This is a genomic window from Burkholderia arboris (genome assembly GCF_902499125.1).
Lineage (GTDB): Bacteria > Pseudomonadota > Gammaproteobacteria > Burkholderiales > Burkholderiaceae > Burkholderia > Burkholderia arboris.
In genome coordinates, this window is the sequence record NZ_CABVPX010000016.1 from 115,343 (window position 1) to 171,105 (window position 55,763).

Consider the following 55,763-nt stretch of genomic DNA (forward strand, 5'->3'; position numbering starts at 1 on the left):
TGTCCCGGCACTACGCGGTGCAGTTCGACGAGCGGCAGAACATGCTGCGCGACGCGACCGATCGCAATGTCGCGCACTACGTGTTCAGGCCGACGCGCATGCTGCGCGACATCGTGCGGCTGCGTGCGATCGTGCGCGATGCGGATCTCGTGATCAACGACTCGTTTCATCCGGCGCTGCTGTTCATGGGCGCGGTGCCGGGCTGGCGGCGTCGCGTCGTCCACGTGTATGGCGGCAGCCTGCGCCGCGCGTTGACCGCGAATTTCGATGCTCGGCTGCCGCGCGTGCTGGCGCGCGCGTTCGCGCGAATCGTCGACTGGCAGATCGATTCGGCGCTGGGCTGTATCGAGCACGATTTCGCGTACGACGACGCCGACGATGCGCAGCGATCGCGTCTGCACTGCCGGTTGCCGACGCCGGTGCCGGTTGTCGCCGAGTTGCCGCTGCCGGAACCGGCTGCCGCGGCCGTTTATCTGAATCCGCACTTCCGTGACGTCGCGCTTGCCGATGCGTTGTCGGCCGGCATGCACGACGCGGGGCTCGCCGCGCACCGTGTGGGCGAGGGCTATGCAGGGCACGACGGCTGGACCGGCGTCGACGCCGACTGGCCGACGCGCGCCGCGCATGCGCCGCTGATCGTGTCGGCGCCCGGCATGGCCGCGCTGTCGATCGCGCGCGTGTATCGCCGGCCGATCCTGCTCGTGCAGACCGATCAACCCGAACAGGCGAGCAATGCCGCGCGTGCGGCGCAGCTGCAACTCGCGCATCGCGTCGTCACCTGGCGCGGCGATGCGGCGGCATTTCGGCAAGCGGTCGGACAGGCCGCAAGCGAGCTGATGCGCGATCCCGGTAGTCCGGCCGGCACGCTCGCGGGCCGCGAGCATGCGCGTGCGCGGGTGGATGCGTGGACGTCGCGCATCCTCGCGTTGCGTCCGCATGCGCGGGCGGCGGACGCGGAACCCCGATGCGAGGCGCCGGCGCCGCGATGAATACAGGGTTGCTTCGTGACGATCGCCGGCCCGATGTCCGGCAGATGCTGGCCACGATGGCCGGCATGGCAGCGGGCCTCGCGATCTTCTTTTTGCTGGAGCGCGGCGTCACGCCCCGCTATGTACTGGCCACGGCGCTCGATGCGCGGATTCCGTTCATCGCCTGGTCGTGGTTCGTCTACGTCGCGTTCTTTCCGTTCGTGATCGTGCTTGCCGCGTATGCGCGCCCGTCTGCATTCGCCGCGTTCAAGGAGGCCGTGCTGATCGCGTTCGTGCTCGGTGTCGTCTGCTTCCTGCTGGTGCCGGAAGCCGTGCCGCGGCCCGACGTCGCGGAGATCGGCAATGCGTTCGTGCGCCATCGCGTCGCGCGCATGTGGCAGCTCGATCTCGCGGCCAACGGGTTCCCGAGCCTGCATGTCGCGGTGACGTGTCTTGCGTGCCGGATGCTGACGGACCGGCGCCGGATCGTTGCGGCGTCGATCGGGCTGCTGATCTGCGTATCGACGCTGACGCTCAAGCAGCATACGGTGGCCGACGTGCTGGGCGGCGTCGCGCTCGCGATGATCAGCGCGCTGTGGGTCGAGCGGCGTGCGTGGCGCAGGAGGCTCGCATGACGGATACGCATGTGCGCCCCGCCGGACCGGATACCGGGCTTGCGCGGTTCGTGCCCGATCCCGCGCTGTTTCGCGTGAACGCGTTGCGTGTCGGTGTGGCGCTGGCGGGCGACTGGCTGATGATTGCCGCTGCGTTCGCGGTTGCGATCGCGTTGCCGCATCCGTTCGTATACGCGTGCGCCGCGATCGCGATCGCGCGCAGCCAGCTAGCGCTCGCGGTCATGATGCATGAAGGCGCGCACGGGTTGCTCGCGCGGAACCGGCGCGTCAACGACGTGCTGGGGCAACTGGTTGCGGCCGGCCCGCTATGGCTGTCGCTGCGCACGTATCGAGCAGGTCATCTGAAGCATCATCGCGCGCCGATGCAGGCGGACGATCCCGTCGCGCTGCTGTTCGGCGTGCACGACTATCCGGTGACGCGCGTTCGGCTGATCGGCCGCCTGCTCGCGTATGCGTGCGGGATCGGTTACGTGACGAGCGTCGTGAAGCTCGCGCGCGGCGCATTCGCGCATGCGTTGCCGAAGGTCGAAAAATCACGCGCGTATGCGGCGTGGGAGATCGCTTCGATGCTGGCCGGCAACGGCGTGCTGTTCGGCGCGCTCGCGCTGGCCGGCCATCCGCTGCTGTACGTCGCGCTGTGGATCGTGCCGTCCGTCACGCTGTTGCCGCTCGCCGGGCAGGTGCGCGCGATCTTCGAGCACGCGGGGTTGCCGGCGTGCGCGGACCAGAGCCGCAACGCGCGCACGATCGTCCGGCGTTCGTGGCAGACGTTCCTGTTCGGCCCGCACGCGATTCATTTCCATATCGAACATCATCTGTTCACGCGGATGCCGTTCCACAACCTGCCGGTCGTGCACCGGCAGCTTGCGCAGCTGCAGTTGCTGCCCGACGGCAACCTGTACGCCGGGTACGGTGCGGTGCTGCGGGACGTGAGCGTGCGCTGACGCAGCGTTCGATGCCGCGTGACCATTTTCCGGGAGTAAAAGAGTGAGAGTCGATTTCAAGCTGCGAGTGCTGCACCGGGCCGTGCTTTCCGTGGCGCTTGCGATGCTGGCGGCCGGCGCGTGCGCGCAGACGGAGCTTGCCGCGACGACGTCCGCGACGCCCCCTGCGCCGGCCGTCATTGCGGTCGGTAACGGGCCGGCCGGCATGGCGTTCGGGCCGGACGGCAAGCGCCTGTACGTCACCAGTAACAGCGACAACACCGTCGCAGTGATCGATGTGGCGGTCGGGCAGCGCATGCGCGACCTCGGCGAGCGACCGGCCAAGGCGGTGAAGGATGGTTGCCCCGACAATTTCTGCCGCGGGATGGGGGCGACGGGCATCGCGATCGCGGCCGACGAGCGCCATGCATATGTCAGTTCGATGCGTCCCGATTCGCTCGCGAAGCTCGACCTCGACAGCGGGCATGTCGACGGCGTCGCGAAGGTGCAGCGCTTCCCGCAGGCGGTCGCGATATCGCCGGATGGCGCGCGCGCGTACGTGCTGAACGTGGTCGCCAACTCGGTATCCGTCGTCGATCTCGCGACGTTCCGCTCGCTCGGCAAGCCGATCGCGCTGAGCGGCGGGAACGCCGGCAACCAGCCGTTCGGACGGCCTGCCGCGCTCGCGCTGTCGGCGGACGGACGGCGCCTGTTCGTCACGAACGGCGTGGCGGGCGCCATCGACGCATTCGATACGCAGACGCGCGCGCAGGTCGGCACGATCGCCGATGCGGACGCGTTCGACGTGGCGGTCGAACCGGGTTCCGGCGACCTGGTCGCGCTGTTTCGCGACGGCATCGCGGCCTACGACGCGAACACGCTGAAGCCGCGCCAGGCCGCCCAGTATTGCCGCGCGCTGACGAGCTACCAATTCGCGTTCAGCCCGGACGGTCGCCTGATCGCGTTCAGCCTGCCGCAGGAGAACACGGTGCTGGTCGCCGATCGTGCCACGGGCATGTTGCGCGCCGCCTACCGCACCGGCGAATGGCCGCTTGCGCTGGCGTTCAATCCGGACGGCAGCCGGCTCGCGGTGCTCAATGCGAGCCAGGCCGGCAGCGTGTCGCTGTTCGATGTACGCGATCCGGGGCGGCTGGCCGACTATGTGGCCGCCAGCGGCGAGCTGTTCTGCCGGCCGGCCGCGCAGGCCGCGGCGCAATGAATGACAGGAACCGGCCGGCTTGCCCGCGCAATGCGCGGGCCGGCAGTCGGCGCGAATGGAATGGCAAGGAGACGAAGATGATCCGGAATGCAAACGGGTTCGGTGTGCGCATCGCGACCTGCGCGGCCGTGGCCGTGCTGCTGAGCGCGTGCAGCAACTTTCCGCTGGCAGGCGGGCCGTCGCTCGAGTGGGTGGCCGGCACGCCCGGCTCGGAAGGCAATCTCGACGGTGCCGGTACGGCGGCCCGCTTCGCCGGCGACCTGCGGCTGCATGCCGACCGGGACGGCGGCGTGCTCGTGGTGGACCGGTACGCGTCGACCGTGCGGCATATCGATGCGCAGGGCCATGTGACGACGCTGGCCGGCCGCAGCGGTGTGCGCGCGTATCTGGATGGCGCGTCTGCCGCCGCGCGGTTCGACCAGCCGGGCGATGCCGTGCGCGCGCCGGACGGCACCGTCTACGTGGCTGACGCCGGCAACGCGCTGGTGCGCGCGATCCGGCCGGACGGCACCGTTGCCACGATCGCCGGCGTGCCGGGCAAGCCGGGCGATGCCGACGGCCCGCGCGGGATCGGCCAGCTCGATCAACCGGACGCCATCGCGCTGGACGGGCAGGGCCGGCTCTGGACGCGCGAACGCTATTCGGGCCATGTGCGCATCGTCGGCGCCGACGGCTCGGTGACGACGTGGAAGCAGCCCGACGGCGATTGCACGCCGTCCGGGATCCGCGCGATTGCGGCGAGCCCGGACGGGGCGATCTGGGTCACCGACGGCAAGACGTTCGGCCGCGTGACGCCGAACGGCTACACGCCGTTGTCGTCGTGCAAGACGGCCGACGCGCCGGACGATGTCACGGCGGCGGCCGCGTCGGCGCGTGTGCCGCCGGAGCCGGGGCCGGTCGCGGCACTGGCCGGAAGCGTGCCGTTCATCGGCATGGCACCGGTGAGCGAGAATGACAAGCCGGCCGACGCAAGCGATGCGCGCGACGATCCCGGCTACATCGCGCTTGCGTTCGATGGAGCGGGACAGATGATTGCGGCCACGGCGCGGTCGATCGCGGTGATCGGTGCCGACGGCAAGCCGGGCGCGACCGTGCGCATCGCACAGCCGGCGTTGCAGCGCGGGCGCTCGGACGATCGCGACCTGACGTCGCTGGCAATCGACGGATCGGGCCGCAGGCTGGTGGCGACGGGCAGCGGCCAGGTCGTGCTGCAGGCGGCGCCGGACGGCCGCCTGCTTGCCTACGCGGGCGTGAGCAACCGCAGCGATGCGCGGCTGGTGACCGATGCGGCCGACGCGAAGATCGCGCGGTTGCCGGGATCGGTCGACGACGATTTCGCGGTGGCCGCCGATGGCACGATCTACTACGTCGACCGGCTGGACGATGCGATCTACCGGATCGCGCCGGACGGCAAGAGCGAGCTGTGGGCCGGTGCGCCGGACGACAAGGGGCGCAACGACGGGCCGCGCTTGAAGGCGCGTTTCCGCTATCCGTCCGGGCTCGCGCTGGACGCGTCGGGCAACCTCTATGTCGCCGACAGCGGCAACGCGCGGATCCGTCGTATCGACCCGCAGGGCAACGTGCAGACGGTGAGCGGCAAGGCCAGCGACGAGACGCGGGTCGACGGCCCGTTTGCGCAGGCGACGTTCTGGCGGCCGCGCTATCTGCGTTTCGATCGCGATGGCCGCCTGTACGTGCTGGACGACAGCCCGTACGTGGCGGGCCGCGGTGCGAGCATCCGCCGGCTCGATTTCTCGACGGGGACGGTCGCGACGGTCGCACGCGAGGCGCAGCAATACAAGATTCCGCGCGAGGACGTCGAACGCTTCGTCACGAGCAGGCGGATGCCGGGCAGCTACGAGGATCTGGCGGTCGGCCCGCAAGGACAACTCTACGTGTTGAGTCGCGACGTGATCTGGCAGATCGACCCGGCGACCGGCGCGCACCGCATCCATTTCCTGCCCGGACCGTGGCCGGCCGCGGAGCACGCGTACTACGGCGCGCTGGCGAACGCGAAGTCGCGCGACGAGGAAGACCGGCTGACGAACAACCTGATCAGTTGCGACTGGACGTGGTGCATGCCCGACCGGATCGCGGCCGATGCGAGCGGCAACGTGTATGTGAGCGACCGCGGAAACCATACCGTCCTGCGGATCGATGCGAAGGGCGATGCGGCGGTGATCGCCGGGCAGCTCGGGTTACGCGGCAATCGGCCGGGTACGTTGCCGGGGGCGCTGAATCGTCCGGCGGGGATGGTCACCACGCCGAACGGCGATCTGTTCGTCGAGGTCGGTGACGAGGGGATCGTGCGATTGCGCGCACCGGGTGCGGCAGCGGCGCAGGTGCCGGTTGCGGCCGCGACGCCGGAGAAGGCCGTGGAGGCGAGTGCGCGACAGCCGTGACGGACGGAGCAAGCGACGCTTGCAGGCAGCGGTTGCGCTGCGCCGGCGAGCGTCGCTGTCCTGGCAGACCGGCGCGTGACGTCGAACGGTGCGCGGTGCGCTTTCAACGCAGCGCCCAACGCATTGAGGGAAGGGACGTGTTGTTCGGCAAGGCGACAGACGCAAAAAAGCCTCCGCGAGGGAGGCTTATTGCACTATCGAAGATAGTTGGTAGGGTGGGAGGGACTCGAACCCTCGACTCTCTGATTAAAAGTCAGATACTCTAACCAACTGAGTTACCACCCCACGTTCTTGAAACCTGTTTTGGTTCGTTGCTTCAACAACTTGGCAAGCGACCCAAAGAGCAAAAGATTATAGCGGCGGGTTGTGAGCCTGTCAACAACCCGTCACGATAATTATTTGATCGTCTCGAGCTTGCCCTGCGCCGTCTGTGCCGCGTTCGAACCGGCGTACTGCGACACGACCTGCTCGAACGTCTTCTTCGCGGCCGCCTTCTGGCCTTGTTCGAGCTGGTTCGTCCCGATCGCCACGAGGGCATCGGCCGCACGCGGGTGCTGCGGGAACTTGCTGACGATCCCCTGCCACGTCGCGGTCGACCCGCGGTAGTCACGCAGCGCGTATTGCGCGTTGCCGTACCAGTACTGCGCGGTCGGCTGATAGGGGCTCTGCGGATACTTCGCGATGAACGCGCGGAACGAAGCCGCGGCCGCCTTGAAGTTGCCGTTGCGGAACTGCTGTTGCGCCGCATTGAGCGCATCCGTTTCACCCGGCTGCACGGTGCCTTCGACACCATCGATCGTCGCCTGCTGCGGCTCGAACTTCTTGAGCCGCGTGTCGAGATCCTGGTAGTACTCCTTCTGCTGCCGCTCGAGCGTCGTCAGCCGGTTCGTCAGATCCTCGTTCTCGCCGCGCAGCGTCGCGACCTGCTGGTTCAGCTGGTCGAGACGGCCGGATTGATCGAGGATCGTACGCTGGGCGGCGGACAACTGGCTCGACAGGTTGTCGGTTTTGCTGCGCAGATCGAGCACGGCGCGGCGCGCTTCGTTGTCGTCGAACACGCCGGCGTGCGCCGGCGCGGCCGACCACGCCGCGCCGGCGACGCAGAGAGCTGCGGCTGCACGCAGCCAGGTTACACGGTGCGTCATACGGCGATTCTTCCGTTACTTACTGTTGGTAGACGAGGTCGGCGCGACGGTTCTGCGCCCACGATGCTTCGTCGTGACCTGCTGCCTGCGGCTTTTCCTTGCCGAGGCTCACGGCTTCCATCTGCGAATCGTTCACGCCGAGCAGTGCCATCGCACGGCGCACGGCTTCCGCACGTTTCTGGCCCAGCGCGAGGTTGTACTCGCTCGTGCCGCGTTCGTCGGTGTTGCCCTGGATCAGCACGTGGCGCTGCGGGTGGCTCTTCAGGTACTGAGCGTGCTGCTGCATCAGCGGCTGGTACTCGTCCTTCACCGAATAGCTGTCGAAGTCGAAGTAGATGCTGCGCTTCGCGAGCGGGCTGTTCGGGTCGTTCAGCGGATCGACGTTCACTTGCGCGACGTTGTCGGCGCTCGGTTGCGTGCTGACTGCACCCGCGTTGTTCGCCTTGTCGTCGAGCTTCACGCCCGACTTACATGCGGCGAGCGCGCTGATCATCATCACGGCCAGGGCCAGACGAGCTTTATTCGACATCATGGTTACTCTCCTTGTGGTCATTGCATGAAGGGCCCCCACGACGGCTCGCGAACGGAACCGCCCTGGACGGACAGGATTTGCGGCGGCGCGCTGCCGTCGGAGGGCACTGCAGCCAGAACGTTGCGACCACCCGACTGGGTAGCGTACAGAAGATACTGGCCGTTTGCCGCGAAGCTCGGCGATTCGTCGCGATTGGTATTCGTGATGGCGTTCGCCGCGCCGGATTGCAGATCCTGAACGTACAGCTTGAAGCCCCCACCCGTGCGGGAGATGTAAGCGAGCAGCTTGCCGTCCGGGCTCACGCGCGGGCTCGTGTTGTAGCTGCCGGTGAACGTCACGCGTTGTGCCGCACCGGCGCTTTCACCCTGTGCGGGCATCCGGTAGATTTGCGGCGCACCGCCGCGATCGCTCGTGAAGTAGATCCAGCGGCCGTCCGGCGAGTAGTACGGCTCGGTATCGATCGAGCTGCTCTGCGTGAGACGGCGCAGGCCGCCGCCGTTCGCGTTGACCGTATAGATTTGCGTATTGCCAGTCAGCGACAGCGCGACGGCGAGCGTGTTGCTGTCCGGCGACCAGGCCGGTGCGCTGTTGTTGCCCTTCTGGTCGGAGACCATGAAGCGGTGGCCGGTCGGCAGGTCATGGATGTAGACGATCGGCTTCTTGCGCTCGAACGACACATAAGCGACCTTCGTTCCGTTCGGCGACCACGACGGCGAGATGATCGGTTCGGTGCTCGACAGCGCGATGCGCGCGTTCTGGCCGTCCGAATCCGAAATCTGCAGCTGGTAGCGGTTGCCGGTCTTGATCACGTACGACAGGCGCGTGGCGAACACGCCGCGCACGCCGAGCAGCTTCTGGTAGATGTAGTCGGCGATCTTGTGGCCGGCCGTGCGCAGCGTGCTGTCGGTGGCCGTCAGCGACAGGCCGCCGAGGCTTTGCTGCTTCACGGTGTCGTACAGGATGAAATTGACCTTGTACTGGCCGTTCGCCTCGCGGTTCACGCTGCCGGCGACGAACGCATTCGCGCCCTTGGCCTTCCATGCGCCGAGGTCGACCGAGGCGGTCTCGGGCACGGGCGTGCTGCCTGCGTCGATGTTGGTGAATTTGCCGCTGCGGGCGAGGTCGGCACGGACGATCGACGTGACCTGCTGCGGCAGGTTCGCCTCGTTCGTGAAATTCGCCGTGGCGATGGGGAACTGGGTCGACCCGACACCGGTGATTAGCACGTTGACCTGGGCGTTAGCGGCGCTGCCCGCCGTAATCAGACACGAGGCCACGAGTGCCCTGAAACCTAGTTTTGTCATCAAACTCATGCTTCTTGCTTCCCGTATGACTTGATCGCTGCGCAACCGCAGAGACAGTAAAAATACCCGATTCGTTCCCGTCTGACAGCGACGCCCGGAGTGTAAGCGCATTTCCTTTCACTCCGCCGCCTTGAAGGTAATCGTAATGTCCGACGGGGTACGACCGTTAGAATCGGGCGGCAACGGGACCGATGCGTGGATCGCATTGACCACGGCTTGATCCCACCCCGAATTCCCGCTGGAGCGGGAGACCGATGCGCTCAATACGTCACCGGACGGCGTGCACCGAATCTTGACGACGGTGGTCAGGCCTGCTCGCTCGCCGCCCCAAACGATGTTCGGTTTGACGCGGCGGCGCACCTTGTCGGCATAGCCGGGCGTCGCGGCATTGCCGCCGGAGCCCGTGCCGGTGCCGCTTTTCGCGAGGCCTTCGCCGCCGCCTTCACCGGCGCCGGACAGGCCCTGCATCTGTGCGAGACGCGCGTTGCGCTCGCGGTCGAGCTTCGCGTTCGCAGCCGCACTGGCCTTCGCGTGCGCGGCGGCGTCGGCCTTCGCCTTGGCCTGGGCTTCCGCCTTTGCCTTCGCGGCCGCGTCGGCCTTGGCCTTCGCCGCCTGCTGCGCTTCGAGCTGCGCCTGCTTCTGCTGCTGGAGTTTCTGCTGTTCGAGCTTTTGTTGCTCGGCGAGCTGCTGTTGCTTGAGCTTGTCGGCCTGCTTCTGCTTGTCGCGTTCCGCGGCTTTCTGCGCGGCGAGTGCGGCGGCCTGCTGTGCCGCGAGCTGCGCGCGCCGGGCTTCGTCTTCCTGCTGAGCTTTCAACTGTTGCGCGCGGCGCTGCTGATCGAGCAGCGCCTCGCGCGCGGCTGCTTCCTGCTGCCGCTTCTTCTGCTGCAGTGCGATGTCGGCCTGTTCGTCGCGCACCGGGGGAGGGGGCGGCGCGACCTTCGCGGGCGGCGTCACGACGGGCCGCGGCGCGGCGACGTCGGGCACCTCGGTCCACAGCTCGGCTTCTGCGCCGGCCGGCGTGCTGTTCTGCCACTGCACGCCATGATAGAGGAACAGGGCGAGCAGCACGTGCATCAGCGCGGCGAGCGCGAATGCGCGCCAGGTGCCGCGCTCGCGGGGAGGCTGAGGCGGGTAGGCGGAGCTGCGCGTGGATTGCTGCCGGTTCATTGCGATTTGACGAGGAGACCGACGCGCTTGACGCCACGCGCCTTCAGATCGGACATCACGGTCATGACGGCATCGTACTGCACGGTCTTGTCGGCTGCGATCACGACCGGCTGGTCAGGGTGATCGGCCTGACGGGCCGAGATGAAGCCGTCGAGCTCGGCCTTCGTCATCGTGTCTTCCTGGGTCGCGCCCGAGTCGCTCTTGTACTTGACGCTCATCGTGCGGTCGGCCTTGATGTTGACGACGACGGGCGGCGTCTGCTCCTGCGGCGCGGCATTGCCGACGGTCGGCAGGTTGATGATCGACGGGGCGACGAGCGGTGCGGTGACCATGAAGATCACGAGCAGCACCAGCATCACGTCGATGTACGGCACGACGTTGATGTCGGCCATTGCACGGCGCGAGCGGCCGCCGCGCATGCTGGATCGGATGGGGCTTCCTGCCATGGCGCGCTCCTTACTGGGCCTGACGCTGCAGGATGTTCGAGAACTCTTCGATGAAGGTCTCGAAGCGGATCGCGAGGCGGTCGATGTCGTGCGCGTAGCGGTTGTACGCGACCACCGCCGGAATCGCGGCGAACAGGCCGATCGCGGTGGCGACGAGCGCCTCGGCGATGCCCGGTGCGACGTTCGCGAGCGTGGCCTGCTGCACGTTCGCGAGGCCGCGGAACGAGTTCATGATCCCCCAGACCGTGCCGAACAGACCGATGTACGGGCTGACCGAGCCGACCGACGCGAGGAACGCGAGGTTCGCTTCGAGCACGTCCATTTCTCGCTGGAACGACGCGCGCATCGCGCGGCGTGCACCGTCGAGCACGAGGCCCGGATCGCTGATGCGCTTTTCCTTCGCCTTCAGGAATTCGCGCATCCCCGATTCGAAGATCCGCTCGAGCGCGCCGATCGTGTGGCGGTTGTTGGCCGCGCTCTGGTACAGCGCCTGCAGGTCGCCGCCCGACCAGAAATCCTTCTCGAAGCGTTCGGTCTGCGCGCGCGCGCGGCGGATCGCGAACCACTTGCGGAAGATGAAGGTCCACGACATCAGCGACAGCAACAGCAGCAGTCCCATCACGGCCTGGGCCAGCACGCTCGCGTTGAGGACGAGGGAAATGATCGACAGGTCTTGAGAAGTGTTCATAGAGGTTTGAGTAACGGCCCTTCGGGGCGCCCGGTATGCGTGCGGCGCGGCGCGCCGGTCATGCCTGACGCCGAACCTTGCTTAGTATCGAATCAGAACGGCAAGTTCATAGGCTTTGTCTAAACGGCGCTCATGCGAGCTTCGTTGACAGTGAAGTGTGCCCGGCGTCGATGACGGGCCCGCGTTGCAGTGCGTCGAGCACGGCCGGCGGGATGGCCGCGGGCCGGATATCGTTACGGTCGACGCAGCCGAGGCGAATGTGTCCGGCCACGAGCAGCGTGTCGCCACACCAGGCTTCCTGCGTGAAATCCACCGAGGCGCGGCCGATGCGTCCGGGCCGGCTCGTGATCGTCAGCGTATCGTCGAGTCGCGCCGGCGCGCGGTAGTCGAGCGACGTACTGCGGACGATGAAGATCGCGCCGGTATCGTCGGCGAGCTGGCGCTGGTCGACGCCGCACGCGCGCAACCACTCGGTGCGGGCGCGCTCGAAGAACTTCAGGTAGTTGGCATAGAAGACGATGCCGCCTGCATCGGTATCCTCGTAGTACACGCGCACCGGCCAGGTGAAGCCGGACGGCGCGTCCGGGGAGCGGGTAGGCTGAGTCATGGCGCGCATTCTACCGGAAGGCAGGGGGCCGATTCGTAACCGATTCGTAACGGAATGTAGTACGCCGTAGCACACCGCGGGCCGGCCCGGGGCCGGGCCCGCGGGGCTTCAGCCGCGGTGGACGGTCGGGCCGCCGGGGGCTTGCGCGATCGGCATCAGCTCGATCGTGTTGACGTTGACGTGTGCCGGGCGCGTCGCGATCCAGTAGATCGTATCGGCGATGTCCTCGGGCATCAGCGGCTGGACGTTGTTGTAGACGTTTGCCGCCTTCTCGTCGTCGCCGCGATAGCGGACGTTCGAGAACTCGGTGCCGCCGCACAGGCCCGGCTCGACGTCGGTCACGCGCAGCGGCGTGCCGAGCAGGTCGGCGCGCAGGTTCAGGCTGAATTGTCGGACGAAAGCCTTGGTTGCGCCGTAGACGTTGCCGCCCGCATAAGGGTACGAACCCGCAACCGAGCCGAGATTGAAGATATGGCCGCGGCCGCGCTCGACCATGCCGGGCAGCAGCGCGTGCGTGACGGTGACGAGGCCCGTGCAGTTCGTGTCGATCATCGTGCGCCATTCGTCGAGGCTGGCCTTGTGGGCCGGCTCGACGCCGAGCGCGAGGCCGGCGTTGTTGACGAGCACGTCGAGCGCCGCGAATTCGGCGGGAAGGGCGGCCGGCACGGCCTCGACGGCCGCGCGGTCGCGCACGTCGAGCTCGAACGGCAAAAGGGCGTCGCCGAGTTCGGCGGCGAGCGCGTCGAGACGATCCTTGCGGCGTGCGGTGGCGACGACGCGATGGCCTCCGTTGACGAAGGCACGGGCGATGGCGGCGCCGAAGCCGGCGGACGCGCCTGTGACGAACACGATCATTGCTGCTCCTGGTCGATGACAAAATAGCGGGCGATATCCCGCAAGCCTACTGAGAATGCCGCACCGCGGCAAGGCGGCAGAGCGTTTCAGCGCGGGCGCGTAGAGTCTGGCCCCAATTGCTTCGGGCACCCTTTCGTGCGGTTGCCTATTCATGACGCATCCAATACACTAACGCGCTCATCACCCCTGCGTGACTGGCGATAGAACCCTTCGGGTTCAAGGTGGAGCATCCCACCGTGAAGCGCGGGGCGCCGTTTTTGCCGTTCGCCTGGGCAGCCGTTGTGCGCCGTCGCGTGCATCGCCGGTGGCTGTCCTGCCTCGCGTCATACGGATTCTTCCGCCACGTCGAGCTGGTCCCGCCAGCAGCGCACCGTACTCGGCCACTCCGGTCAACCTGTACACACTTAACGGAAACCGTATGTTTGACAGAGCCCAAAGCACCATCGCGAACGTCGATCCCGAAATCTTTGCAGCGATCGAGCAGGAAAACCGCCGCCAGGAAGATCACATCGAGCTGATCGCGTCGGAAAACTACACGAGCCCGGCCGTGATGGCCGCACAGGGCTCGCAGCTCACGAACAAGTACGCGGAAGGGTATCCGGGCAAGCGCTACTACGGCGGCTGCGAGTACGTCGACGTCGTCGAGCAACTGGCGATCGACCGCGTGAAGCAGCTGTTCGGCGCGGAAGCGGCGAACGTGCAGCCGAACTCGGGTTCGCAGGCGAACCAGGGCGTGTTCTTCGCGATGCTGAAGCCGGGCGACACGATCATGGGGATGAGCCTCGCGCACGGTGGTCACCTGACGCACGGCTCGCCGGTGAACATGTCGGGCAAGTGGTTCAACGTGGTGAGCTACGGCCTGAACGAGAACGAAGACATCGATTACGACGCCGCCGAGCAGATGGCGCAGGAACACAAGCCGAAGCTGATCGTCGCGGGCGCGTCGGCGTTCTCGCTGAAGATCGATTTCGAGCGTCTGGCGAAGATCGCGAAGTCGGTGGGCGCGTACCTGATGGTGGACATGGCGCACTACGCGGGCCTGATCGCAGCGGGCGTGTACCCGAACCCGGTGCCGCACGCGGACTTCGTGACGACGACGACGCACAAGAGCCTGCGCGGCCCGCGCGGCGGCGTGATCCTGATGAAGGCGGAATACGAGAAGCCGATCAACTCGGCGATCTTCCCGGGGATCCAGGGCGGCCCGCTGATGCACGTGATCGCGGCGAAGGCGGTGGCGTTCAAGGAAGCGCTGTCGCCGGAGTTCAAGTCGTACCAGGAGAAGGTGGTCGAGAACGCACGCGTGCTGGCTGAAACGCTGGTGAAGCGCGGTCTGCGGATCGTGTCGGGCCGTACGGAAAGCCACGTGATGCTGGTGGACCTGCGTGCGAAGCACATCACGGGCAAGGCAGCGGAAGCGGCGCTGGGCGCGGCGCACATCACGGTGAACAAGAACGCGATCCCGAACGATCCGGAAAAGCCGTTCGTGACGAGCGGCGTGCGCCTCGGTTCGCCGGCGATGACGACGCGTGGCTTCGGCCCGGCGGAAGCGGAACAGGTGGGTAACCTGATCGCCGACGTGCTGGACAACCCGGAAGATGCAGCGACGATCGAGCGCGTGCGCGCACAGGTCGCCGAGCTGACCAAGCGTTTCCCGGTCTATCGCTGATCGACGATGCGCTGCCCGTTCTGCCGGCATGACGACACGCAGGTCGTCGACTCGCGCGTGTCCGAAGATGGCGCCGCGATTCGCCGGCGCCGTCGCTGCTCGGCTTGCGACAAGCGCTTCACGACGTACGAGCGGGTCGAGCTGTCCCTGCCGTTCGTCGTGAAGAAGGACGGCAGCCGCACGGAATTCGACCGTCGCAAGATCGTCGCCAGCATGCAACTCGCGCTGCGCAAGCGGCCGGTTGCTGCCGACGCGATCGACGCGGCGGTCGCCCGCATCGAGTATCAACTGCTCGCGACAGGCGAGCGCGAAGTGCGTAGCGAGAAGCTCGGCGAACTCGTGATGAACGAGTTGCGCGGCCTCGATACGATTGCCTACGTCCGCTTCGCATCGGTGTATCGGCGGTTCGAGGACGTTTCCGAATTTGCCGACGTGATCGAAGAGTTCCGTCGCGCCTCTCCCGCCAAGCCCCCGCGTAAGCGCTGACGCGCTGCGTCCGTTCATCGTCATCTCCGTTGGTTCGATTCGCGCCGATTGTGTCGGTCGCGATCGCATGTCGCCAGTCGGCCGTTCGGCAAATGGCGCGCATCCGCATGCGTCGCTACAGTCGTCGCATCACCCTGGCGGAGGACGATTGCGATGGCGCTGCGCGCTCACCCCTTGAAAAATGTGGAGCAACGCACGAGCGGATTCACGCTCGTCGAGCTGATGGTCGCCGTCTCGCTGGCGGCGGGGCTCGCGCTTTATGCGGTACCCGCGTTCGACCAGTGGCACATGCGCGAACGCGTGGATGCCCGCTCGCGTACGTTGCTCGGTGCGCTGTCGTTTGCGCGCACCGAAGCGGCGCGTCTCGGCACGCGCGTCACGCTGTGCCGGGCCGGGAGCGGCGGCGCCTGTCTGCGCGCCGGTGAGCGGTGCGGGCCGGCCGAATGGTCGTGCGACTGGATCGTCAGCGGGCAGGTCGACGGGCGCTCGCGCGTGCTGCGACGCTATCCGCACGACGGCGAAGTGGCCGTCGCGGGTGCCGCGCACGATCTGGCGTTCGCGCCGCCGGTCGGTCAATCGATCGGCGGAATCCGGCGTTTCGAATTGCGTCCGCGGCGCAGCGTGACCGGCGCTGACGATGCGCGCGTGTCGCGTTGCGTGCGGATCGCGGCTGGCGGCCGCGCGCGCGTCGCCGCCGGCCGCTGCGACGCGGCGTGATCGCCATGCGCAAGGCCATGCGCGGCACGTCGCTGATCGAGGCGGCGCTCGCCATCGCGTTGCTCGCGACCGTGATGCTGGCAGTGGCAGGCAGCCAGCTTGCGATGGCACGCGCACAGCGCGCGACGATCTGGCGCGAGCGTGCGCTGTGGCTGGCCGATGCACGTATCGAGCGTCTGCATGCAGCCGCGGCGGCCGACGACGGCCTCGCAGCGCGGGCGGTTGCCGCGTTGCCGGGCGGTGCGATGACGCTCGATGGCGGGCCGGGCGGTGTGCGCTACGCCGTTGTCCGCTGGCGTGGCGGCAACGCGGCCGCGTCGCCGCGATGTGAAGCCGCAGGCGCGTCGGCGCAACTCCCGTCGTGCGTCCGAGTTCCATTTCGGGAGCGGGCGGCCGATGAACGCTGATCGTTACACCCGCGCCCATACGCTGCTCGAAGTGCTGATCGCGATGACCGTGGGTCTCCTCGTGCTCGCGGCGGCTGGCGCGCTGTACCACGCGCAGCGCATTGCACAGCATCGCGCGGACGACGGGTTCAGGATGCGCGACGCGGCCGGTACCGCGCTGATGCTGATCGGTCAGCAGATCCAGATGGCGGGATTCCGGCCGCTCGATGCCGGCGAGGTATCGGCGTTGCCGCCGGTGTTCGGCTGCTCGATGGCGCGCGTGCGGGGCAACGGCGCGCAGGTGCGATGCGAGCCTGCGCATACGGCGTCGGACGCGTTGCTGGTCCGGTATGTCGCCGACGCCGTGTCGACGTGGACGACGGTGAGCGGCCAGGCGTCGGATTGCCTCGGGCAGGGTGTCGGCGTGCCCGGTGAGCGTTCACCGGTGGAGAATCGCTTCGATGTGCATGTCAGCCCGTCGACGGGCGAGCCCGAGCTGTATTGCGAAGGAAGCGGCCGCCCGGGCACGCCGCAGCCCGTCGTGACGGGAATCGATCAACTGCGCGTGCGCTACGTGCGTCGCGGCGCCGCGCAGTTCGTCGACGCCGATGCGATGCGTGCCGACGACTGGCCCGAGATCGTGGCCGTGCATGTTTGCGTGCGGGCGCGCGGCGAGCCGATGCGCGTGCCGACGCGTCACGTCGACTGCGACGGTAGCGTCGCCGTTGCACCGGACGGCCATGCGCGTTTGACACTCGATCGCATCGTCGCGTTGAGGAACACCGCGCTTGCATCCGGCGCTGCTTTACCCGATGCAACGCACGCAAGCGGGGTGGTGCGATGAGTGGAGCAGGGCGGTACGCGCGGGTTATCTCGCCCTGCGTTGCGGCGGGCCACGTGTATGGGTGCATCGCCGCAAACGGTGACGAGCCGCAGCCGGTCGCGTGCACGAGGGGGCTGGCGGCGACCCCGTGCGAGCCGCGCATGGGCTTCCGGTCAGCCCGCCGCGCCTGGCGTCGCGACGCCGGCCTCGCATTGCCGGCAGTCGTTGCGATCGGTGCAGCGGTCGCGGCGCTGACCGGCACGTGGTTCGAAGCCGCGCTGACGGAGTCGCGCCGCACACGCGCGTTGTCGGATCGGCTGATTGCATTCCACGCAGCCGATGCCGCGCTCGCAGCGTGCACCGAGCGATTGCTCCGTGGCTCGGTGCCCTGCGCGAACGAAAGCGAATCGCACGCGGAGCCCGACGCATGGCGGCGCATGCCGCCGCTGGCGGCTGCTGAAGCGTTCGCGCCGTTCGCCGGCTGGCCGATGGCCGCGCAACCGCCGCGATGCCTGGTCGAAGCCTGGCGGCGCCCGACAGGGCCGTCCGGTGGCAGCACTTACCTCGTCACCGCGCGTGGCGTCGGCGCGCATGCATCGAGTGCCGTCTGGCTGCAACACCAGGTCGTAATACGCGATGGACGCATCGTCGCGCTGCGCTGGCGTCGTGTCGCCGGAGTGCTTCCATGAGCGGTCGCATCTGCATAAGCCGGCCGGCAGGATTTACGCTGATCGAGTTGATGATCGTGCTGGCAATCGTCGCGGTGCTGGCCGGATGGGGCATCCCGTCATATCGGGAGCATGTCGTGCGCGTTCATCGCGCGTCGGCGGTATCCGCGCTGTACCGTGCAGCCCAATTTCTCGAAGCGCTGGATGGTGCGCCGCCTTCGGCACTGCCGGACGCGCTCGCACAGGCACCGCCGGACGGGCGCGCCGTCTATCGATTGACGCTGCTGCGGCCGGATGGCGGCGATGCGCCGGTGAGCTACGAACTGGAAGCAAGCCCGCTCGATACCGGCCCGATGCACGACGATGCATGCGGTACCTTCACGTTGCGTTCGGACGGGACGAAAGGCAATGCGCGGCGCGATGGCGCCGACGAATCGGGCGCCGTGTGCTGGGGTGTGCGTTGAGTGTGCAGGAAAGGCGCGCAGCGACGCATGGCCGTGCGCGCAAGGATGCCGACGGTCAGTCGTCGTGTGCGTCGAGCCCGCGCTCGTCGCGGGACTGCTTCCAGATCCGGTAGACCTCCCATGCGGCGAAGCCGAGCGTGCCCCACTTCAATGCGGGGCCCGCACTCGCGCGCAGCAGCGAGCGAACGGGTTTCGCCAGCACGAGCGATGCGAGCGAACTCAGCATCGGATACTGGTTGACGAGATTGCCGAGGCTCGCGTTCAGGTTCTTCGCGGACTGGCCGAATTTGTGGGTGGAAAGGCCGGGGATGAACACCTTGAGCCAGCTGAAGCGCGTGACGGCCTGGCGCATTTCACCGGCGGCTTCCGCGAGTTCGAGCCGCTCGACTTCGGATCGCAGGATCAGCAATTCCTTGCGGAGCGCGCGATGCTGCGATGCGCTCCAGTTCGATCGCGACGAATGGGAGCGGGATGAATTGCCCGTAACGTTCTGGCTCATGGCGCGTCGGCGAAGTAGATGGGAGGGGGGGGCGCGATTGTGCTCACGGCTTGCCGCGGAACAGTTCGCGGTCTTTCTCGAGTTCGGCGAGCGTCGCCTCGAACACGGTCGGCGCATCGCGCAGGCCCGAGCGCGCCTTCAGCGCGCAGGCGATGCCGCCCGCGGCATACACCGCGGTAATCGCGGCAAGCGACTGCCAGCGATAGGTATCCCAGAACGCGATCGCGACGAGCACGGTCAGGCTGATGAGCGCCATCGTCGCGAGCATCATCGCGGCGAGCCCGAGGAACAGCACGCCCATCAGGCGCTCCTTCTCCTCGGCAAGCTCGATGCCCACGAGTTCGAGGCGCGTCTGCAGAAGGCCGATCGCGGAGCCGACGAGGCGGCGCAGCGGTCCTTGGCCGGACGGCTGCGAGGGGGTATCTGTCGTCATGGATGAGGTGCGTGCGCGTGCAGTGAGCAGCTAGGACAAAGCCGCCGGCGGAGGCCGCCGGCCGGCTTCGACGCCCGCGGGCCGCATGACGCGGCCCGCGGGACGAAACGGCGCAGAGCGCGTTACTTGCGGTTGATCAGCAGGCCGATCAGCACGCCGACGCCGGCGGCCACGCCGATCGACGTCCACGGGTGCTCGTGCACATAATCGTCGGTCGCGCGTGCGGCCTTCTTGCCTTTCTCGACCACCACGACCTGGACGTCGGCTGCCTTTTCCTTGGCCTGCTTCAGGCGCGACATGGCCTTCTCGCGCAGTTCGGCCGCACGGTCGCCCGTGCTGCTCGCTGCTTGCTTGAGCAGGTCTTCGGCGTCCGACAGAACGGTTTTGATATCCGACATCAGTTTCTCCTTGTTGATTTCCGACATTGCAACTCCCTTCATGCTGTCATGCTGCAGGTTCACATCGTAGCGAAACCCCTGCCTGCTGGCGAGCCGGGAAGACACACGGCGGCAGTGCAAGACTGCATGGTAAACGACTTGTAATCATGAACAGAGCCGCAAACCGGGTGAAAAGTTTCCCGTGCGGCCGTCCGACCGGCCCCGACGCCGGGTAAAAATGACAAAAAAGTATGAATATCAAACGGAATAATCGTTCGCACCGCGCATTGCTTCCCGTAAGCTGATGGACTGTCCCGCGCTGTCCAGCGCGCGATTTCAACCAGCATCGTTCGAGGAGGGAACATCATGAGTCTGCGTCTTGGCGACATCGCACCGGATTTCGAGCAGGAATCGAGCCTGGGCACCATCAAGTTTCACGACTGGCTCGGCAACAGCTGGGGCGTCCTGTTTTCCCATCCGGCCGACTACACGCCGGTGTGCACGACCGAACTCGGGCTGACCTCGAAGCTGAAGGGGGAATTCGAGAAACGCAACGTGAAGGTGATCGCGCTGTCGGTCGACGGCGTCGAATCGCACAAGGGCTGGATCAACGACATCAACGAAACGCAGTCGACGGTCGTGGGCTTCCCGATCATCGCCGACGCGGACCGCAAGGTTTCGCAGCTGTACGACATGATCCACCCGAACGCGAACGAAACGCTGACGGTGCGCTCGCTGTTCGTGATCGACCCGAACAAGAAGGTGCGGCTCACGATTACCTATCCGGCCAGCACCGGGCGCAACTTCGACGAAGTGCTGCGCGTGATCGATTCGCTGCAGCTGACCGACAACTACAAGGTCGCGACGCCCGGCAACTGGAAGGACGGCGACGACGTCGTGATCGTGCCGTCGCTGCAGGATCCGGAAGAGCTGAAGAAGCGTTTCCCGAAGGGCTTCAACGCGGTGCGTCCGTATCTGCGCCTGACGCCGCAGCCGAACAAGTAAGCATCGGCTGCCCGGAACCGCGGTTCCGATGAAAAACGGCCCGCCCGGCAGTCATGCCGGGCGGGCCGTTTGTCTGGTGGCGCATGCGCGGCATCGCTGCCGCGTGCATCGCATCCGGATGCTCAGAAGAATGCCTGGATGCCCGTCTGCGCGCGGCCGAGGATCAGCGCGTGGATGTCGTGCGTGCCTTCGTACGTGTTGACCACTTCGAGGTTCACGAGGTGGCGCGCGACGCCGAATTCGTCGGAGATGCCGTTGCCGCCGAGCATGTCGCGCGCGAGGCGGGCGATGTCGAGCGACTTGCCGCACGAATTGCGCTTCATGATCGACGTGATCTCGACGGCCGCCGTGCCTTCGTCCTTCATCCGGCCGAGGCGCAGCACGCCTTGCAGGCCGAGCGTGATTTCGGTCTGCATGTCGGCGAGCTTCTTCTGGATCAGCTGGTTCGCGGCGAGCGGCCGGCCGAACTGCTGGCGGTCGAGCACGTACTGGCGCGCGGTGTGCCAGCAGGACTCGGCGGCGCCGAGCGCACCCCACGCGATCCCGTAGCGTGCCGAGTTCAGGCACGTGAACGGGCCGCGCAGGCCGCTCACGTTCGGCATCAGGTTCTCTTTGGGCACGAACACCTCGTCGAGGACGATCTCGCCGGTGATCGACGCGCGCAGCCCGACCTTGCCGTGGATTGCGGGTGCCGACAGGCCCTTCCAGCCCTTCTCGAGGATGAAGCCGCGGATCGCGTCCTTGCCGTTCTCCTCGAGCTTCGCCCACACGACGAACACGTCGGCGATCGGCGAGTTCGTGATCCACATCTTCGCGCCGGACAGCGAGTAGCCGCCGGGCACCTTCTTCGCGCGCGTGACCATGCTGCCCGGATCGGAGCCGTGGTTCGGCTCGGTCAGGCCGAAGCAGCCGATCCATTCGCCGGTCGCGAGCTTCGGCAGGTATTTCTGCTTCTGCGCGTCCGAGCCGAATTCGTAGATCGGCACCATCACGAGCGACGACTGTACGGACATCATCGACCGGTAGCCCGAATCGACGCGCTCGACTTCGCGCGCGATCAGTCCGTAGCTCACGTAATTGAGGCCGGGGCCGCCGTATTCCTCGGGAATCGTCGGGCCGAGCAGGCCGACTTCGCCCATCTCGCGGAAGATGGCCGCGTCGGTGCGCTCGTGGCGGAACGCTTCGGTGACGCGCGGCGCGAGCTTGTCCTGTGCGTACGCCTGCGCGGCATCGCGCACCATCCGCTCTTCTTCGGTCAGTTGCTGGTCGAGCAGCAGCGGATCGTCCCAATGAAAAGTTGCAGCGGTCATCGTTTCATCTCCTGTTGGTCCGGTCTTCCAGCCGGGCCCCATGCCAAAAGTTCGCTTGACTGTAGTTCCGCTGTGCGGAACAATGTTTTGCAAATCGAACCCAGTGTAGCACCAGATGACACTTTCAACCATCGACGAAACCACGATCGACGAGCGCAAGTTCGTCGTCGCGCTCGCGCGCGGGCTCGACCTGTTGCGCGCATTCCGACCCGGCGAGACGATGCTCGGCAACCGCGACTTCGCGGAGCGCACGGGGCTGCCGAAGGCGACGGTGAACCGGCTCGCGTACACGCTGACCGTGCTCGGCTACCTGCGCTACGACGAGACGCTCGGAAAGTATGCGCTCGACGCCGGCGTGCTGTCGCTCGGCTACGCGCTGCTGTCGGGGGCGGGGACGCTCGACCTGGCGCGGCCGCACATGCAGGCGCTCGCGCGCGAGATCGGCGCGGCCGTGTCGCTCGGCTGCCGCGACGGGCTCGACATGATCTATCTGGAGACGATCCGCAGCGAGACCGCGCTGACGCTCGGGCTCGCGCCCGGTTCGCGGCTGTCGATGTTGACGAGCTCGATGGGGCGGGCGTACCTGGCCGTGCAGCCGGAGGACGTGCGCCGCGCGCTCTATGCGGAACTGCATCGCGCGGCCGGCGGCGCGGCCGACGCCGACGCGCTCGTTGCCGCCGCGCAGCACGCGGTGGCCGAGTTTTCGGCGGGCGGGTGCTGCTATTCGTTCCGCGCGTGGCACATGGACGTGAACGCGGCGGCCGTGCCGTTTCGCGAGCCGCGCGAGGGGCGCTGGCTGATCCTGAGTTGCAGCGGCCCCGCGTCGTCGATGGACGAAACGTACTTTCGCACGCAGGTCGGACCGAAGCTGAAGGCGCTCGCGCAGCGGCTCGGGCAGACGGTCTGAGCATGGCGGCGCGCGGCGGCTGCCGTCGCGCCGCCATCGCTTCGCACGCGGTGTGCGTGGGCACGGGAGAGGGGGCTGCCGCCGTCTCTTGTGCGGCGGCCGAACCGCGCTCATCATCGGTCGCTAGTTCCCGACGACGAGGTTTGCGATGTCTCACCCGGAATCGATGGAGGGCGGATGCGCGTGCGGCGCGGTCCGCTACCGTATTGCCCACGTGCCGACCGATGCGGGCTTCTGCCACTGCCGGCTCTGTCAGCGTACGACTGGCGCGGCGGTCGTCGCATCGGCATCGGTGCCGATCGACGGTTTCGAATATCTGCAGGGCGAGCCGATCGTCTACGCGTCGAGCGCGTGGGGCGAACGGCGTTTCTGCGGCCGTTGCGGCGCGCAGCTCGAATACCGGCGCTCCGATGCGCCGCAGACGGTCGAGATCAATGCCGCGACGCTCGACGAGCGGTCGCGGCTGCGTCCGGCGTGGCATGTCTGGTATCGGGATCGTTTCCCGGGCGTCGAGATCGGCGACGAACTGCCGAAGTACGACGATGACGGGAGACCGTAAACGGTAACCGCCGGTACGGGCGGGCAGGCGCGGGGCAGCCGCGCGCGCCGGTAACACCCTCTTGCGGGCATCACGACATCCGGGCCTGCCTCCGGCGCGCCGCTCCCCGCGCGCGCCTTCCACGCCCGCGGCTCAGGCCGTCACGACCTTCGCGAATACAGGCCCCTGCATGAACCGCACGTCGTGCTGGCGCAGCAGCTCGCACTGCGTCTCGTCGACGACGCCGTCGAAGATCAGCGGAATCCGCACGCGCTGCGCATAGGCGACGAGCGCCTTGACCATCCCGTCGCGCAACGCGATGCCCGCATCCATCTTGATGTAGTCCGGGCGTGCCATGTCCGATTCGACCGCGAGGATGCGGCCCGGGTCGGGCAGCTTGTCCGCGACCTTGAAGCCGTGATGCTGGTAGCTGCGCGTCAGGTAGCCGAGGAACGTCTTGTGGGCGACCGCGACCGCCGGCAGCTCGATCACGATCCGCTCGGCTGGCAGCCCGAAGCGCTGCAGCACCGACGAGAAATGCTTGCCGTGGTCGTACTTCACGCTCTTGAGCAGCCGCTCGTGCACGCGCAGGAACAGCAGCCCGTGGCGCTGTGCGCCGAAGAAATTGATCGCGTGCAGCGCGCGCGACAGGCGGTCGATCGCGACGAGGGTCTGGTCTTCGACGGCCGAATCGACCGGATCGTGCGGCGCGCCCGTGACGAGCGTGACGGCCTGGAAGCCGAGCTCGTCGCCGTAGCGCGCGATCGCATCGGCGAACGACGTCGATTGCGGCGAGCCGGGCATCGTCACGTCGTAGATCGGTTCGTAGGCGCTGGCGAGCGTGCGCTCGGGCAGATTCGCGCACGCGGTGCCGCCTTCGGCCAGCGCGAGGTGTTCCCGCAGATATGGCAGTTGCCCGGCACGGGCGACCAGCTCGGGGATGGTGGGCGGAATCATCGGCGTGAAAAGGAAAAATGGCGGCCGAAAGGGCCGCCTCTTCTCTCGATATTAGCAGCGCGCGCCGCGCTCGGCTTGGCGTTTCGCTCATATGGTTATCCCGTCCCGGGGGCAGTGCCTAGGGTTTACGTTGATTTCACTATTCGTAATTGGTTTTACTATTCGTAAATTCAAGATTTGTCGCCGATCAAGAAATGCGGCAGGCGGGTGCCGCGAGACGGCGCCGTTCGCGAATCAACAGGAAGCAAGGAGCGAGACGTGGCGGTTGACAGGACAGGCGGGCAGGCGCGCCGGCAGGAGACGGAAGGAACGACGGGCGCGCCGGTGCGCGCGCGGCAGGGTTGAGGAGCGGATGGCGACTATGAGCATCGATTACCAGACGCTGAAGTTCGAGTACCGCGCGCGCGCGCACGACGCGGCCATCCACCCGGTGATCGTTGTCGGCGCGGGCCCGGTGGGCCTCGCGGCCGCGATCGACCTCGCGCAGCAGGGCGTGCCCGTCGTGCTGCTCGACGACGACGACACGCTATCGACCGGCTCGCGCGCGATCTGCTTCGCGAAGCGCACGCTCGAGATCTTCGACCGGCTCGGCTGCGGCGAGCGCTTCGTCGACAAGGGCGTGAGCTGGCACGTCGGCAAGGTGTTCCTGCAGGCCGAGCAGCTGTACGCCTTCGACCTGCTGCCCGAGGAAGGGCATGCGCGCCCCGCGTTCATCAACCTGCAGCAGTACTACGTCGAAGGCTATCTGGCCGACCGCGCGTTCGAGCTGCCGAACATCGACATCCGCTGGAAGCACAAGGTGACGGGTATCGCGCAGTCGGCCGAACACGCGGTGCTGACGATCGAGACGCCGGACGGCGTCGCGACGCTGCACGCGCAGTACGTGATCGCGGCCGACGGCTCGCGCAGCCTGATGCGCGCGCTGATGGGCCTCGAAAGCCACGGCCGCACGTTCAAGGATCGCTTCCTGATCGCCGACGTGAAGATGAAGGCGGAGTTTCCGACCGAGCGCTGGTTCTGGTTCGATCCTCCGTTCCACCCGAACCAGTCGGTGCTGCTGCATCGCCAGCCGGACAACGTGTGGCGCATCGACTTCCAGCTTGGCTGGGACGCCGACCCCGTCGTCGAGAAGCAGCCGGAGCGCGTGATTCCGCGCGTGCGTGCGCTGCTCGGGCCGGACGTCGAGTTCGAACTCGAATGGGTGAGCGTCTATACGTTCCGCTGCCAGCGGATGGACACGTTCCGTCACGGCCGCGTGCTGTTCGCGGGCGACTCCGCGCACGGCGTGTCGCCGTTCGGCGCGCGCGGCGCGAACAGCGGCGTGCAGGACGCGGACAACCTCGCGTGGAAGCTGAAGCTCGTGCTCGACGGCGGCTCGGCAGACAGCCTGCTCGACACGTATGCGAGCGAGCGCGAGTTCGCGGCCGACGAGAACATCCGCAACTCGACACGCTCGACCGACTTCATCACGCCGAAGAGTGCGGTGTCGCGCGTGTTCCGCGATGCGACGCTGAAGCTTGCGCGCGACTGCGAGTTCGCGCGCAAGCTCGTGAACAGCGGCCGCCTGTCGGTGCCGGCGGTGCTGGCCGATTCGCCGCTGAACACGCCCGATCGCGGTGCCGACACGTTTGCTGGTGCGATGCGGCCGGGCGCGGCGGCGGCCGATGCGCCGGTACGCGTGCAGGGTGCGTCGGGCTGGCTGCTGCAGCGTCTGCGCGGCGGCTTCACCGGCGTGCTGTTCGGGTTGCCGGGCGATGCGGCTGCGCTCGCCAGGGCCGTCGACGGCCTCGCGCTGCCGGTGCGTCCGGTACTCGTCGTGCCGGCCGGGCACGCGCAGCCGGTGGCCGGCGTCGACGTCGTGGAGGACGTCGACGGATTCGCCGCGCAACGCTACGACGCGCAGCCGGGCACGTTCTACCTGCTGCGCCCCGACCAGCATGTTTGCGCGCGCATGCGCACGCTCGATCGTCAGGCGATTGCCGACGCACTGGCGCGCGCGACCTGCGCACGCTGAATACGACAAAGACACCGGAGACCCGTCATGCCCTCACTCGACACCCGCCCGCGCCTGGCCGACCCCGACGCGTTCTACGAAGCGCTGATCGACATGCATCGCGACCTGTCCGACGCCGACAGCCAGCTCGTCAACGCGAAGCTGATCCTGCTGCTCGCGAACCAGATCGGCGATGCCGACGTGTTGCGCGAAGCGATGGCGCTCGCGCGCCAGGGCGTGACGCCGCCCGTGCACCCGGCCGCCGAGGTGGCGCAATGAGCGCGGCGCCGGCCGACGCGCGCGTGCTCGAAGTCGAGCGCGTGATCGACGAGACCCATCGCCCGGGCTTTCACTGGATGCTGCTCGTGCTGTGCGGGCTGTGCCTCGTGATCGACGGGTTCGATGCGCAGGCGATGGGCTACGTCGCGCCCAGCGTGATCGCCGAATGGGGCGTGCCGAAGCAGGCGCTCGGCCCCGTGTTCAGCGCGAGCCTGTTCGGGATGCTGCTCGGTGCGCTCGGGCTGTCGGTGCTCGCCGACCGGATCGGGCGGCGCCCGGTGCTGATCGGCTCGACGCTGTTCTTCGCGGTGACGATGCTCGCGACGCCGTTTGCGGGTTCGATCCCGGTGCTGATGGCGTTGCGCTTCGTCACGGGGCTCGGCCTCGGCTGCATCATGCCGAACGCGATGGCGCTGGTCGGCGAGTTCAGCCCGGCCGCGCATCGCGTGAAGCGGATGATGATCGTGTCGTGCGGCTTCACGCTCGGCGCGGCGATCGGCGGCTTCATCAGCGCCGCGCTGATTCCGGCATTCGGCTGGCGTTCGGTGTTTTTCGTCGGCGGCGCGGTGCCGCTCGTGCTGACCATCGCGATGGTCGCGCGGCTGCCCGAGTCGCTGCAGTTCCTGGTGCTGAAAGGGCGTGTCGTGCAGGCGCGCGACTGGCTCGCGCGATTCGCGCCGCAAGCCGGCATCGATGCGAACACGCGCATCGTCGTGCGCGAACGCGCGGCGAGCGGCGCACCGGTCGCCGAACTGTTCAGCCACGGCCGCCTGCCGGTCACGCTGCTGCTGTGGGCGATCAGCTTCATGAACCTGATCGATCTGTATTTCCTGTCGAACTGGCTGCCGACCGTGATGCGCGATGCCGGTTATTCGCCGGGCACGGCGGTGATCGTCGGCACGGTGCTGCAAACGGGCGGCGTGGTCGGCACGCTGTCGCTCGGCTGGTTCATCGAACGTTACGGCTTCGTGCGCGTGCTGTTCGTGTGCTTCGCGTGCGCGGCCGTGTCGGTGGGGCTGATCGGTTCGGTCGCGCATGCGCTGCCGTGGCTGCTGGTCGTCGTGTTCGCGGGCGGATTCTGCGTGGTCGGCGGGCAGCCGGCCGTGAACGCGCTCGCGGGCCAGTACTACCCGACGTCGCTGCGCTCGACGGGCATCGGCTGGAGCCTCGGCATCGGCCGGATCGGCTCGGTGCTCGGGCCGCTCGTCGGCGGGCAACTGATTGCGCTCAACTGGTCGAACGGCGCGCTGTTCCATGCGGCCGCGGTGCCCGTGCTGTGCTCGGCGCTGTTCGTCCTCGGGCTCGCCGGTGTGACGCGGCGCAATGGCGTGCAGGCGCCGAATGCCGCGATGAATTGAGGGAGAAAGGAAACGATGACGCTTGACCTGTCGAAACCGGCAACCGCCGGCTACCTGAGCGGTTTCGGGAACGAATTCGCCACCGAGGCACTGCCCGGTGCGTTGCCGCACGGCCGCAACTCGCCGCAGCGCGCGCCGTATGGACTGTACGCGGAGCAACTGTCGGGCACCGCGTTCACCGCGCCGCGCGGCCACAACCGTCGCTCGTGGCTGTACCGCATCCGTCCGGCCGCCGTGCACCGGCCGTTCGAGCCGTACGCGGGCCCGCAGCGGCTCGTGTCGGAATTCGGCGATTCGGCCGACGTGCCGCCGACGCCGCCGAACCAGCTGCGCTGGGATCCGCTGCCAATGCCGGCCGAGCCGACCGATTTCGTCGACGGGCTCGTGACGATGGCCGGTAACGGCTCGGCCGCCGCGATGAACGGCTGCGCGATCCACCTGTATGCGGCGAACCGCTCGATGCAGGACCGCTTCTTCTACAGCGCGGACGGCGAACTGCTGATCGTGCCGCAGCAGGGGCGCCTGTTCATCGCGACCGAATTCGGCCGGGTCGACGTCGAGCCGTTCGAGATCGCGGTGATCCCGCGTGGCGTGCGGTTTGCCGTCACGCTGCCGGACGGCGACGCACGCGGCTACATCTGCGAGAACTTCGGCGCGCAATTGCGCCTGCCGGATCTCGGCCCGATCGGCTCGAACGGTCTCGCGAACCCGCGCGACTTCCTGACGCCGCAGGCCGCGTACGAAGACCGCGAAGGCGCGTTCGAGCTGATCGCGAAGCTGAACGGCCGCCTGTGGCGCGCGGATATCGGCCATTCGCCGCTCGACGTCGTCGCGTGGCACGGCAACTACGCGCCGTACAAATACGACCTGCGCCTGTTCAACACGATCGGCTCGATCAGCTTCGACCATCCCGATCCGTCGATCTTCCTCGTGCTGCAGTCGCAGAGCGACACGCCGGGCGTCGACACGATCGACTTCGTGATCTTCCCGCCGCGCTGGCTCGCGGCCGAGGATACGTTCCGCCCGCCGTGGTTCCACCGCAACGTCGCGAGCGAGTTCATGGGGCTCGTGCACGGCGCGTACGACGCGAAGGCCGAAGGCTTCGTGCCGGGCGGCGCGAGCCTGCACAACTGCATGTCGGGCCACGGGCCCGACGCGGACACGTTCGAGAAGGCGTCCGCGAGCGACACGACGAAGCCGCACAAGGTCGACGCGACGATGGCGTTCATGTTCGAGACCCGCACGCTGATCCGGCCGACGCGCTATGCGCTCGACACCGCGCAGCTGCAGGCCGACTACTTCGAATGCTGGCAAGGCATCAGGAAACACTTCAATCCGGAGCAACGATGAGCGATACCCAAGACTGGCACGCGACGCTCGACCCGGCTCGCAAGAGCTGGGTCGACACCGCGAACGATCCCGCCTGCGATTTCCCGATCCAGAACCTGCCGTTCGGGATCTTCAGCGATGCGAAGCAGGCGGCGCGCCGTGCGGGCGTGGCGCTCGGCGACCAGATCGTCGATCTCGCCGCGCTCGCGCGCGCGGGCCTCGTGACGCTGCCGGCCGGCGCCGACGTGTTCGCCGCGCCGACGCTGAACGCATTCATCGCGCTCGGCCGCGACGCATGGCGCAGCGTGCGCGTGCAACTGTCCGGCCTGTTCTCGCGCGACAACCCGACGCTGCGTGACGATGCGGCGCTGCGCGCGCAGGTGCTCGTCGCACGGCGCGACGCGACCCTGCATCTGCCGGTCGAGATTCCCGGCTACACCGATTTCTATTCGTCGAAGGAGCACGCGACCAACGTCGGCTCGATGTTCCGCGACCCGAAGAATGCGCTGCTGCCGAACTGGTCGGAGATGCCGATCGGCTACAACGGCCGTGCGTCGTCGGTGGTCGTGAGCGGCACGCCAGTGCGGCGCCCGAACGGCCAACTGAAGCTGCCCGACCAGGAGCGCCCGGTGTTCGGCGCATGCCGCAAGCTCGACATCGAACTGGAGACGGGCTTCATCGTCGGGCAGGGCAACGCGCTCGGCGAGCCGATCGCGTGCGAGGACGCGGAAGCGCATATCTTCGGGATGGTGCTGCTGAACGACTGGAGCGCACGCGACATCCAGCAGTGGGAATACGTGCCGCTCGGGCCGTTCAACGCGAAGACCTTCGCGACGACGATCTCGCCGTGGATCGTCACGCTCGACGCGCTCGAACCGTTCCGCACCGCGCAGCCGGAACAGTCGCCGCAGCCGCTCGCGTATCTGCAGCACGCGGGCAGGCATGCATTCGACATCGCGCTCGAAGTGACGCTGCGCGCCGAAGGCGCGGCCGAAGCGACGTCGATCTGCCGGACGAACTTCAAGCACATGTACTGGACGATGGCGCAGCAGCTTGCACATCATACGGTCGCGGGCTGCAACACGCGCGTGGGCGACCTGATGGGTTCGGGCACGATCAGCGGGCCGACGAAGGATTCGTTCGGCAGCCTGCTCGAACTGACGTGGAACGGCAAGGAGCCGGTCGCGCTGAGCGGCGGCGGCAGCCGTGCGTTCATCGAGGACGGTGACGAGCTGACACTCGCCGGGTGGTGCCAGGGCGACGGCTATCGCGTCGGCTTCGGCACGTGTGCCGGCAAGATCCTGCCGGCGCAGAATGCGTAACGCGTCACGCGCGAGACGTCGCGCGTAGCGCACGGTGGCCCGGCAATGCAAAACGGCCCGCATCATGCGGGCCGTTGTCATTTCGTCGATCCGTATCAGACCGCGCGTTGCAACGCGGTGCGGCGTTCCCACAGCGCGGCCGCGACGAACGCCGCGACGCAGGCGACCAGCACGCCGACCAGCGCATTGCTGCCCAGTTGCTCCATCAGCGCGCCTGCGACCAACGGGCCACCGAAGCTCGCGGCGCTCCACGACGCCGACACGAGCGAACTCGCGGTGACGAGTGCCGCGCCACGGAAGCGTTCGCCGCACGCGACGAGCGACAGCGTGTAGATGCTGCCGGCCGCCGCGCCGAGCGCGAACAGCAGCGGCCAGCACAGCCACGGATTCGCGATGACGAACGGCAGCAGCGGCAGGCCGGCCAGCACGATCCAGCCGGCGCCGAGGTGCACGCGTTCGCGGCCGAGCTTGTCCGCGAGCCAGCCGATCGGGAACTGCATCGCGGTATCGCCGAACAGCATGATCGACGCGAGCAGCACGGCGGTCGCGCTCGCGACGCCGTGATCCATCGCGTAGAGCGGCAGCAGCGACAGCGCGAGCGTATCGAACAGCGCGAAGAAGCCGGTGCCGATGATCAGCGCCGGCATGCGCGGCAGGATGTCCAGCCAGCGGCCGTGCGCTTCGTGATGCGCGTCGTCGCCGGCGAGCGGCGCGCGCCGGATCGTCGCAAGCGTCGGCAGCGCGAGCAGGAACAGCGCGCCGCACAGCGCGAAGCGGATGCCCGTCGCACCGGCGATCTGGCTTACGAGGACGGGGCCCGCCATCTGGAACAGCGTGAAATTGGTTGCGTAGATCGCGACGACGCGGCCGCGTGTCGAATCGTCGGCGAGCTGGTTGACCCACGCTTCCCCGATCGTGAACAACAGCATCAGCGCGGCGCCGCACAGCACGCGCAGCACGCCCCACAGGATCAGGTTCGACGTGAACTGCATCAACGCGGTGGCGGCCGCGAGCAGCACGACCGACACGACGATCGCGCGGCGCGAGCCGATGTGCCGCGCAAGCGCGGTGACGAACGGGACGATCGCGAGGCCGCCGAGTGCCTGCGCGGCCGTCAGCATGCCGACGACGTTGGTGCCGTGTCCGGCTTCGGTCAGTGCGAGTGCGGTGAGCGGCAGCGTGGCGCCGGTCCCGAGCCCGACGACCGCGACGCTCAGGATCAGCGCGAGGAAATCGCGATTAAGAATGGCTTTCATCGGCGGGGATGCTACACCGCAGTCCTTGAAAGGTCCATGAAGGCCATCAGGATCGCATGGAGTTGCGTACGCAACGATTGCAACGGGGTTGCATTACACGTACTCGGTCGGCACGGCCACCGGACGGCGTTCGAGCGACGCCGACCACAGCGTGAGCGCGAGCGCCGCGACGGCCATCGCGACGCCGACCCACGGCAGGTTCACGAGCGACACGCCGGAGCCGATCGCCATCCCGCCGAGCCACGCGCCGGTTGCATTGCCGAGGTTGAACGCGCCCTGGTTCAGCGTCGACGCGAGGTTCGGCGCATCGCTCGCGCGATCGACGATCATGATCTGCAGCGGCGGCACGATCGCAAACGCGAGGATGCCCCACACGAAGATCGTCGCGAGCGCGGCGAACGGCACGTGCATCGTGCCCGCGAACAGCGCGAGGACGATGCCGATCAGCGCGAGTGTCGCGATCAGCGACGGCATCCGGCGCCAGTCGGCGAGCTTGCCGCCGAGCGTGCCGCCGACCGTCAGGCCGAGACCGAACAGCAGCAGCACATAGGTGACCTGACGCGGCGAGAAGCCCGTCACGTCCTCGAGGATCGGCGTGATGTACGTGAACACGCTGAACAGGCTCGCGGACGCGAGCACGCTGATGCCGAGCACCATCAGCACCTGCGGGTGCTTCAGCACGCTGAATTCGCGCGTGATGCTGGTGTCGGGCATCGCGAGGTTCTTCGGCAGGCACACCGCGAGCGCGGCGGCCGCGGCGATGCCGATGCCGGTGACGGCCCAGAACGTCGCGCGCCAGCCGAACGCCTGGCCGAGCGCGGTGCCGAGCGGCACGCCGAGCACGTTCGCGAGCGTGAGGCCGGTGAACATCAGCGCGATCGCCTGCGCGCGGCGGTTCGGCGCGACGAGGTTGCTCGCGACGACCGAGCCGATCCCGAAGAACGCGCCGTGACAGAACGCGGTGACGACGCGCGCGGCCATCAGCACCGCGTAGCCCGGCGCGATCGCGCAGAACAGGTTGCCTGCGATGAACAGCCCGATCAGGCCCATCAGCGCGCGCTTGCGCGGCATCTTCGCGGTGACGATCGCGAGGATCGGCGCGCCGATCGTCACACCGAGCGCGTAGCCCGACACGAGCATCCCGGCGGCCGGAATCGACACGCCGAGATCGCGCGCGACATTGGGCAGCAGGCCCATGATCACGAATTCGGTGGTACCGATTCCAAATGCGGCGACGGCAAGGGCGAAAAGAGGTAAGGGCATCGCGGTAGGCTCGGGAAAGATGCCGCTCGAGCCAGGCGCAGGATGCGCGGGACGGGCGGTCGGCAAGGCGAACGACAGCCGCGATTCTACTTCAGTGAAAACCCCTATGCTTGGGGCCAAAACGGTTGTTGCCGCCGTGCGACGCGCCGGCCGGCGGGACGCTCACAGTGTGGGATCCGGCGGCGATTTTCCGCGTTCGACCGCGTTTGGGGGCGGAACGATGGCAGCGGCCGGGCCGTGCGTCAGGCGATGCGTTCGGGTGGCCCGCCGGGCGTCGCGTTCGGCGTGTTGTCCGTTTCGGGATCCGTCGCCGTGTCGCCCGGCGTTGAAAGCGGTCCGGCGCCGTCGAGCGCGGCCGGATCGTCCCAGCCGTTTTCGAACAGGCACGCTTCGATCGGCATCCGCGCGGCCCAGCGTTCCGCTTCGAGCATCGGCTGCGTATAGAACGCGTCGACGTGCCCGACGCACAGCACGGCGATCGGCTTCGCGCCGTCGGGCATCCGCAGCAGCGTGCGCAGCGCATCGACGTCGAACAGCGACACCCAGCCCATCCCGAGCCCTTCCGCGCGCGCCGCGAGCCACATGTTCTGGATCGCGCACGCAGCGGACGCCAGATCCATCTCCGGCAGCGTGCGGCGGCCGAACACGTGGCGCTCGCGGCCGTCGGCGAGCGCGACGACCAGCAGTTCGCCACATTCGCGCACGCCTTCGACCTTCAACCGCATGAATTCGTCCTGGCGTTCGCCGAGCGCGTCGGCGGTCGCGCGGCGCTCGGCGTCGACCAGCGCGTGGATCGCGGCGCGCAGCGCGGGATCGGTGATGCGGATGAAGCGCCACGGCTGCATGAAGCCGACACTCGGTGCGTGGTGCGCCGCGCGCAGCAGGCGCGCGAGCACGGCCGGATCGACGGGCGCCGGCGTGAAGTGGCGCATGTCGCGCCGTTCGAAAATGGCGCGGTAGACGGCGGCGATGTCGGAATCGTCGAAACGCATGAGCGGCAAAGGCAGGGGAGGACGTCGGCGCAACGATATCAGACCGCGCGCCCGAAACGTTGCTTCAGCCGAAACAAAGCACGGAATTGTTGACGAAGGCGAGTGCGGTGCGCAGCAGCGGGCACAAGCAAACGATTGCGGGCGTGCTGCTGACCGTCAAACGTGCCGTTTCTCAGCGGTTTGCCGTCACGGTGTTCTGCGGCGCGCCCGCATGCCACGCCTCGATGTTCAGCAGCGTCGTGTGCGCGATCTCGGCCAGCGCCTCGCGCGTGAAGAACGCCTGGTGCGACGTGACGATCACGTTCGGGAACGTCAGCAGGCGCGCGAGCACGTCGTCCTGCAGCGGCAGGTCGGAGTGATCCTCGAAGAACAGCCCGCTTTCCTCCTCGTACACGTCGAGCCCGAGATGGCCGAGCTGGCCGCTCTTGAGCGCGTCGACCAGCGCTTGCGCATCGACGAGGCCGCCGCGGCCGGTATTGATCAGCATCGCGCCATGCTTCATCCGCGCGAGGGTCCGTTCGTTGATCAGGTGGTGGGTCGACGGCAGCAGCGGGCAGTGCAGGCTGACGATGTCGGCGTGATGCAGCAGCTCGTCGAGTTCGACGTAGCGGGCGCCGAACGCGATCAGTTCGTCGTTGTACGGCGGCACCGAGTGTGCGAGCACGTGCATCCCGAAACCCATCACGATCTTCGCGAACACGCTGCCGATGATGCCGGTGCCGATCACGCCGACGGTCTTGCCGTGCAGGTCGAAGCCGAGCAGGCCGTTCAGCGAGAAGTCGCCTTCGCGGGTGCGGGCGACGGCTCGCGGCAGGCGGCGGTTGAGCGCGAGGATCAGTGCAACGGCGTGCTCGGCGACCGCATGCGGCGAATAGGCGGGCACGCGCACGACCGCGATGCCGAGCCGCTCGGCGGCCGCCAGGTCGACATGGTTGAAGCCGGCCGAGCGCAGCGCGATCAGGCGCGTGCCGCCGTCGGCAAGCCGTTCGAGCACGGCTGCGTCGACGGTGTCGTTGACGAACGGGCAGACGACGTCATAGCCGTGCGCGAGGATCGCGGTTTCCGCGTCGAGGTGCGACGGCTGGAAGTGCAGCCGATAGCCGAACTGCCGGTTGGCGGCGGCAAACGAATCGTCGTCGTACTGCCGGCTGCTGAACAGGATCACGCGCACGCTGCACCTCCGAAGGCTGACGCGCGCAGTTTACTGCAGCCCCGTGACGATGTCGGCACGTTCAGGCCCGCGCGCCGGCCGCAGGAAGCCGTAATCCGTCCGGTCGCGGGCGGTTTGCGCGCTGAAGTGGTCGAGCGCGTGCGCGACGAAACTGCGCGTGCGGGCCGGCACGTACTGGCGGTTCGGATAGACGAGCGACAACTGCGTGTCCGGATCGTCGATCCGGTAGCCGGCCATCAGCCGCACGAGCGTGCCGTTGTTGAGCGCGTCGGCCACGCATGGCTCGGGCAGCACCGCGATGCCGGCGCCGGCCACGGCCGCCGCCTGGACGAGCGCGAGCTGGTTGACCGTGCAGGCCGGGCGTACCGTGACCGAATGCGCGACGCCGTCGTGGCCGACCAGTTGCCACGTGGGCGCGTGCTGGTGCGCCGCGAGCGTGACCCAGTCGTGGCCCGGCAGGTCGTCGGGCTGACGTGGCTCGCCGCGGCGGTCGAGATAGGCGGGTGCCGCGCACGCGACGAACGGGTTCGGCGCGAGTGCATGGCCGATCAGCGTCGGATTGCCGTCGAGCCGGTTGCCGGTGACGATGCCGACGTCGTAGCCGGAATCGAGCACGTCGAGTGGCTCCTCGGCAACGGTCAACTGCACGCGCAGCTCGGGGTAGCGGTGCCGGAAGCTGCTGACAAGCGGCGTCAGCGCCAGCGGCGACAGCAGGCCCGATGCGACGACGCGCAGCGTGCCGGCCGGTTCGCGCACGGCATGTGCGACGGACGATTCGAGGTGGTCGAATTCCTCTAGCAGCGCACGGCAACCTTCGAGGTAGCGCACGCCGGCCTCGGTGAGCGACAGGTTACGCGTGGTGCGGTGGATCAGCCGGGTGTTCAGGTGGCCCTCGAGCATCGCGATCGAACGCGTGACGAGTGCATTGGACACGCCGAGATGGTGCGCCGCGCGCCGGAAGCTTTGCTGCTCGGCGACGCAGACGAATACACGCATGGTCTGAATCTGGTTCATGGCTTGCGTATTTCTGGCCCGGTTGATTGATTTTGATTGTGATTTTCCGCCGCGCAACCTCGAAAGCGCATCGCGCGGCCCCCAGTTCTCCTTCGTATCGAAAAATCCATTTCCGATTCCGCAGACAATTGTTAAATACCGGACCGATATCCGTCAACCTGCGAAAACGGGCGGGTTGCGGAAAATTAAAATCGGGGGTACCGGTTTAACGTTGCGACGCAGCAACGACTCGTCTGGAAAAACCGTCGCGCTATTGGAATATGCGTCGAGATGGCGAATATTTCTTATGTTAATCAATCGGTTGGGGTCGATTTGAGCCGGGTTTTCAGAATAATTAAGGAGTCGATCCCCTAAATACATGCCGCAATAGTGGATGTTTTTTCTACGCCGGATTTTGTGTATCGCATTCCCCTCTGTAATTTTTATCAGGTGGCAGGTCGATTGCGCTCGATGGCTGAATCGGGTTGAACCGGCGGCTTCGACGACTCTTCGTGATATTGACCGAGAAAATCGTGTGTGCAGAACCCGAATGGAACCGTTTCACAACCGGCATGCCGCCTTTTTTCATTCGGAAAGCGCATTGCGCGACGGGTGCGCGGCCGGCTGGCCCGGTCCGGCGACCGGGCCAGCGTCGTGCCGTCCGGACGTACGTGCCTCTTGCGCGAGGCCGCGGAACGCGGAATGATCGATGAGTTCGCTGCGCAGTGCCGCGGGCGTCCGTGCACTTCCTTTCCTCACCTTTTTCCAGCCATGTCCATCGATTACTCGCCGATTCCCTGTCCCGTCGTCGTGCCGCTCGACGCGATCCTGCCCGAAGAACCGCTGCTGATGATGGGGGCCGGCCCGGTTCCGATCCCGGCCGCCGTCGCCAAGGCGAACACGATCGTGATCAACCACCTCGGCGCGACGATGGCGAAGATCATCGAGCAGGTGAAGGAGATGGCGCGCTACGTGTTCCAGACCCGCACGAAATGGGTGCTCGGCGTCGCGGGTCCCGGCTCGGCCGCGATGGAGATGGCGATCTCGAACCTCGCGTGGCGCGGCACGCGCGTGCTGTCGATCCGCAACGGCTTCTTCAGCGCGCGGATGGCCGAGATGGCCACACGCGTCGGCGCCGACGTCGCGACGCTCGAAGTGGCCGACCGTGCGGTCGCGAGCCTCGACGAGATCGCGGACGCGATCGCGCGCGAGCGGCCCGAGATCGTCACGATCGTGCAGGGCGAGACGTCGAACACCGTATGGAACCGCGACCTGCGCGACATCGCGGCGCTCGCGAAGGCGGCCGGCGCACTGGTCGTCGTCGACGCGGTGTGCACGCTGTCGACGATGCCGCTCGAGATGGACGCGTGGGGTATCGACGCGGTGATCACCGGCGGCCAGAAGGGGCTGTCGTCGATCCCGGGCGTATCGCTGATCGCCTTCTCCGACGCGGCGTGGGAGCGCATGAAGCATCGCACCGAGCCGAACGCGCACTGGTGCCTCGACATGGCGCTCGCGGAGAACTTCTGGCACAACGCCGGTTATCACTACACGGCGCCCGTGTCGGGCGTGCTCGCGCTGCACGAGGCGCTGCGGCTCGTCTGCGCGGAGACGCTCGAAAGCCGCTTCGCGCGCCATCTGCGTTGCTCGCTCGCGCTGCAGGCGGGCGTCGAGTCGATGGGGCTCAAGCTGTACGCGCCGAAGGACTGCCGGCTCAATTCGGTGGTCGGGATCGAGACGCCCGAGGGGCTCACGCCCGGAATGGTCTGCGGCCACATCTCGAAGCAGTACCAGGTCGAGATCTCGGGCTCGTTCGGGTTGCCGATCGTGCGGATCGGGCAGATGGGCGAGCAGTGCCGCGAACACAACCTGTTCCGCACGCTGCATGCGTTCGGCCGCACGATGGTCGACCTGAAGGTGCCGGTCGACCTGCCGGCCGGTGTCGCGGCGCTCGAACAGGAGCTGTCCCGGCGCGGCGCGTAAGCGGGAAAGCGAGGAAAGGGGCCGCGCTCAGCGGCCCTGCATCGCGCGCCGGTAGGTATTCGGCGTCGTGCCGTGCGCATCGCGAAAGCGATGGCTGAAGTGGCCGGCGTTCGCGTAGCCGCAGTCGGCCGCGACCTGCGCGAGCGGCAGCGCCGTCGTGCGCAGCAGCTCGCGCGCCCGGGCGAGGCGCTGCTCGGCCACCCAGGCATGCGGCGCGCGGCCGAACGACAGCCGGAACATCCGCGAGAAATGGTATTCGGACAGCGCGGCGACCTCGGCCAGTTCGCCGAGCGTCAGCGGCTGCGTGAGATACGTATCGATATAGTCGCGCACGCGGCGGCGCACGGCCGGCGCGAGCCCGCCGCGGAACGTCGTGTCGGTGCGCGTCGTGCTCTGCCCGCGCAGCAGCAGGCTCAGCACGTCGTGCGCGGTCTCGTTCACGCGCAGCCGCTCGTCGGCATCGTCCCAGCCGTCCAGCGCGAGCGAGCGCAGCAGCGTGGCGACGCGCGCATCCTCGAAATAGGTGCGATCGGCGAGCTTCAGCTCGCGCGGCTCGCGATCGAGTTCGCGGATCGCGCGCTGCGTGAAGTGCTCGGGCAGGAAATACAGGTGGATGAAGTGCATCTCGCCGCGCACCCACCAGCGCGATTCATGGTCGCCCGGCAGCGCGCACAGCAGGCTCGGCGCCCCGTAGCGCGGCACGCGCTGGCGCTCGGTCCGGTAGCCGCCGTCGAGGTAGCACGACAGCGTGTGGTGGCCGGGCTGCTCGTAGACCGTCTCGCTTTCGTCGGTGATCCGCGTCCATTCGGCGATCGCCAGATGGTCGCCGAGCCATGCGAAGCGCTCGAGCGTCGCGTTCGCGTCGGCGAGCGTGCGGCAGACCGACTGCAGGCCGAACGGCAGATCGCCGCCGGCCAGGGCGGCGGCGTGGTCGACGGGCGGGGCGGAGAGGGAGAAGCTCATGATGCGCCGAGTATAAGCGGGGACGCGGCAGCGCGTGCGGCGTCCCCCAAAAGACCGCAATTCCGGACAATCGGCCCGCGCCGCGCGGCGGCATAGTCGGGATCCCGATTCACCCGATTTTCCGGATTGCCGCCATGAACCTGTCGCTTTATTTCGTCACCGTGCTGATCTGGGGCACCACCTGGATCGCGATCAAGTGGCAGCTCGGCTCGGTGCCGCCGCCCGTGTCGATCGCGTGGCGCTTCTGGCTCGCGGCCGTCGTGCTGTTCGCGCTGCTGCGCGTGATGCGCCGGCCGGTGCGCCCGCCGCGCGAAGCGTGGCGTTTTCTCGTCGCGCAGGGCTTCGCGCTGTTCTGCCTGAACTTCCTGTGCTTCTACTATGCGGAGCAGGTCGTGCCGAGCGGGCTCGTCGCGGTGATCTTCTCGACCGCGCCGTTGTTGAACTCGATCAACGGCAGGCTGTTCATGGGGCGCCCGCTGCGGCCGTCGGCGATCGCCGGCGCGCTGCTCGGGCTGACCGGCATCGCGTGCCTGTTCTGGCAGCAAATGGCCGGCCATCTCGACGACCATGCGACCTGGATGGGGCTTGCGATCGCGTTCGCGGGCACGATGTGCTTCTCGATCGGCAACCTGCTGTCGAGCCGGATGCAGTCGATGGGGCTGCACCCGCTCGTGACCAACGGCTGGGCGATGCTGATCGGCGCGGCGATCCTGACCGTCGGCAGCGTGGCGGCCGGGATGCCGTTCACGCTCGACACGAGCCCGCGCTATCTCGGCGCGCTCGTGTATCTGGCCGTGCCGGGTTCGGTGATCGGTTTCACCGCGTACCTGACGCTCGTCGGCCGGATCGGGCCGGAGCGCGCCGCGTACTGCACGGTGTTGTTCCCGATCGTCGCGCTGGCCGTGTCGACGGTGTTCGAGGGCTACCAGTGGTCGCCGCTCGCGGTGGTCGGGCTGCTGCTCGTGGTGGCCGGCAACCTCGTCGCGTTCGACCTGACGCGCCGGCTGTTTCTGCGGACGGCCTGATTGACGCTCGCGTCCGCCGGACCGGCCAACGGATAAAAAAACGCCCGCGCGATGCGGGCGTTTTTTTTGGGGGGGCGGCGCGATGTGCGCGACCGGCTGCGATGCGACGCGCAGCGTGGTCAGGCCGCCGCGCCCGTCCCGGCCACGCGCGCCTGCCGCTGGTACAGCACCATCGACAATGCGACGCCCGCGGCGGCGGCCACCGCCGCGAACAGGAACACCTGCGGATAGCCGAACGCGCCCGCAACATAGCCGGCGAGCGGGCCGGTGATGCCGAGCGACAGGTCGAGGAACACCGAATACGCGGACAGCGCCGCGCCGCGGCTCGCGGGCGGCACGAGCGCGACGGCCTCGACGCCGAGCGCCGGGAAGATCAGCGCGAAGCCGAAGCCCGTCAGTGCGGCACCGACGAGCGCGATGTGCGGCACCGGCGCGAGCCACAGCAGGAGCAGGCCCGAACATTCGAATGCGAACGACACGATCGCGACGCGGAAGCCGCCGTAGGTCTTGATCGTGTTCGCGAACAGCAGGCGCGCGCCGATGAACAGCGTGCCGAACACGGTCAGCGACAGTGCGGCGTTCGGCCAGTGGCGCGCCGCGTAGTACAGCGTGACGAAGGTCGCGATCGAGCCGAAACCGGCCGAACCGAGCGCGAGGCCGAGGCCGTGCGGCAGCACGCGCGTGAACACGCTCGCGTATGACATCCGTTCGCCGTGCACGAGCGGCACCGAAGCGATCAGCCGTGCAAGGTAGAAGCCGAGCGCGGCCAGCGCGATCACGATCACGCCGATCAGCGCCGGGTTCAGCGTATTCGCGATCGCGACGCCGACCGGTGCGCCGAGCGCGAGCGCGCCGTAGGTCGCGATGCCGTTCCACGAGATCACCTTCGCGTTGTGTGCGACGCCGACGCGGCCGATGCCCCACAGGATCGCGCCGGTACCGCACAGGCTTTCGCCGACGCCGAGCACGAGACGGCTCGCGACCAGCAGCACGAGGCTCGCGGCCGGCCAGTGCGCGAGCAGCAGCGCGACGAGCAGCAGCACCCCCGACGCGCCGCAGCCGATCAGCCCGCGCAGCACCGTCTGCTTCGGGCCGAGCGTATCGGCGAGGCGCCCGGCGAGCGGCCGCGACGCGAGCGTCGCGAAGTACTGGACGCTGATCGCGCCGCCCGCGACGATCGCGGAAAAGCCCAGGTCGTCATGGACGAAGCCCGGCAGCACCGCGAGCGGCAGGCCGATGGTCAGGTAGCAGATGAACGTGAAGCAGACGACGGACACGATTTGCAGCGTGACCGCGAACCCGCTGCGCGGCGGTGTGGCGGAATCGGTGGACATGGGGTCGGAACGAATGAACGAAACGGACGGAAGACGGCGAAAAAGGGAATCGGGATTTTCCCATGGAACCGGTTTTCCCGCAGGTACCATTTAGTTAATCGCGACCTTTTTTCGATGATGGCGGACGGCTGCGGGTGCGTCGGGAACGGCCGCAGCGCACCGTGTGGAAAGGGCGCCGGGCGGGCCCGGCGCTCATATCGCGGCAGTTATATGGGCCCCATGCGTGATGGGCTATGGGTTGCGGAATTTGATGGTGATAGCGTGCAAACTGTCAGAAAAACGTCGGTCAGGCGCTCCGCGCAGGCCGCCTTGCCCCCATTTGAAGAATCATCGAGACATGAGTGAGCCGATCCGCTTCTACCATCGTCACGCGATCCGCGAAGTCAGCGGCGCGGACGTTACCCGCACCGTGCTGCAATACCTGCGCGAGGACGCGCATTGCACCGGCACCAAGGAAGGCTGCGCGGAAGGCGACTGCGGCGCATGCACGGTCGTCGTCGGCGAGCTGACCGACACCGGCGCGGTCGAGTTCAAGGCAGTCAACGCGTGCATCCAGTTCCTGCCGACGCTCGACGGCAAGGCGCTGCTCACGGTCGAGGACCTGCGCCAGCCGGACGGCGCGCTGCACCCGGTGCAGCAGGCGATGGTCGATTGCCACGGTTCGCAATGCGGGTTCTGCACGCCCGGCTTCGTGATGTCGATGTGGGCGCTGTACGAGAAGCACGGCCACGAAGGCTGCGCCGCCACGTGCACGAAGGCGAAGGACGTGCCGACGCGCACCGAGATCGCCGATGCGCTGACCGGCAACCTGTGCCGCTGCACCGGCTATCGCCCGATCGTCGAGGCGGCCGTGCAGATGTTCGATGCGCCGGCGCCGTCGGCGCCGGTCGACACGGCCGCGCTGGCCCGCACGCTCGCGTCGCTCAAGCGCGACGACACGTTCGACTACACGACGGTCAACGGCGCGCGCTTCGCGGCGCCGCGCACGCTCGACGCGCTGGCCGCGCTGAAGGCCGAGCGTCCCGACGCGCGGATTCTCGCGGGCAGCACCGACATCGGCCTGTGGGTGACCAAGCAGATGCGCCGGCTCGACGACCTGATCTACGTCGGCCAGATCGCCGAACTGCAACGCCTCGTGGAACGCGACGACTGGATCGAGATCGGCGCGGGCGTAACGGTCGAGAAGGCTTATGCGGCGCTGGCCGTCACGTATCCGGAACTGACCGAGATGTGGAAGCGCTTCGCGTCGCTGCCGATCCGCAATGCGGGCACGATCGGCGGCAACGTCGCGAACGGCTCGCCGATCGGCGATTCGATGCCGGGCCTGATCGCCCTCGGCGCGCGCGTCGTGCTGCGCGGCGGCGACACGGTGCGCGAGCTGCCGCTCGAGGCGCTGTACACGGGCTACCAGCAGAAGGACATGGCGCCGCACGAATTCGTCGTCGGCCTGAAGGTGCCGACCCGCACCGGCGCGCGCGCGAAGCTGCAGTTCCGCACGTACAAGCTGTCGAAGCGGTTCGACTCGGACATCTCGGCCGTGTGCGCGGCGTTCGCGTTCATCGCGGACGGCGACACGATCCGCGAGCCGCGCATCGCATTCGGCGGGATGGCCGCGACGCCGAAGCGCGGGACCCACACCGAAGCCGTGCTCGATGGCGCGCAGTGGCACGAAGCCACCGCGCAGGCCGCGATGCAGGCGCTCGAGCGCGACTACCAGCCGCTGTCGGACATGCGTGCGACGAGCACGTACCGCCTCGATACCGCGAAGAACCTGATGTACCGATTCTGGCTGGAGACGCGTCCGCACGACCCGCTGCCGCCGCAAGCCCTGAATGTGCGTGAAGTGGCCGCCGAAGCCGGCGCCGGCGCGGCGCGCGTCTGAAGACGGAGAACACCGAACATGAACCAGCAAGCAGAACCGTTCCTGAGCACCCTCGACCCGCAGGCCGACGCCGCGCAGGTCCACGTGTCGCGCGCGCACGAATCCGCGCACCTGCACGTCAGCGGGCGTGCGACCTACACCGACGACATTCCGGTCGTCGCGGGCACGCTGCACGCCGCGCTCGGCCTGTCGGCGAAGCCGCACGCGAAGATCGTGTCGATGAACTTCGACGCGGTGCGCGCGACGCCGGGCGTAGTCGCCGTGTTCACGGCCGACGACATCCCGGGCGTCAACGATTGCGGCCCGATCATCCACGACGACCCGGTGCTCGCGAAGGGCATCGTGCAGTTCGTCGGCCAGCCGATGTTCATCGTCGTCGCGACGTCGCATGAAACCGCGCGGCTCGCCGCGCGCCGCGCGCAGGTCGACTACGAGGAACTGCCGGCGATCCTGACCGCGCAGGAAGCGCGCGCAGCCGAAACCTATGTGATCCCGCCGCTGAAGCTCGCGCGCGGCGACGCGGCCGCGCGGCTTGCCGTCGCGCCGCACCGCGAGTCGGGCGAGATGCTGCTCGGCGGCCAGGAGCAGTTCTACCTGGAAGGGCAGATCGCTTACGCGGTGCCGAAGGACGACGACGGGATGCACGTGTACTGCTCGACGCAGCACCCGAGCGAAATGCAGCACCTCGTCGCGCACGTGCTCGGCGTCGCGTCGCACAACGTGCTCGTCGAGTGCCGCCGGATGGGCGGCGGGTTCGGCGGCAAGGAATCGCAGTCGGGCCTGTTCGCGTGCTGCGCGGCGCTCGCCGCGTGGAAGCTGCTGTGCCCGGTGAAGCTGCGTCCGGACCGCGACGACGACATGATGATCACCGGCAAGCGGCACGATTTCCATTACCGCTTCGACGTCGGCTACGACGACGACGGCCGCATCGACGGCGTGGCGCTTGACATGACGTCGCGCTGCGGCTTCTCGGCCGATCTGTCGGGCCCGGTGATGACGCGTGCGGTGTGCCACTTCGACAACGCGTACTGGCTCGGCGACGTCGACATTGCCGGCTATTGCGGCAAGACCAACACGCAGTCGAACACCGCGTTCCGCGGCTTCGGCGGCCCGCAGGGCGCGTTCGCGATCGAGTACATCCTCGACGACGTCGCACGTTCGCTGGACCGCGATCCGCTCGACGTCCGCTACGCGAACCTGTACGGCAAGACCGAACGCAACGTGACGCCGTACGGGCAGACCGTCGAGGACAACGTGCTGCAGGAATTGCTCGGCGAACTCGAGGCGACGAGCGACTACCGCGCCCGGCGCGCGGGCGTGCGCGAATTCAACGCGCGCAACACGGTGCTGAAGAAGGGCATCGCGATCACGCCGGTGAAGTTCGGCATTGCGTTCAACGTCACGCACTTCAACCAGGCCGGCGCGCTGGTGCACATCTACACCGACGGTTCGGTGCTCGTGAACCACGGCGGCACCGAGATGGGGCAGGGGCTCAACACGAAGGTCGCGCAGGTCGTCGCGCACGAGCTCGGCATCCGCTTCGGCCGGATCCGCGTGACGGCGACCGACACGAGCAAGGTCGCGAACACGTCCGCGACGGCGGCGTCGACGGGCTCGGACCTGAACGGCAAGGCCGCGCAGGATGCGGCGCGCCAGTTGCGCGAGCGGCTCGCGGTGTTCGCGGCGAAGCAGTTCGGCGACGGCAAGGTCGATGCGGCCGATGTGAAGTTCGGCAACGACTTCGTGTCGGTCGCCGGCCACAACGTGCCGTTCGGCGAAGTGATCGCGAAGGCGTACCTCGCGCGCGTGCAGCTGTGGTCCGACGGTTTCTACGCGACGCCGAAGCTGTACTGGGATCAGTCGAAGCTGCAGGGCCGGCCGTTCTACTACTACTCGTACGGCGCGGCCGTGTCGGAAGTCGTGATCGACACGCTGACGGGCGAGATGCGCACGCTGCGCGTCGATGCGCTGCACGACGTGGGCGCGTCGCTGAACCCGGCGCTCGACGTCGGCCAGGTCGAAGGCGCGTTCATCCAGGGGATGGGCTGGCTGACGACCGAGGAGCTGTGGTGGAACAAGGGCGGCAAGCTGATGACGCACGCGCCGTCGACGTACAAGATCCCGACGGTGAACGACACGCCGCCCGAGTTCAACGTGCTGCTGTTCAAGAACCGCAACGTCGAGGACAGCATCCACCGTTCGAAGGCCGTCGGCGAGCCGCCGCTGCTGCTGCCGTTCTCGGTGTTCTTCGCGGTGCGCGACGCGGTGGCCGCGGTCGGCGACTACCAGGTGAACCCGCCGCTCGACGCGCCGGCCACCGGCGAGTCGATCCTGCGCGCGATCAGCGCGGTGCGCGCAGCACGCGCAACGGCAGGCTGAGATGAACGGCCCCGCACGCTCGCTTCGCACTGCGCCGATCCCCGCGTTCGCGCAGGGCACCGGCCAGCGCAACCGCGCGACCGGTGCGCCCGCGCCGATGCACATCGTGCTGTTCGGCGCCGGGCACGTCGGTCACGCGCTCGTCACGCTGCTCGGCGCGCTGCCGTGCGTCGTGCAGTGGGTCGATACGCGCGACGAGCTGTTCCCGGACGAATGTCCGCCGAACGTGCAGCCGGAGCCGACCGACACGCCGGAGGCGGTCGTCGACGCGGCGCCGCCCGGCGCGTACTTCCTCGTGATGACGCACAACCACGCGCTCGACTTCTCGCTCGCCGCGCAGATCATGCGGCGGCGCGATTACGCGTATTTCGGGATGATCGGCTCGCGCACCAAGCGCGTGAAGTTCGAGCGCCGGCTCGCCGCGCGCGGCGTCGATCCGGCGCGGCTCGTGGAGATGGTGTGCCCGATCGGCGTCGCGGGCATCGTCGACAAGGCGCCGGGCGCGATCGCGGTGGCCGTGTGCGCGGAGCTGCTGCAGGCGCGCTCGGGCATGCCGGTGGCCGATGCGAAGGCGGTGGCGGCCGGGCGCGCACGCGACGAGGTGTCCTGCTCGCGGTAACGCCGCGCGGCCGGCGCACGGCCACGCGATTTTGCATACACTGCACGACAACGCGCGGCATCGGGCCGCGCGTCACCTCACCGTGCACGCACCATGTCCGATCACCCGATCTTTCTCGACGCGCTCGATGCGAGCCTCGTCGCCATCGAGCGCTGGCTGTCCGGCGTCGATACCGCGCCCGCGGCACTCGACGCGCTGCTCGCCGCGTTTTCTCCTGGTTTCACGATGATCCTGACCGACGGCCGCGCGGTCGACCGTGACGGCACGCGCGCGTTGTTCGCGAAGCTCGCCGGCGCGAAGCCGGGGCTGCGCATCACGCTGTCGGAGATCCGCGTGCTCGCGGCCGACGCATCGCATGCGGTGATCACCTATCTCGAAGCGCAGCACGCGACTTCGGGCGAACTGCCCGCGCGCCGTGCGACGGCCGTGTTCGAGCGCGACGCGGCGGGCGTCGCGCGCTGGACCCATCTGCAGGAAACCTTCTGCACGGCCTGAGCGGCCGCGTCTCAGCGCTTGCGCGTGCGGGCGACCGTCAGCTCGTCGGACACGCTTTGCATCAGCGCGCACAGCCACGCGATGTCGGTCGGCCGGTCGGGTTGCGGGTGCGTGAGCAGGTAGCTCTTGATGCGCGGGAACGGCACGGGCGGCGTGACGACGACGAGCGGCAGCAGTTGCGCATAGTGCGTCGCGAAGCGGCGCGTGGTCGTGAAGATCAGGTCCGACTGCAGCAGCACCTGCGGCACGATCCCGAAGTACGGCAGCGTCGTCACGATGCGCCGCGTGAGGCGCGCGCGTGCGAGGCCGATCTCGATCGCGTTGCGCTTGTCGCCGGTGTACGGCGTCGGCGCGACGTGCGCGGCCGACGCATAGGCTTCGCGCGTGAGCGGCACGCGCGCGAGCGGATGCGCGTCGCGCATCAGGCACACGATCGTGTCGGAGAACAGGTCCTGGCGCGCGAACTGCGGGTCGGGCTTCGGCCAGTTGCCGATCACGAGATCGAGCGCGCCCGATTCGAGCGCGCCCGCGTGGTCGAGCGCGGGATTCAGCGAATCGATTTCCAGGTGCGCATGCGGCGCCGCGTCGCGAAAGCGCTCGATCAGCGTCGGCATGAAGAAATCGTTCAGGTAGTCGGGTGCCGCGACGCGAAACGTACGCCGCGCGGACGACGGATCGAAGTCGCCGTGCGGCGTCGCGATGAAGTCCACCTCGCGCAGCGCGCGCGCCGCGGCCTCGAGCAGCGATGCGCCGTATTCGGTCGGCACCATGCCGGATTTGCCGCGCACGAGGATCGGGTCGTTCAGCGTCTCGCGCAGCTTGCGCAGCGCGGTGCTGATCGCGGGCTGGGTCTGGTTCAGTCGCAGCGCGGCCTGCGTGACGCTGCGCTCGAGCAGCAGCGTGCGCAATACGCGCACGAGCCAGATATCGAGCGAGGCGGTACGGTCGTCGTCTTCCATCGGTTGGGGGGTGTTCAGGTGACGCGTAACCTTACCGCAGCCGCGCGTTGCCGTGCGTGATACCGGCCATCACGCACGCCCCTTCGGCAGCGCGCTGATCCGCTTGACCTCGCGCGATTCGAGCCAGTTCGGCGTGCGCGCGCAGTACAGCACCATCGGCAGCGCGTCTTCGCCCCAGAACAGCTGCTGGTTCATCCAGAACGTCGGCACGCCGAATACGCCGAGCGCGATCGCGTCGGCGTTGTTGCGGACCAGTTGCGCGGTGGTTTCCTCGAATTCGATCAGTTCGTCGCCGTGGCCGACGCCGACGCGCTCGCACAGTGCCGCGAAGCCTTCCGGTGTCGACGGATCGTTGCCGTCGCGCCAGATGAAGCGGAACATTTCCAGCACGGTCGCGATGTCGGCGCGCAGCGCGATCGCGAGGCGCAGCAGCTTGTCGGAATCGAACGGGTGCGCGGGCGGCATCTTGAAGCGGATGCCGAGCTGTTCCGCGCGGAACAGCGCGTGACGGTACGTGAACACGCGTTTGGCCGGCACGTCGGCGCTCGGGCGCTGCCCCCAGTGGCGCTGCAGGTCGAGCAGCGAGACGGCGACCGGTTCGAACGGCACGTCCGGCCATTTGCCATGTTGTTCGAGCAGCAGATACGAGAACGGCGACACGAAGTCGAAGAACCAGGCAGGCTGGGCGGTATCGAGGCCGGTTGTCATGTCGTTCTCCAGAGGGTGGGGCGTGCGGCGCCTGGCGGCGGCCTCCATGTTACGCGGCGGCGCGCGCATGCAGCAATGATCGCGGATCGTCCGCTCACGCGGAACCGGGAGTCGCCCGGGGGCCTTCGCCGGCCGGCGGCGGCGCGGTCTCGGCGCGTGCCTGCGGCGGCCCGCTGGCGCCGGGCGGGCCTGCCGGCGCGTCGTGGTCGTGCGCGGTGAGCCGTTCGCGCACGAAGCCGATGTGCTCGCGCAGCACGTAGAACTGCCCGGCGTACGCCAGCGGCATCTTCATCCGGTTCACGGCTTCCTCGATGTCGTCGAGCTCGTCGAGCAGCTGAACGCGCTCCTCGGCCGTGTGCTCGCCGAGCGCGCTGCGCTCGAGCGCGATCAGCGCGCCGTACCAGCGGTAGATGCGCGAGCGCACGCGCCAGCCGTACAGTGACGGCACGAGCCGCAGCCCGGGGATCAGGACGACGACCAGCGGCACGACCACCACCAGCAGCCGGTCGACGAGGCTCGCGACCCAGAACGGCAGCCGCCGGTACAGGAAGGTCTTGCCCGACTTGTAGTAGCGCGCCGCGTCGTCGGACAGCTGGAACCCGCGCGTGACGGGGGACGGGAATTCGCCCGCGTGTTGCAGGATCGTCGCGTGGCCGTGCACCTCGCGCGCGGCCTCGATCAGCAGGTCGGACAGCGCGGGGTGCAGCGAGTCGCGTGCGACGAGTTCGATCGTCGGCGCGACCGTGTGGATGTCGGCGGGCGGCAGGTTGTGGCCGAGATCGTAGACGCCCATCGGCAGCGTGATCGCGGTCAGGTACGGAAAGCGCCGCGCGTAGGCCTCGGCCTGCGTGAACGAATACACGTGCACGCCCGGCGCGCGGAACAGTTTCGCCATCACCGGGATCTGCGTCGAGTCGCCGGACAGGAAGGCCGCGTCGATCTTGCCGTCGAGCAGCGCGGTCGCGGCGTCTTCGCCGGCCGTCGGCAGCAGCTCGGTCGAGCCGCCCGGCACGATGCCGTTCATCTTCAGCAGCGCGAGGCTCAGCTCGCGCGCGCCGCTGCCTTCCACGCCGAGCGCGAGCCGCTTGCCCTTGAAGTCGGACAGGCGCGCGACGACCGGGCCGCGGTACATGATCGCGAGCGGCACGTAGCCGATGCTGCCGAGCGAGACGAGGTGCTCGTCGCGCTCTTTCGGGCCGATGCCGCTCTGCACGAAGCCGACGTCGACCGGCGCGTTCGGGTTCGACAGCCGCGCGAGGTTCTGCGCGGACCCTTCCGACGACTGGACGTCGAGCGTGACGCCGTTCTTCGCGAGGATCGCCTTGTATTTCTGCGCGGCGTTCCAGTAGGTGCTGCCGGGCGGCCCGGACGAAATCACCAGCGTGGACGGCGGTGCCGGCTGGATCAGCTTGACCGCGAGCCAGACGGCGGCGCCGGCGAGCAGCACGGTCGGGCCGATCGACAGCGCGAGGTCGCGCCACGACACCGCGACGAAGCGGGCGAGGATGCGGCGGGGCGGGCGAGGGCGGGCAGGCTTCATGGGGTCGGCGGATGACGCTGGCGTGACGCATCGATGACGGTCGGGCGGTTGTCACGGGCGATGCGGATTCTCGCGGCGATGGTACCCGGTTTCACCGCACGTGCGCGAGTCGGGCGGCCCGCCGCGGCGCGGCGGCGACAGCGGCGGGCGGCCCCGCGTCAAAAGCTTTGCGCTTCCGCGGGCGCTGGATTACATTGTGCGACGCAGCCGCGCCCGATTCGCGCGCGACCCGGCACGCAATGAGACCGGGCGCGTCCGGCCGGCGGCTGTCCGTCCCGGCCGGCCCGCTATCAGCGTGCGCCGACCGCCGGCCCGTGCCGCCTCTCTCGTATCGCCGTGGAAAACACCGGCTGTCCCGCCCGTTCGCGCGCGGGCCGGCTGTTTTTGGGGGTATCCGGCCGTACTGTGCACGGCCGTTCCGGAGTGATAAGGAGATAGCATGAAGTCGATCGTGTTGAGAGCGTTGGGCGTCGCCGCCGTGGCGGCCTGTCTGTCGGGCAGCGTGTATGCGCAGTCGAGCGACGCGGCGGCAACGGAAGCGCCGGCGGCCGCGACGAGCGCGCCGAAGGCTGCCGCGAAAACCGCGAAGAAGGCGAACCGCAAGCTCGGCTACGCGGTGCGCAAGGCGATTTCGAAGGAATCGGGCGTGAATGTGTCGAACCTCGTCGTACGCTCGAAGGGTGGCGCGATCACGCTGGAAGGCACGATGCCGGCCCAGGACCAGATCGACAAGGCCGAAGCCGCGGCCAAGGGCGTGAAGGGCGTGACGTCGGTCACGAACAAGCTGACGGTTCAGCAGCAGTGATGCCGGGCGGCGGCGCGCAAGCGCCGCAGGCGCCCGTTTCCAGGCGGGCCCCGGCATGCCGGGGCCCGTTTGCGCTTCAGAGGCCGACAGCCGCGCGCGACGCGGCGGCGGACCGATAACGATATCGAGAGGGCGGCGATGACGAGGCTCGGGTGGGGCAGGCGGATGGTGTGGGGCGCGGCGCTGGCCGCGGTCGCGATGCTCGGCGCCTGCAACGGCGACGATTCGGCCGAGCGCAACCGGTTGCCCGGCTTCGTGTCCGGCAGCGTGCGCACGACGGCCTACGACGGCGCGAGCGACGACCTGCTGACGGCGGGCCTCGGCAAGACGGGCCTCGGCGCGGCCACCGCGCCCGGCTTCGCGAACGCGTCGCGGCCGACGAGCGCCGAGCTGCGCCGTCTCGCGATCTGGTCGAATTACCGTGCGCTCGTCGACATGAGCGCGAACGGCGGCTACGGCCGTTTCTGGGGGCCGAACGTCGACCTCGACGGCAACACCACCCTCGGCGAAGGCAAGATCCCCGGCACCGAATACCTCGCGTACTCCGACGACGGCAGCGGCAGCAAAAACGTGACGCTGCTCGTGCAGGTGCCCGCCAGCTTCAATCCTGCGCAGCCGTGCATCGTCACCGCGACGTCGTCGGGCTCGCGCGGCGTGTACGGCGCGATTTCCGCGGCCGGCGAGTGGGCGCTCAAGCGCGGCTGCGCGGTGGCCTACAACGACAAGGGCGGCGGCAACGGCGCGCACGAGCTGGGCTCCGACACCGTCACGCTGATCGACGGCACGCTCGCCAACGCGGTGCTGGCCGGCACCGCGAGTCTGTTCACCGCGAACGTGACGAGCGGCGATCTCGCCGCATTCAACAACCGCTTCCCGAACCGCTATGCGTTCAAGCACGCGCATTCGCAGCAGAATCCCGAGCAGGACTGGGGGCGCGTGACGCTGCAGTCGGTCGAGTTCGCGTACTGGGCGCTGAACGAGCAGTTCGGACCGCTGATCGACGGCTCGCATCATGGCGTGCGCTATCGCCCGGGCGACGTCACGACGATCGCCGCATCGGTCAGCAACGGCGGTGGCGCGTCGCTCGCGGCGGCCGAGCAGGACAGTCGCGGCTGGATCACCGCGGTCGTGGTCGGCGAGCCGCAGATCAACGTGCGGATGGCGCCGAATGCGCTCGTGCGCACGGGCGGCCAGCCGGTGCCGTCGTTCGGCCGGCCGCTGGCCGATTACGCGACGCTTGCGAACCTGCTGCAGCCGTGCGCGGCCGCATCGGCATCGCTCGCCGCTGCGCCGTACCTGAGCGCGCTGCCGGCCGCGACCACCCAGTCGATCCGCACGCAACGCTGTGCGACGCTCGCCGCAGCCGGGCTCGTGTCGGGCGCCGATACGCAGAGCCAGGCCGCGGACGCGCTCGCGCAGCTCCATGCGGCCGGCTATCTGGCCGATTCCGACCTGCTGCAGGCGCCGATGTGGGATTCGCAGGCGATTCCGGCGATCGCGGTCACCTATGCGAACGCGTATACGCGCTCGCGCGTCACCGACAACCTGTGCAACTTCAGCTTCGCGACGACGAACCCGGCGACGGGCGCGGTCGCGGCGCCCGCCGCCTCGCCGATGCCGGCCGTGTTCGGCGTCGGCAACGGCGTGCCGCCGACGGCCGGCATCGACCTCGTGTTCAACAACGGCGCGGGCGTCGACCACCGGCTCGCGACGCCCGATGCGAGCTTCGCGGGCGCGCTGTGCCTGCGCCAGCTGTGGACGAACGGGATGCTCGGGATGCCCGCGAACGTCGACGCGGTGCGCGTGAACGCGAACCTGCAAGGCAAGCCGGCGATCATCGTGCAGGGCCGCAGCGATGCGCTCGTGCCGGTGAACCACGCATCGCGCGCGTATGTCGCGCAGAACGGCATCAGCGAAGGCGGACGCAGCCAGCTCGTGTTCTACGAGGTGACGAACGGCCAGCACTTCGACGCGTTCCTGCCGGTCCCGGGCTTCGACACGCGCTTCGTTCCCGTCCACTACTACAACCTGCAGGCGCTGAACCTGATGTGGCAGCACCTGAAGAACGGCGCGCCGCTGCCGCCGTCGCAGGTGATCCGCACGGTGCCGCGCGGCGGCACGCCGGGCGCCGCCCCTGCACTGACGAGTGCGAACCTCCCGCCGATCTCGGCCGCGCCGGGCGCGAACGCGATCACGACCGGCGCCGGCACGATCGACGTGCCGCTCTGACGGCGCCCGCCGCGCCGCCCCGACCAAGCCGGACCGCCGTCCGGCTTTTTTCCTTTCGTCGTCTGGAATCGGTCCCGCACTGCCTTTTATCGGAATGGCGAGCGCCGTAACAAATTATTACTTTACGGCGGTAAATCCGGAACCTATTATGCGCCGGTATTTTCACTTAATTTAATAAATTCCAGATACGAGAATATTCCTTTCCGTTTAGTTAATCGATCCTTTCGATTTTATTAAATCGGCTCGAGCTGCGATTGATCGGTATTTCGTGATTAATCGGCATCTCGCCGAGGGGGATTGTTCGTCTGTTCAAAGTGAAGACGCCTTGATGGGCGGGCTTTGCGGGGCATCCTTTGGCCGTCGATTTTGTACGAGTGCGAATGCGCGGAATGAATTCGCATTGCTGCGGATTATTGAATTGTCGTTTGCAATGGAATTGATTCCATTGTGCGGTTGCAAAAAAACATGGGTGGGGTAAATCATGCCGGTCGGTATTTGCCGATTCGGTAAAAAACTCGGAGTGCGTCGCATAACGAATGCATTCCCGGTGCGGAGCGCCGGCGCAAATGATCCTTTGCGACCGGCGGTATTTATCGTTCTGTTCGAGAGGCAATAATGACGACACGGAAGTCCTTGAAAGACGGTTTCGCGCTATTCGGAACGACTTTGAGCATGCCGCTCGCCGCAGCCGCGGCCGCGGCGCTGCTCGTCACGGGGTGCGGCGGCGACGACGGGCCGAGCCCGACCGCGTCGGCCGCCGCCGCGGCCGCGACGTCCAGCGGCAGCACGTCGGCCAACACCAACGCAACGGCCGCCGCTGCAGCCGACCAGCCTTACGTCGACACCGACGTGTACGGTACCGGGCCGAACGACGCGGTCACGGATTCGACCGAAGGCGCGGCGGTCGTGCACCGCCAGGTCACGATCGGCGGCAAGACGATCAAGTACACGGCGACCACGGGCCACCTGACGACGATCGATCCGGTCACGTCGGCGCCGAACGCGAAGATGTTCTACGTCGCGTACACGCAGGACAACCCGGACCCGTCGAAGCCGCGCCCGGTCACGTTCTTCTACAACGGCGGCCCCGGCTCGTCGTCGGTCTACCTGCTGCTCGGCTCGTACGGCCCGAAACGCCTGCAGTCGTCGTTCCCGAACTTCACGCCGCCCGCGCCGTACAAGCTGCTCGACAACCCGGACAGCCTGCTCGACCGCACCGACCTCGTGTTCATCAACCCGGTCGGCACCGGTTACTCGGCGGCGATCGCCCCGGCGAAGAACAAGGACTTCTGGGGCACCGACCAGGACGCGCGCTCGATCGACCGCTTCATCCAGCGCTACCTGACCAAGTACTCGCGCTGGAATTCGCCGAAGTTCCTGTACGGCGAGTCGTACGGCACCGCGCGCAGCGCGGTCGTGTCGTGGGTGCTACATGAGGACGGTATCGACCTGAACGGGATCACGCTGCAGTCGTCGATCCTCGACTACGCGAACGCGCTGTCCGCGCCGGGCACGTTCCCGACGCTCGCGGCCGATGCGTTCTACTGGAAGAAGACGACGCTCAACCCGACGCCGACCGATCTCGACGCGTACATGGTCCAGGCCCGCAACTATGCGGACAACACGCTCGCGCCGCTTGCGCAGAAGCCGAACCCGCAGGACGGCGGCTTCGTGAACGTGCGGCTGAACCTGAACCTGCAGACCGCGCAGCAGATGGGCTCGTACATCGGCACGGACCCGACGTCGCTGATCCAGACGTTCGGCAACCCGGCCGCGCTCGGCAACGTGCCGTCGTCGAACGACAACCCGCCGTACACGTTCTTCCTGACGCTCGTGCCGGGCACGCAGATCGGCCAGTACGACGGTCGCGCGAACTTCACGGGCAAGGGCATCGCGCCGTACATCCTGCCGAACTCGGGCAGCAACGATCCGTCGATCACGAACGTTGGCGGCGCGTACACGGTGCTGTGGAACAGCTACATCAACACCGACCTCAAGTACACGTCGACGTCGTCGTTCGTGGACCTGAACGACCAGGTCTTCAACAACTGGGACTTCAGCCACACGGACCCGACCGGCGCGAACAAGGGCGGCGGCAATACGCTGTACACGGCCGGCGACCTGGCGTCGACGATGAGCGTGAACCCGGATCTGAAGGTGCTGTCGGCGAACGGCTATTTCGACGCCGTCACGCCGTTCCACCAGACGGAGCTGACGCTCGCGCAGATGCCGCTCGATCCGACGCTCAAGGCGCAGAACCTGACGATCAAGAACTACCCGTCGGGCCACATGATCTACCTGAACGACGCGTCGCGGACCGCGCTGAAGGGCGATCTCGCCAGCTTCTACGACGGCATCCTCGCGAACCGTACTGCACTGCAGCGCGTGCTGAAACTGCAGGCGCGCACGCAGCAGCTCAAGCAGCAGAAACTGCAGCAGCAGGGGCAGTAAGCGCCGCGGGCGGCTCGTCGCCCGAAGCGACATGCAGAACACCGCCTCGTCACGCGCCCCGGTTCCTCACGTGGCGTGTGTCGATGGCGGTGCCGTCATTCTCCAGGATGCCCCGTGAGTCACGGACTCTCGGGGCATCGTCGTGTCTGGAGGTAGACGCGTCGATGTGTGATCCTCAAAAGAGGGATGAATAGCCCTCTATTGAGGATTTGATGGAAAATCCTCATAATGAGGACAATTGTCCCTGCATTGAGGATTGATGTGAGTCTCGCCGACTTTCTCTTCACACCGGGCATGCAGCGGGTGCT

Annotated in this window: 53 protein-coding genes, 1 tRNA gene and 1 riboswitch (2 of these 55 running past the window's edge); of the genes, 30 read left to right on the top strand and 24 right to left on the bottom strand. The window is 67.8% G+C overall.

The window, feature by feature from the left end; all coding sequences use genetic code 11:
* The 5 genes from BLA15945_RS20320 to BLA15945_RS20340 form a co-directional block, all read left to right on the top strand.
* Positions 1–989 carry the 3' portion of a glycosyltransferase family protein gene (locus BLA15945_RS20320; protein ID WP_174993240.1) on the top strand. The gene continues 169 nt to the left of window position 1, outside the view, so the window shows 989 of its 1,158 coding nt (coding positions 170–1,158); its start codon lies beyond the left edge, outside the window; the stop codon is at positions 987–989.
* A gap of 44 nt (positions 990–1,033) precedes the next feature.
* Positions 1,034–1,603, top strand: coding sequence for a phosphatase PAP2 family protein (locus tag BLA15945_RS20325; RefSeq protein WP_233464265.1), 570 nt, complete (start codon positions 1,034–1,036; stop codon positions 1,601–1,603).
* Complete coding sequence (locus tag BLA15945_RS20330; RefSeq protein ID WP_059235932.1) at positions 1,600–2,547, top strand: fatty acid desaturase family protein; 948 nt, start codon at positions 1,600–1,602, stop codon at positions 2,545–2,547. The genes BLA15945_RS20325 and BLA15945_RS20330 overlap by 4 nt, the downstream gene beginning before the upstream one ends.
* 43 nt (positions 2,548–2,590) lie before the next feature.
* Positions 2,591–3,745, top strand: a complete 1,155-nt coding sequence (locus tag BLA15945_RS20335) for a beta-propeller fold lactonase family protein (RefSeq protein WP_174993242.1) — start codon at positions 2,591–2,593, stop codon at positions 3,743–3,745.
* A 77-nt stretch (positions 3,746–3,822) separates the two neighbouring features.
* Positions 3,823–6,147: an NHL repeat-containing protein gene (locus tag BLA15945_RS20340; protein ID WP_174993243.1), complete on the top strand. Its 2,325-nt coding sequence runs from the start codon at positions 3,823–3,825 to the stop codon at positions 6,145–6,147.
* A gap of 208 nt (positions 6,148–6,355) precedes the next feature.
* Here BLA15945_RS20340 and BLA15945_RS20345 read toward each other — a convergent pair.
* From BLA15945_RS20345 to BLA15945_RS20385, 9 genes are all read right to left on the bottom strand, one after another.
* Positions 6,356–6,432: transfer RNA gene (locus tag BLA15945_RS20345), tRNA-Lys, on the bottom strand.
* Positions 6,433–6,542: 110 nt separating this feature from the next.
* Entirely contained in the window at positions 6,543–7,292 is a 750-nt protein-coding gene (gene ybgF / locus BLA15945_RS20350; protein ID WP_059235926.1) for a tol-pal system protein YbgF, read from the bottom strand.
* Positions 7,293–7,311: 19 nt separating this feature from the next.
* Complete coding sequence (pal, locus tag BLA15945_RS20355) at positions 7,312–7,824, bottom strand: peptidoglycan-associated lipoprotein Pal (protein WP_011351072.1); 513 nt, start codon at positions 7,822–7,824, stop codon at positions 7,312–7,314.
* Between the two features lie 17 nt (positions 7,825–7,841).
* Positions 7,842–9,137, bottom strand: a complete 1,296-nt coding sequence (gene tolB, locus BLA15945_RS20360) for a Tol-Pal system beta propeller repeat protein TolB (protein WP_059235924.1) — start codon at positions 9,135–9,137, stop codon at positions 7,842–7,844.
* A gap of 108 nt (positions 9,138–9,245) precedes the next feature.
* A complete protein-coding gene (gene tolA / locus BLA15945_RS20365) occupies positions 9,246–10,295 on the bottom strand; it encodes a cell envelope integrity protein TolA (protein WP_059235922.1) in 1,050 nt (349 codons plus the stop codon).
* Complete coding sequence (gene tolR / locus BLA15945_RS20370; RefSeq protein WP_059235921.1) at positions 10,292–10,741, bottom strand: protein TolR; 450 nt, start codon at positions 10,739–10,741, stop codon at positions 10,292–10,294. Before tolR ends, tolA begins: the two co-directional genes overlap by 4 nt.
* A 10-nt stretch (positions 10,742–10,751) precedes the next feature.
* Positions 10,752–11,429, bottom strand: a complete 678-nt coding sequence (gene tolQ / locus BLA15945_RS20375) for a protein TolQ (RefSeq protein ID WP_021157170.1) — start codon at positions 11,427–11,429, stop codon at positions 10,752–10,754.
* Positions 11,430–11,559: 130 nt separating this feature from the next.
* Entirely contained in the window at positions 11,560–12,045 is a 486-nt protein-coding gene (gene ybgC / locus BLA15945_RS20380) for a tol-pal system-associated acyl-CoA thioesterase (protein ID WP_059235919.1), read from the bottom strand.
* Positions 12,046–12,144: 99 nt separating this feature from the next.
* Positions 12,145–12,891: an SDR family NAD(P)-dependent oxidoreductase gene (locus BLA15945_RS20385; RefSeq protein WP_059235917.1), complete on the bottom strand. Its 747-nt coding sequence runs from the start codon at positions 12,889–12,891 to the stop codon at positions 12,145–12,147.
* Positions 12,892–13,071: 180 nt separating this feature from the next.
* Positions 13,072–13,172: riboswitch (ZMP/ZTP riboswitch) on the top strand.
* A gap of 137 nt (positions 13,173–13,309) precedes the next feature.
* Between BLA15945_RS20385 and glyA the strand changes: the two genes are divergently transcribed.
* From glyA to BLA15945_RS20420, 7 genes are all read left to right on the top strand, one after another.
* Positions 13,310–14,557, top strand: coding sequence for a serine hydroxymethyltransferase (glyA, locus tag BLA15945_RS20390; protein ID WP_059235915.1), 1,248 nt, complete (start codon positions 13,310–13,312; stop codon positions 14,555–14,557).
* A gap of 6 nt (positions 14,558–14,563) precedes the next feature.
* Positions 14,564–15,043 carry a transcriptional regulator NrdR gene (gene nrdR / locus BLA15945_RS20395; RefSeq protein WP_059235913.1) on the top strand — a complete coding sequence of 160 codons (480 nt, stop codon included), beginning with the start codon at positions 14,564–14,566 and terminating at the stop codon, positions 15,041–15,043.
* Positions 15,044–15,196: 153 nt separating this feature from the next.
* Positions 15,197–15,760 carry a GspH/FimT family pseudopilin gene (locus tag BLA15945_RS20400; RefSeq protein WP_059235911.1) on the top strand — a complete coding sequence of 188 codons (564 nt, stop codon included), beginning with the start codon at positions 15,197–15,199 and terminating at the stop codon, positions 15,758–15,760.
* Positions 15,761–15,765: 5 nt separating this feature from the next.
* Positions 15,766–16,167: a hypothetical protein gene (locus BLA15945_RS20405; RefSeq protein ID WP_081051914.1), complete on the top strand. Its 402-nt coding sequence runs from the start codon at positions 15,766–15,768 to the stop codon at positions 16,165–16,167.
* Entirely contained in the window at positions 16,157–16,990 is an 834-nt protein-coding gene (locus BLA15945_RS20410; protein WP_059235910.1) for a type IV pilus assembly protein, read from the top strand. Before BLA15945_RS20405 ends, BLA15945_RS20410 begins: the two co-directional genes overlap by 11 nt.
* A 140-nt stretch (positions 16,991–17,130) precedes the next feature.
* On the top strand, positions 17,131–17,658 hold the full coding sequence (locus tag BLA15945_RS20415; protein ID WP_081051873.1) for a pilus assembly protein: 528 nt from the start codon (positions 17,131–17,133) through the stop codon (positions 17,656–17,658).
* A complete protein-coding gene (locus BLA15945_RS20420) occupies positions 17,655–18,101 on the top strand; it encodes a type IV pilin protein (protein ID WP_059235906.1) in 447 nt (148 codons plus the stop codon). Before BLA15945_RS20415 ends, BLA15945_RS20420 begins: the two co-directional genes overlap by 4 nt.
* Before the next feature lie 55 nt (positions 18,102–18,156).
* Here BLA15945_RS20420 and BLA15945_RS20425 read toward each other — a convergent pair whose 3' ends face one another.
* From BLA15945_RS20425 to BLA15945_RS20435, 3 genes are all read right to left on the bottom strand, one after another.
* On the bottom strand, positions 18,157–18,600 hold the full coding sequence (locus BLA15945_RS20425) for a DUF3318 domain-containing protein (protein ID WP_059235905.1): 444 nt from the start codon (positions 18,598–18,600) through the stop codon (positions 18,157–18,159).
* A gap of 43 nt (positions 18,601–18,643) precedes the next feature.
* On the bottom strand, positions 18,644–19,033 hold the full coding sequence (locus tag BLA15945_RS20430) for a phage holin family protein (protein ID WP_059235903.1): 390 nt from the start codon (positions 19,031–19,033) through the stop codon (positions 18,644–18,646).
* A 122-nt stretch (positions 19,034–19,155) separates the two neighbouring features.
* Positions 19,156–19,458, bottom strand: a complete 303-nt coding sequence (locus BLA15945_RS20435; protein ID WP_006494044.1) for a DUF883 family protein — start codon at positions 19,456–19,458, stop codon at positions 19,156–19,158.
* Between the two features lie 318 nt (positions 19,459–19,776).
* Between BLA15945_RS20435 and BLA15945_RS20440 the strand changes: the two genes are divergently transcribed.
* Entirely contained in the window at positions 19,777–20,415 is a 639-nt protein-coding gene (locus BLA15945_RS20440) for a peroxiredoxin (protein ID WP_034187217.1), read from the top strand.
* A gap of 122 nt (positions 20,416–20,537) precedes the next feature.
* On the opposite strand, the gene BLA15945_RS20445 is transcribed toward BLA15945_RS20440, so the two are convergent.
* Positions 20,538–21,725 (bottom strand): acyl-CoA dehydrogenase, encoded by a 1,188-nt coding sequence (locus BLA15945_RS20445; protein WP_174993244.1) that lies wholly within the window; start codon positions 21,723–21,725, stop codon positions 20,538–20,540.
* A gap of 115 nt (positions 21,726–21,840) precedes the next feature.
* Here BLA15945_RS20445 and BLA15945_RS20450 point away from each other — a divergent pair, with 115 nt between their 5' ends.
* Together BLA15945_RS20450 and BLA15945_RS20455 are read left to right on the top strand one after the other, a co-directional pair.
* Positions 21,841–22,632, top strand: coding sequence for an IclR family transcriptional regulator (locus tag BLA15945_RS20450; protein WP_059235899.1), 792 nt, complete (start codon positions 21,841–21,843; stop codon positions 22,630–22,632).
* 148 nt (positions 22,633–22,780) lie between these two features.
* Positions 22,781–23,191, top strand: a complete 411-nt coding sequence (locus BLA15945_RS20455; RefSeq protein ID WP_174993245.1) for a GFA family protein — start codon at positions 22,781–22,783, stop codon at positions 23,189–23,191.
* 132 nt (positions 23,192–23,323) lie between these two features.
* Here BLA15945_RS20455 and BLA15945_RS20460 read toward each other — a convergent pair whose 3' ends face one another.
* Complete coding sequence (locus BLA15945_RS20460; RefSeq protein WP_059235895.1) at positions 23,324–24,127, bottom strand: EAL domain-containing protein; 804 nt, start codon at positions 24,125–24,127, stop codon at positions 23,324–23,326.
* A gap of 352 nt (positions 24,128–24,479) precedes the next feature.
* Here BLA15945_RS20460 and BLA15945_RS20465 point away from each other — a divergent pair, with 352 nt between their 5' ends.
* From BLA15945_RS20465 to fahA, 5 genes are read left to right on the top strand one after another with little or no spacing between them, the layout of a single operon-like run.
* Positions 24,480–26,141: an FAD-dependent oxidoreductase gene (locus tag BLA15945_RS20465; RefSeq protein WP_174993246.1), complete on the top strand. Its 1,662-nt coding sequence runs from the start codon at positions 24,480–24,482 to the stop codon at positions 26,139–26,141.
* A 27-nt stretch (positions 26,142–26,168) separates the two neighbouring features.
* Positions 26,169–26,399, top strand: coding sequence for a DUF2783 domain-containing protein (locus BLA15945_RS20470; RefSeq protein WP_021157152.1), 231 nt, complete (start codon positions 26,169–26,171; stop codon positions 26,397–26,399).
* On the top strand, positions 26,396–27,757 hold the full coding sequence (locus BLA15945_RS20475; protein WP_059235887.1) for an MFS transporter: 1,362 nt from the start codon (positions 26,396–26,398) through the stop codon (positions 27,755–27,757). Before BLA15945_RS20470 ends, BLA15945_RS20475 begins: the two co-directional genes overlap by 4 nt.
* A gap of 15 nt (positions 27,758–27,772) precedes the next feature.
* Complete coding sequence (gene hmgA, locus BLA15945_RS20480) at positions 27,773–29,107, top strand: homogentisate 1,2-dioxygenase (protein ID WP_174993247.1); 1,335 nt, start codon at positions 27,773–27,775, stop codon at positions 29,105–29,107.
* A complete protein-coding gene (gene fahA, locus BLA15945_RS20485) occupies positions 29,104–30,408 on the top strand; it encodes a fumarylacetoacetase (RefSeq protein WP_174993248.1) in 1,305 nt (434 codons plus the stop codon). The genes hmgA and fahA overlap by 4 nt, the downstream gene beginning before the upstream one ends.
* A gap of 95 nt (positions 30,409–30,503) precedes the next feature.
* Here the strand turns inward: fahA and BLA15945_RS20490 are convergent, their stop codons facing one another.
* The 5 genes from BLA15945_RS20490 to BLA15945_RS20510 form a co-directional block, all read right to left on the bottom strand.
* Entirely contained in the window at positions 30,504–31,664 is a 1,161-nt protein-coding gene (locus tag BLA15945_RS20490) for an MFS transporter (protein ID WP_174993249.1), read from the bottom strand.
* Between the two features lie 93 nt (positions 31,665–31,757).
* Entirely contained in the window at positions 31,758–32,927 is a 1,170-nt protein-coding gene (locus BLA15945_RS20495) for an MFS transporter (RefSeq protein ID WP_059235879.1), read from the bottom strand.
* 242 nt (positions 32,928–33,169) lie between these two features.
* On the bottom strand, positions 33,170–33,919 hold the full coding sequence (gene bluB / locus BLA15945_RS20500) for a 5,6-dimethylbenzimidazole synthase (protein ID WP_174993250.1): 750 nt from the start codon (positions 33,917–33,919) through the stop codon (positions 33,170–33,172).
* A gap of 172 nt (positions 33,920–34,091) precedes the next feature.
* Entirely contained in the window at positions 34,092–35,090 is a 999-nt protein-coding gene (locus tag BLA15945_RS20505; RefSeq protein ID WP_059235876.1) for a 2-hydroxyacid dehydrogenase, read from the bottom strand.
* Positions 35,091–35,120: 30 nt separating this feature from the next.
* Positions 35,121–36,104 (bottom strand): LysR family transcriptional regulator, encoded by a 984-nt coding sequence (locus BLA15945_RS20510; RefSeq protein ID WP_059235873.1) that lies wholly within the window; start codon positions 36,102–36,104, stop codon positions 35,121–35,123.
* 750 nt (positions 36,105–36,854) lie between these two features.
* Between BLA15945_RS20510 and BLA15945_RS20515 the strand changes: the two genes are divergently transcribed.
* Positions 36,855–38,066, top strand: a complete 1,212-nt coding sequence (locus BLA15945_RS20515; protein ID WP_059235871.1) for a pyridoxal-phosphate-dependent aminotransferase family protein — start codon at positions 36,855–36,857, stop codon at positions 38,064–38,066.
* A gap of 27 nt (positions 38,067–38,093) precedes the next feature.
* Here the strand turns inward: BLA15945_RS20515 and BLA15945_RS20520 are convergent, their stop codons facing one another.
* Positions 38,094–39,029, bottom strand: a complete 936-nt coding sequence (locus BLA15945_RS20520; protein WP_059235869.1) for an AraC family transcriptional regulator — start codon at positions 39,027–39,029, stop codon at positions 38,094–38,096.
* Positions 39,030–39,163: 134 nt separating this feature from the next.
* Here BLA15945_RS20520 and BLA15945_RS20525 point away from each other — a divergent pair, with 134 nt between their 5' ends.
* Positions 39,164–40,054, top strand: coding sequence for a DMT family transporter (locus tag BLA15945_RS20525; RefSeq protein ID WP_059235867.1), 891 nt, complete (start codon positions 39,164–39,166; stop codon positions 40,052–40,054).
* A 119-nt stretch (positions 40,055–40,173) separates the two neighbouring features.
* Here BLA15945_RS20525 and BLA15945_RS20530 read toward each other — a convergent pair whose 3' ends face one another.
* Positions 40,174–41,388, bottom strand: a complete 1,215-nt coding sequence (locus tag BLA15945_RS20530; RefSeq protein ID WP_059235865.1) for an MFS transporter — start codon at positions 41,386–41,388, stop codon at positions 40,174–40,176.
* Between the two features lie 337 nt (positions 41,389–41,725).
* On the opposite strand from BLA15945_RS20530, the gene xdhA reads away from it, so the two are divergent.
* The 4 genes from xdhA to BLA15945_RS20550 all read left to right on the top strand — a co-directional run bounded on the left by xdhA (position 41,726) and on the right by BLA15945_RS20550 (position 46,763).
* A complete protein-coding gene (xdhA, locus tag BLA15945_RS20535) occupies positions 41,726–43,270 on the top strand; it encodes a xanthine dehydrogenase small subunit (protein WP_059235864.1) in 1,545 nt (514 codons plus the stop codon).
* An 18-nt stretch (positions 43,271–43,288) separates the two neighbouring features.
* A complete protein-coding gene (xdhB, locus tag BLA15945_RS20540) occupies positions 43,289–45,649 on the top strand; it encodes a xanthine dehydrogenase molybdopterin binding subunit (protein WP_059235862.1) in 2,361 nt (786 codons plus the stop codon).
* A 1-nt stretch (position 45,650) separates the two neighbouring features.
* Positions 45,651–46,268 (top strand): xanthine dehydrogenase accessory protein XdhC, encoded by a 618-nt coding sequence (xdhC, locus tag BLA15945_RS20545; protein ID WP_059235860.1) that lies wholly within the window; start codon positions 45,651–45,653, stop codon positions 46,266–46,268.
* A gap of 93 nt (positions 46,269–46,361) precedes the next feature.
* Positions 46,362–46,763 (top strand): nuclear transport factor 2 family protein, encoded by a 402-nt coding sequence (locus tag BLA15945_RS20550; RefSeq protein ID WP_174993251.1) that lies wholly within the window; start codon positions 46,362–46,364, stop codon positions 46,761–46,763.
* Positions 46,764–46,774: 11 nt separating this feature from the next.
* On the opposite strand, the gene BLA15945_RS20555 is transcribed toward BLA15945_RS20550, so the two are convergent.
* The 3 genes from BLA15945_RS20555 to BLA15945_RS20565 all read right to left on the bottom strand — a co-directional run bounded on the left by BLA15945_RS20555 (position 46,775) and on the right by BLA15945_RS20565 (position 49,970).
* Complete coding sequence (locus tag BLA15945_RS20555; protein WP_059235856.1) at positions 46,775–47,722, bottom strand: LysR family transcriptional regulator; 948 nt, start codon at positions 47,720–47,722, stop codon at positions 46,775–46,777.
* Positions 47,723–47,791: 69 nt separating this feature from the next.
* Positions 47,792–48,430: a DsbA family protein gene (locus BLA15945_RS20560; RefSeq protein ID WP_059235855.1), complete on the bottom strand. Its 639-nt coding sequence runs from the start codon at positions 48,428–48,430 to the stop codon at positions 47,792–47,794.
* 94 nt (positions 48,431–48,524) lie between these two features.
* Positions 48,525–49,970, bottom strand: coding sequence for a TAXI family TRAP transporter solute-binding subunit (locus BLA15945_RS20565; protein WP_174993252.1), 1,446 nt, complete (start codon positions 49,968–49,970; stop codon positions 48,525–48,527).
* 439 nt (positions 49,971–50,409) lie between these two features.
* Here BLA15945_RS20565 and BLA15945_RS20570 point away from each other — a divergent pair, with 439 nt between their 5' ends.
* The 4 genes from BLA15945_RS20570 to BLA15945_RS20585 form a co-directional block, all read left to right on the top strand.
* Positions 50,410–50,775 (top strand): BON domain-containing protein, encoded by a 366-nt coding sequence (locus tag BLA15945_RS20570; protein ID WP_059235851.1) that lies wholly within the window; start codon positions 50,410–50,412, stop codon positions 50,773–50,775.
* Between the two features lie 138 nt (positions 50,776–50,913).
* On the top strand, positions 50,914–53,004 hold the full coding sequence (locus tag BLA15945_RS20575; protein ID WP_174993253.1) for a D-(-)-3-hydroxybutyrate oligomer hydrolase: 2,091 nt from the start codon (positions 50,914–50,916) through the stop codon (positions 53,002–53,004).
* 615 nt (positions 53,005–53,619) lie between these two features.
* Positions 53,620–55,455 carry a S10 family peptidase gene (locus BLA15945_RS20580; RefSeq protein WP_059235847.1) on the top strand — a complete coding sequence of 612 codons (1,836 nt, stop codon included), beginning with the start codon at positions 53,620–53,622 and terminating at the stop codon, positions 55,453–55,455.
* A gap of 228 nt (positions 55,456–55,683) precedes the next feature.
* A protein-coding gene (locus BLA15945_RS20585) for a nucleotidyltransferase domain-containing protein (RefSeq protein WP_081051871.1) crosses the window boundary here: on the top strand, positions 55,684–55,763 show its beginning. The gene runs 511 nt beyond the window's last position; only the first 80 of its 591 coding nucleotides appear in the window; its start codon is at positions 55,684–55,686; its stop codon lies off the right edge, out of view.

Bases quoted from the DNA above. Each gene is read 5' to 3' on its own strand.
- tolR (WP_059235921.1), bottom strand. From the start codon at position 10,741: ATGGCAGGAAGCCCCATCCGATCCAGCATGCGCGGCGGCCGCTCGCGC.
- BLA15945_RS20440 (WP_034187217.1), top strand. From the start codon at position 19,777: ATGAGTCTGCGTCTTGGCGACATCGCACCGGATTTCGAGCAGGAATCG.
- glyA (WP_059235915.1), top strand. From the start codon at position 13,310: ATGTTTGACAGAGCCCAAAGCACCATCGCGAACGTCGATCCCGAAATC.
- BLA15945_RS20435 (WP_006494044.1), bottom strand. From the start codon at position 19,458: ATGTCGGAAATCAACAAGGAGAAACTGATGTCGGATATCAAAACCGTT.
- xdhA (WP_059235864.1), top strand. From the start codon at position 41,726: ATGAGTGAGCCGATCCGCTTCTACCATCGTCACGCGATCCGCGAAGTC.
- BLA15945_RS20460 (WP_059235895.1), bottom strand. From the start codon at position 24,127: ATGATTCCGCCCACCATCCCCGAGCTGGTCGCCCGTGCCGGGCAACTG.
- BLA15945_RS20520 (WP_059235869.1), bottom strand. From the start codon at position 39,029: ATGAGCTTCTCCCTCTCCGCCCCGCCCGTCGACCACGCCGCCGCCCTG.
- BLA15945_RS20415 (WP_081051873.1), top strand. From the start codon at position 17,131: ATGGGCTTCCGGTCAGCCCGCCGCGCCTGGCGTCGCGACGCCGGCCTC.
- BLA15945_RS20445 (WP_174993244.1), bottom strand. From the start codon at position 21,725: ATGACCGCTGCAACTTTTCATTGGGACGATCCGCTGCTGCTCGACCAG.
- BLA15945_RS20325 (WP_233464265.1), top strand. From the start codon at position 1,034: ATGCTGGCCACGATGGCCGGCATGGCAGCGGGCCTCGCGATCTTCTTT.
- BLA15945_RS20340 (WP_174993243.1), top strand. From the start codon at position 3,823: ATGATCCGGAATGCAAACGGGTTCGGTGTGCGCATCGCGACCTGCGCG.
- BLA15945_RS20405 (WP_081051914.1), top strand. From the start codon at position 15,766: ATGCGCAAGGCCATGCGCGGCACGTCGCTGATCGAGGCGGCGCTCGCC.
- BLA15945_RS20420 (WP_059235906.1), top strand. From the start codon at position 17,655: ATGAGCGGTCGCATCTGCATAAGCCGGCCGGCAGGATTTACGCTGATC.
- BLA15945_RS20450 (WP_059235899.1), top strand. From the start codon at position 21,841: ATGACACTTTCAACCATCGACGAAACCACGATCGACGAGCGCAAGTTC.
- BLA15945_RS20490 (WP_174993249.1), bottom strand. From the start codon at position 31,664: ATGAAAGCCATTCTTAATCGCGATTTCCTCGCGCTGATCCTGAGCGTC.
- BLA15945_RS20510 (WP_059235873.1), bottom strand. From the start codon at position 36,104: ATGAACCAGATTCAGACCATGCGTGTATTCGTCTGCGTCGCCGAGCAG.
- BLA15945_RS20565 (WP_174993252.1), bottom strand. From the start codon at position 49,970: ATGAAGCCTGCCCGCCCTCGCCCGCCCCGCCGCATCCTCGCCCGCTTC.
- pal (WP_011351072.1), bottom strand. From the start codon at position 7,824: ATGATGTCGAATAAAGCTCGTCTGGCCCTGGCCGTGATGATGATCAGC.
- tolB (WP_059235924.1), bottom strand. From the start codon at position 9,137: ATGAGTTTGATGACAAAACTAGGTTTCAGGGCACTCGTGGCCTCGTGT.
- BLA15945_RS20385 (WP_059235917.1), bottom strand. From the start codon at position 12,891: ATGATCGTGTTCGTCACAGGCGCGTCCGCCGGCTTCGGCGCCGCCATC.
- ybgC (WP_059235919.1), bottom strand. From the start codon at position 12,045: ATGCGCGCCATGACTCAGCCTACCCGCTCCCCGGACGCGCCGTCCGGC.
- xdhC (WP_059235860.1), top strand. From the start codon at position 45,651: ATGAACGGCCCCGCACGCTCGCTTCGCACTGCGCCGATCCCCGCGTTC.
- BLA15945_RS20495 (WP_059235879.1), bottom strand. From the start codon at position 32,927: ATGCCCTTACCTCTTTTCGCCCTTGCCGTCGCCGCATTTGGAATCGGT.
- BLA15945_RS20580 (WP_059235847.1), top strand. From the start codon at position 53,620: ATGACGACACGGAAGTCCTTGAAAGACGGTTTCGCGCTATTCGGAACG.
- xdhB (WP_059235862.1), top strand. From the start codon at position 43,289: ATGAACCAGCAAGCAGAACCGTTCCTGAGCACCCTCGACCCGCAGGCC.
- BLA15945_RS20475 (WP_059235887.1), top strand. From the start codon at position 26,396: ATGAGCGCGGCGCCGGCCGACGCGCGCGTGCTCGAAGTCGAGCGCGTG.
- nrdR (WP_059235913.1), top strand. From the start codon at position 14,564: ATGCGCTGCCCGTTCTGCCGGCATGACGACACGCAGGTCGTCGACTCG.
- BLA15945_RS20330 (WP_059235932.1), top strand. From the start codon at position 1,600: ATGACGGATACGCATGTGCGCCCCGCCGGACCGGATACCGGGCTTGCG.
- BLA15945_RS20455 (WP_174993245.1), top strand. From the start codon at position 22,781: ATGTCTCACCCGGAATCGATGGAGGGCGGATGCGCGTGCGGCGCGGTC.
- BLA15945_RS20410 (WP_059235910.1), top strand. From the start codon at position 16,157: ATGAACGCTGATCGTTACACCCGCGCCCATACGCTGCTCGAAGTGCTG.
- BLA15945_RS20550 (WP_174993251.1), top strand. From the start codon at position 46,362: ATGTCCGATCACCCGATCTTTCTCGACGCGCTCGATGCGAGCCTCGTC.
- BLA15945_RS20465 (WP_174993246.1), top strand. From the start codon at position 24,480: ATGGCGACTATGAGCATCGATTACCAGACGCTGAAGTTCGAGTACCGC.
- BLA15945_RS20425 (WP_059235905.1), bottom strand. From the start codon at position 18,600: ATGAGCCAGAACGTTACGGGCAATTCATCCCGCTCCCATTCGTCGCGA.
- ybgF (WP_059235926.1), bottom strand. From the start codon at position 7,292: ATGACGCACCGTGTAACCTGGCTGCGTGCAGCCGCAGCTCTCTGCGTC.
- BLA15945_RS20575 (WP_174993253.1), top strand. From the start codon at position 50,914: ATGACGAGGCTCGGGTGGGGCAGGCGGATGGTGTGGGGCGCGGCGCTG.
- BLA15945_RS20525 (WP_059235867.1), top strand. From the start codon at position 39,164: ATGAACCTGTCGCTTTATTTCGTCACCGTGCTGATCTGGGGCACCACC.
- BLA15945_RS20560 (WP_059235855.1), bottom strand. From the start codon at position 48,430: ATGACAACCGGCCTCGATACCGCCCAGCCTGCCTGGTTCTTCGACTTC.
- BLA15945_RS20530 (WP_059235865.1), bottom strand. From the start codon at position 41,388: ATGTCCACCGATTCCGCCACACCGCCGCGCAGCGGGTTCGCGGTCACG.
- BLA15945_RS20470 (WP_021157152.1), top strand. From the start codon at position 26,169: ATGCCCTCACTCGACACCCGCCCGCGCCTGGCCGACCCCGACGCGTTC.
- bluB (WP_174993250.1), bottom strand. From the start codon at position 33,919: ATGCGTTTCGACGATTCCGACATCGCCGCCGTCTACCGCGCCATTTTC.
- BLA15945_RS20515 (WP_059235871.1), top strand. From the start codon at position 36,855: ATGTCCATCGATTACTCGCCGATTCCCTGTCCCGTCGTCGTGCCGCTC.
- BLA15945_RS20555 (WP_059235856.1), bottom strand. From the start codon at position 47,722: ATGGAAGACGACGACCGTACCGCCTCGCTCGATATCTGGCTCGTGCGC.
- fahA (WP_174993248.1), top strand. From the start codon at position 29,104: ATGAGCGATACCCAAGACTGGCACGCGACGCTCGACCCGGCTCGCAAG.
- BLA15945_RS20570 (WP_059235851.1), top strand. From the start codon at position 50,410: ATGAAGTCGATCGTGTTGAGAGCGTTGGGCGTCGCCGCCGTGGCGGCC.
- tolA (WP_059235922.1), bottom strand. From the start codon at position 10,295: ATGAACCGGCAGCAATCCACGCGCAGCTCCGCCTACCCGCCTCAGCCT.
- BLA15945_RS20430 (WP_059235903.1), bottom strand. From the start codon at position 19,033: ATGACGACAGATACCCCCTCGCAGCCGTCCGGCCAAGGACCGCTGCGC.
- BLA15945_RS20400 (WP_059235911.1), top strand. From the start codon at position 15,197: ATGGCGCTGCGCGCTCACCCCTTGAAAAATGTGGAGCAACGCACGAGC.
- hmgA (WP_174993247.1), top strand. From the start codon at position 27,773: ATGACGCTTGACCTGTCGAAACCGGCAACCGCCGGCTACCTGAGCGGT.
- tolQ (WP_021157170.1), bottom strand. From the start codon at position 11,429: ATGAACACTTCTCAAGACCTGTCGATCATTTCCCTCGTCCTCAACGCG.